Below are 57,671 nucleotides of genomic sequence, written 5' to 3'. Positions count from 1 at the left end.
CGTTGAACTCACCCTCAACCGCGATAGGGTTGTCGGGCAATTTTGTATATTGGTTTAGATCCGTGTTGAGGTCCGTGCATGATGCGAAGGCAAGCAGACCGGAGAGTAACAGACCCTTTGTATATAGTTTCATAATATTAAATTCAAATTGTGCTGGTAAGATTTAAATTAGGAGAGAGTTAGAAATTGACGTTGAGACCCACGAGAATCTGGCGTGTGCGGGGGAAGTGGTCAGCGCGTGTGTCATGACCCGGTTCGAGTCCGCCAAGATTAATTTCAGGATCGCGTCCTTTGTAGTTGGTTATCGTGAAGAGGTTGTTGCCGCTGACGTATAGTCTTACGTCGCCGAGCCATCCGTTGAAGCAATTGCGGAAGGTGTAGCCGATAGTGGCTGTGGCGAGCTTGAAGTATGAGCCGTTTTCAAGATAACGCTGCGAAGGATAATGTGCGAGGGCGTCTGTGGCAAGCTGATCCTCCATTACGGATGCCATCACGTTCTTGCCAGTGGAGATGGATGCCACGTAAGAGAAGTAGGCGTGGGGCTCGTTGAATATTTTCTGACCGAATACTCCGGTGAAGAACACGTTGAGATCCCAGTTTTTCCATGTCACGTTGTTGTTCCATCCCATTGTCAGCTTAGGCTGTGCGTTCCCCATATAGATGCGGTCGTCCTGACCGGGTTCTGTAGTCACTTCCGGATTGCCGTTGGCGTCAAGTATGCGGTTCCCCTTGCCGTCATAGCGGTAGAATGTGGAGATGCCGTCATCATTATATCCTGCCCATTCCCACAGATAGAATGAACCGATAGGCTTACCCTCAACGATTCTCTGGGTGCTGCATCCCTGGCTGAGACCCGGTAGATGTGGATCGTAGCGGTCAAGGACTCCGGCGTTGAACTCAGAGTTGGATACTGACACCACTTCATTGGTGTTGTGGGAGAAGTTGAGAGAGGTAGACCATTTCCAATCCTTGGTCATGATCGGCATTGCGTTGATGGTAAGCTCGAAGCCGGTGTTGCGCATCTTGCCAACGTTGGCGGTGAGAGTGGATACGGGGTAGAGGGCTGCTGAGACGGGATAATCCCAGATCATATCCTTGGTTGTCTTGTTATACCATTCGAAAGTACCGTTGATGCGTCCGTTGAGGAAAGCGAAGTCAAGACCGAGGTTGACCATTGTCGTTGTCTCCCATTTCAGATCGTCGTTGACGTTGCGTGCGGCTGTCAGACCCTTGTAGCTTGTGGTCTGTCCGGTGATGGGGTCAACGTAGTCGAAACGTGTGGTGCTCTTATAGTAGAAGCGAGATGTGTAGATGTCAAAACCGGCAGAATTACCGCTCTGTCCCCAACCTGCGCGGAGCTTGAGATCGTCAATCACTGTCTGGTCGCGGAGGAAGCTTTCGTCGGTGATACGCCATGCCACGGATGCCGATGGGAAAGTTGCCCATTTATTGTTGGAGCCGAATGTCGAAGCACCGTCACGACGCACAGCTGCTTGGAAAATATAACGCGATGCGTATGAATAGTTGGCACGTCCGTAGAATGAGATCATACGTTTGGAACTCATCCCTCTGCCACCGTCTACACTTGCCCATACTGGATCTGCATCCCAGCTGTTTGCCATTCCGATATTGTCCCAGCCGAGTGAGTCATCGTAGAAGTTATATCCTTTTGCTCCAAAGCCATCGCGGAGTTTCTCCTCCTCCCATGAGTAACCTGCCATGAGGGCTACCTTATGATCCTCCTTGAATGTCTTGTCCCAATTGCCGAAGATCTCCATCAGCTTGGAAATGTCGGTGAATGTCTCACGAGAGCTCTCACCATTGCGGTTATGCGTCTCTGACTTTTGGGAGAAGTAATCTCTGTAATCCTTGCTTCTGTTCTGATAAGAGAAGTTGGCGTTAAGGGTAAGCCCCTCGATGATCATCAATGAGGCCTTACCGGTGGTCTGGAACCGTTTGAATGTAGCCTTTGACCTATCCTCATATACCATTGTGAGCGGGTTGTAGTTCTGAGAGATAGACTTGTCGGAATACCATGAGCCATCCTCATTGCGCACAGGCACGAGAGGGGAGTAATAGTACATCGCATTGTAAACCGACTCACCGTCGTTGCCACGCGGCACGCCCCATTCATTGCGGACATTGCCGTTGACACCCACGCCGATAGTGAGATGATCTTTCAGAGTCTTTGTCTCGATGTATGCGCGTGCGGTGAAGAGGTTGTTGCCGACGCCCTTGATAGCACCGTCGCGCTTGATATAGTTGACGGATGCGTTATAGTTGGTTGATTTGCCGCCGCCCGAGATTGAGAGGTTGTGGTTGGTGGCGAAGCCTGTGCGCTGGGTCTCGTCTGCCCAGTTGGTGTCATAGCCGAGGTCGTTCGGTATGGTGATGTTGTTTGCTTCAGCGTATGAGCGGAGTTGGCTTGCTGTCATCATCTTGTGGTCGTTTGCCACGCGCTCCCATGACACGTAGCCCTGATAGGTGACGTGAGCCGGACCGTCGGCGCCGCGTTTTGTGGTCACGATTATGACACCGTTGGCTGCTTTTGAGCCGTAGATAGCCGTGGCTGAGGCATCACGGAGCACGTCGATGCTCTCGATGTCGGAGGGCGGAATGAGGTTGAGATCCACTCCCGGAATACCGTCAACCACGTAGAGGGGTTCGGTCGAGCCGTTGAGGGTAGATGCGCCTCGTAGGGTCATGGAGTTGACTCCGCCGTTAGGGTCGGAGTTCTGAACCACCACAAGACCAGGCACTTTACCTTGGAGAAGCTGACCGGGATCGGTGTAGGCTCCTACGTTGAGGTCCTTGGAGTTGACCGTAGTGATGGAACCGGTGAGGTCTTTGCGTTTCATTGTGCCGTAGCCCACTACCACCACCTCTTCAAGGAGCTCGTTGTTCTCCTTTAGCACTATATGGAGTGGCTTGGAGTCGGTCACTTTCACGTCTTTCGTGAGATAGCCGACATAGGATACGCGTAGCGTCGCGCCTTTGTTTGCCTTGATTGAGAAATTGCCGTCGATATCGGTGGCTGTGCCGTTGGCTGTGCCCACGACGAGCACGCTTGCTCCGATAAGAGGCTCATCTTTTTCATCTACCACCGTGCCGGTGACGTTACCCTGCGCGCTTGCCTGCAACGAGGCTACAATGCACAGGAACATGATCGCAATCGCTTTACGCAGCGATAAGTTAGGACTGTTTTTCCCTGATGTTTGTTTAGAGATATCCATAGACGATAGGTTAACAATGGTATTTTGTTACAACGGTTACCCGTTGCGTTGGTAGGTTGTTGTCGTAGTATAAGGTCGGCAAAATTACAAAAAAAAATAAAAAACAACAAATTTTATAAAATTTTTGAAAGATATGGTGGATATTTATCTCTATTTGATTGAAATGTATATTATAGTTTAGATATATCATGACTACCTTTGCGGAAATCTCTTATATGATAATTTTAATCTGACCATGAGACAAAATCTACTTTTTATTCTTGGTGCGCTCTCTGCTATGCCAGGAGCCGCTGCAACTGACATCCCCGACGGCTGGAGCCTGTATGACCTGATACCCCCTGCCGACCGTGTGCTCCTTTTTGATTATGACGCGGAGGGGAAGAAACTCCCGATCCTATGGGGATTCGATACGGCATGGAATGACTACGGCAATATGCTCCGTGGCGTGCGCTACTCGCGTGGTGCCGACGTGGGCGTGGCGCGTGTCTCGTTCCAGCCTTGGGCTAAGATAGAGGAGAAGGGGAAACTCCCCCCGATGCTTCAGGAAAATCTTGAAAAGCGTCTGGCGAATGTGGCTCTCAATGAGAGGAGGGTCGACATAGCCCTTAACCTTGACGGAGGAGAGAATACGGTTAAGGCTATATATGGCGGACTCGACGGAGCCAACAACTACGTCGGCGACCCGGATGCCGCGGCTGAGGAGTATGCCCTGCTTATTGATGCCACTGCCGCTGCCGTGGAGGAGGCGGGCTACAGGGTGGTCTCGGCGGCTCCATTCAATGAGCCGGATTACTTCTGGAACGGTACACCCATCAATGTATTTGATAAGATCAACCGCCGGCTGAAGGATTTCGATGCATATCCGCGTTTCCGCGACATACGCATCAGCGGCGGCAATACCCTCAACTGCGACCAGGCGATGCCCTGGTATTCCGAACTGAAGGAGTATCTTGACGAGGGGAACACTCATCAGCTTGCCGGCGATTTCGACCATTATGCCGATTTCTTCGCCACGGTACGTGCCGACGGTAAGTATGCCACTGCCGACGAACTTCACAACGTGATGGAGGCGATGGTAGGCGTGGAGTATGGCATGCAGACCGGTATCTGGTGGGGCTCTGCCGAGCAGGCACGAGGCGAGTTTATGAAGGCAAGCGCTGGTGAACGTCTCGGATATGCCGAGAACCGCAAGGCATGGTCGGCGGCTTCCGTCTACCGTGCGCCGTCTGGTAGGGTGCAGGCGTTTCTCGGTTGCAGCGAGCGTCAGGCGCGTCCCTCCACGTATAAGCTCGTGTCGAGAAACGGTGATGTCTACGTCGATGGCTTCGGTCCGGTGAGGGAGTATGTGGCATCATTGCCCGGTGATCCCAACGGAGGGTATCAGACCGATCAGCAGCGTAATGCAGAGACGGTGCTTAATATCACGCGTGGTGCCGACATTCAGCCGGCTATCGATGGCGCGTATATTCTCGTCAACGCTGCCAGCCACATGGTGATAAGCGGCAAGGATGGCAACACCAACAATGCCAACGACATTGTGCAGCGCAGCTATACCGGAGGTGCCGACCAGCATTGGGCATTCCGCCACGTGCCGGAGACGCAGGGTGGTGACTTCAGCTATTTCTTCATCACTAATTATGGCACGAGTCAGGCTCTTGACGACAACAATTGGAATATAGAGGTAGGGGGTAAGGTGATCTCCTACGGACTTTCCGGTGCCGGAGTGCAGCAGTGGGCTTTGGAATATGACGGCGACGGATGGTTTCATATCCGCAATAAGCAGAGTGCGCTATATCTGGAATGTGACGGAGGGGAGAATGCCCCCGCCCTTCAGCAGGAGCGCACGGATAATGCCAATCAGCGTTGGCGTCTGATTCCTATGGGTTCGCCTGTGGAGTTTGACGCGCCTTCGGCTCCGACGGGTCTGACCGCTGCGGGGCGCAATGCGAGCGTCATGCTGGAATGGGATGAGATGGCGGATGAAGTGACCTACATGGTGCTTCGTGCTGAAGCCGGAACGGATGATTTCAATACCATCGCACGCGGATTGAAGTCAACAGCTTATCTTGATAATACGGTGACTCCCGGCGTGGCGTATGATTATAAGCTGGTTGCGGAGGATGCCTCCTGCAACCGTTCGGTGCCCTCGGCGAGTGTTGAGGGGGAGACGGTCGGCAACGGTATGACTGCCTGGTTCCCACTTGATAATTCTATGGATGAGTTGGCTGCAAACGGATGGTCGATGCGTACGCATGAGGATCCCTCTTTCCGCGCAGGGTATAAGGATGGCATTAAGGCTCTCTTCTTCCGTAAGACCCAATATGCGCAGCTCCCATATTCTGCATTTAGCGGGGATTCCTTCTCTCTGGCGTTATGGACGCGTATCGGTGCCGCTTCTGAAGGTGACTATCTCTTCTCTACTGGTGTTAGTGAGGATGAGACGCTGTATCTTACTCCGCGCACTGAGGGGGAGATGCGTCTTGTGGCTGTCAACGGCGACGTGACACGACAGATTGCAGTCCCTGCCATTCAGGATTGGAACCATGTTGCGATTGTAGTGGATGGTGGAGATGTGAAGCTCTATCTTAATGGTGAGTGTGTCGGTAGCGATGATTTCTCTGATGCTATGCCGCAGTGCCGTTTGCTTTCGTATCTTGGACGCGGTCATGGTCTGAAGGATACTTATCTCACAGGTTATGTAGGCGACTTACGTATCTTCAATCATGCCATCACTCCGGAGACTGTAAAGGAGACCATGACGGGAGAATATTCCGGCGTGTCGCAGATAGTGGATGATGCAGAGGTTGTGGCAGTGGAATACTATTCACCGCAGGGAATCCGTCTGGATGCACCGGCTCCCGTCGGCATAACTATTGTCCGCACCATCTATAGCGACGGACGTGTCGTGACCCGCAAGGTAATTGCTGACCGCAACTGATACTCAAATGGTTTAAGGTTTAATGTTTATGGTTTATGATCATTAAATTTTGTATAATGAAAAGATTCTTGGATTTCCGTGAATCTTAAACCTTAAACTATAAACTATAAACCACTGAAGTGCAGCTTGCGAAACTTCAGTCAATTAAATTTTAGGGTTCCGGCACTGTTTAGGTCGGAATGAGTGATACTGAAGTCTTCAAGTGGCTCTCCGTTGAGGAGGATGCGCTTGAAGACTTTTTTACCTTCCGACGCGCCGGGAGCCGTTATCGTGAAGGGTTTCCCACCTTCTGGCGTTATCGTCACGCGGTCAAAGAGGGGTGCGCCGAGGTAGTAGCGGTCGGTAGCCGGACATACCGGGTAGAAGCCCATGGCGGAGAAGACGAACCATGCCGACATCTGCCCGGCATCGTCGTTGCCGGAGAGTCCGCCCGGGGTGTCGAGATATTCCGTGTCGAGGATATGACGCACCCATTTCTGCGTGAGGTCGTTGCGCCCTGCCATGTCAAACATGTATGCTACCTGGTGACACGGCTCATTGCCGTGCCAGTAGCGTTTCTGAGTGAACATGGAGTCAAGTTTCTCCACAAACCTTTCGCGCCCGCCGAGCATACCGATGAGTCCTTCCGGATCGTGTGGCACGTACCACGTGTAGTGACAGGGGGCACCCTCCGTTATTGCACGGTTGAAATCAAACGGGTCGGTGCCTTCTGCAAAAGTGCCGTCGGCATGGCGTCCGTTGGCATAGCCAAGTGCGGGGTCGATGACGTTGCGGTAGTTGCCGGCACGCTTGCGCAGCATTTCAGCATCTTCAGTGGCTCCCACAATATCGGCAAGTTGCGCCAGTGCGAAATCATCGAAGGCATATTCCAGGGTGCGGGAAGTCTGTTCCTGCTTGTGGAAAGCCTCCTCCACGCCATCTTCAAGCGGGATGTAGCCATATCTCATGTAGGATTCCAATGCACGTCTACCCATGCCGTCCTTATATTCGTTGAAGTCTGCCGGAGTCTCAAAGGCATTCTTGCGGAGATAGCGGTAGGCTTTCTCTTTGTCGAAGTTATTCACCCCCTTCACTGCGGCATCCGCTATGGCGGCTGCGCAGTGGTCGCCTATCATGGCTGCGGTATAGCTGTTCCAGCATGGGAATATGGGCATCCAGCCACCCTCCTCCGCGTCGGTCACTAGCGACTGCATCATCTCGCCGCTCCTCTCCGGAGTGAGAAGAGTGAGGAGCGGATGAAGTGCGCGGTAGGTGTCCCACATGCTGAAGTCGCCGTATTTGTCGGTCTTACCTCCGGTTGAGAGTATCTTATCCCCTTTGGCGAATCGGGGATAGCTGCCGTCGGCATCGCTGATCACTCGAGGAAGGAGCGAACAGCGGTAGAGCGAACCGTAGAATTTAGCCATATCCTCATCCTTGCCACCCTCCACCTGAATCATGCCGAGCTGACGGTTCCACGCATCTGTGGATTGGCGACGCACCTTTTCAAAGTCGGCTACGGGTATCTCCTTTTCAAGATTACGTCGCGCACCCTCCATGGAGGTGAATGATGAGCCTGCCGTAAGAGTGACCTGCATCGATGGCTTTGTCTTGAAACTTACATACGCACCTATTCCCGGCTCGCCTGATATGGCGGTGCGGTGTGGATGCAGGGTGTCCCCCTTGAATGTGCCGTAATCGGTGATTTTAAGATTCTTCGGTAGTTTTATGATGAACCATCCGGAGAATCCTGCCGGTTCGCCCCAGCCCTGATATATGCGGTGGACGGGATTATACCCCCTTATCTCATGACGCCGGGGATCGTATTCAATCATCCCTTCCCCCTCGTCGGAGTTAGGATTGACGATGATATGCCCGATTCCGTCATGGTCGTAGGAGAAGCGGAATATCCCGGCTCTTGACAGACCGGTCATCTCCGCCGTCATCCCTTCATCCGGAAGGCTTACGGAATAATAGTCAGGCCGTGCTGTCTCCGACTGCCTGTCTATGCGTGTGGCACGTGAGCGCGGGGAGGTGCGGAGCGGTCCGGATATGGCATGGAGCGTCATGGAGCCGTAGTCCTGTGTGCATCCGCCGTTGAGCCAATGACTGTTGCGGAAACCCTGTAGGAGGGAGTCTGCGAAATAATATGGGGCGATGCACTTCTGTTCGGTGTCGCGGGTCTGCGGAGTCCAAAGGTTCATGCCGTGGGGCACCCCGACTGCCGGCACCGTCTGACCATGGTCCTCCGACCCCTTACCGAATAGTCCGGCGGTGCGTGTCTCTGCAAAAGCGGTACCTACGCGGGTGTCAACGCGATCGATAGGATTTATCGCAAGAGAGAGAGGGGAGTGGATTGTCGCCACAGCCATCAGCATAAAGGCAGACGCCCATCTACAGGAATCAGAAATGTGAAGAATACGTTTCATGGTCAGGTTGGTTTGGGTTTCAAAACGGATGCAAATATAATGAAAAAAGTCAAACATCCGGATACAGACCGCCCACAAAGTCACCAAATGATATGGTTCCCTTGTGGGCGGCTTTCTATAAACACTCTATAACGTTTTCTATAATTTTGTTGGCAGCGGATGAAAGTCATCCTTATCTATTGTATCTATAGTGTGCTATTTGATTGCGGCATCAAGCTTCTTGCGGAAATCATCGTCAGAGGGGCGGAAGGCATCGGCATTGTAGATGGTGCCGTCGGCATTGATGACCATAAAACGCGGAATACCGCCTATGCCGTAGGCATCGGTCAACGCCTGATGGTCGTCGCCGGAAGCGCGGAACTGCGGCCATAGCGGCTTGTCTTTCTCCATCGCCTTTTTCCATGCATTCTCATCCTCATCAACCGATATGCTGAGGAACATCACCTTGTCGTTCCCCTTGTAATATTCCGTGTAGTGGCGTGCGATGTGGGGTATCTCTTTGCGGCAGGGTCCGCACCAGCTTGCCCAGACGTCGATATATATGACTTTGCCGAAGAATTCGCTCAGTTTATGGGGTTTGCCGTCGGCATCCGTGAAATTGATGTCGATGGCTTTCATTCCTGCGCGAGTGGACTTCAGCGATTTGACCTTGTTGGCGTAATATTTCACTACGGGAGAGTCTTCACCGGCAAATTCCACGAATGGAAGCCAGAAGTCATCGACATTGTTGCATTGTCCCCATTCCAGCACCTGAAGCGCACAATTGTTGAGAAGGGCTTTCCTTACATCAGGGTCGGTAATTTTCTCATCGATAGCCTTTATATAGGCGAGACCCCACGGTGTCATGTCGGCATCAAAATCCGGGGTTTCGAGTTTGCTTTCAAATGCCCATACCGGAAGATAGTTGTATAATCCGATCCATGAGTTAAGATCCACCGTGTCAAGCAGAATGGCAGCCTTTTTCTGGTCGGAGCCACACAGACGCACCCGGAAATTAAGATAAGCATCGTCGGTCAGGCGTTTGAGAAATTCCTTTACCTTACCGTCAGACACCTTGTCGAGATCACGTTTCAGCGCGGCGTAGTTATTGTCAATCTCTGCCTGTTTTACATCGGTCGGCACGGTGTCGTTCTCAAACGGGAAATATTTCCCTATGTCGAAATATTCGTTATACGCTTTCAGATATTCTGCGGCGCGTGCGTTGTCGCCTTTGAATATGAAGCTGCAATCCCCGTTTGAGTCGCGGGTCACGTCTATCTCGAGCGTTTTGCCCGGTTCCACGATAAACTGACGCGATGCGTTGTCGAGATATATCCATGCCGGGGCAAAATCCATATCTTTCAGTTCAACATTGTCCACAACAAGTGTAGACGGCGATTTACGCTCGGCTTTCAGACGTCGGGCATCAAATTCATTCTGACCCTTCTCTTTGCCGATTGTCAATTCCGATTTAGAGCAGTCGGTGGTGTCCGGGAAGTTCACTGTCAGAATCTGTGCGGGGGCAGAGAGTGCCGAAAGGCACAGAAGCGTCAGGAAAATGTGTCTTGTCATAATTTATATGTGATTATGAAGTCGGTATGACTCCTATTCGTAATTCTGTGAGAATGTGGGATTGGTCTGCATTACAGCAATGGGGAACGGCATGATCCAGAGTGGACTCTCCGGGGATATGGAGTATGTGCCGATTCCTGGAAAATCTCGGGTGATTGTCGCCTTGTATTCATCTTCCGAGTTCCAACGCTTGCGGTCGAAGAAGTTTTCAAATGTCATAAGGAATTCAATGAATTTCGCCTGTTGCAGCTCCTCCATAGCCTCCTTTACTGTGGAAGCCGTGAATGGCACGTATTTTTCGGGGTCGATACGGTGTTCGCGGATCTCATTGACGTAGCCCAGACCCTTCTCTATCTGATTGTCGCGGATGTAACATTCAGCGGCTACATACATTATGCTTTCCACGGTGAGTCCCCAGGGATTCTTGTAGGTGTCCCAGCCGGAGAATGAGAGACAACCCTCAACTCCCGAGCTCATCTCTCCATATATGCCGTTCCATATCTCTTCGCCCTCCTCCTTGTAGCCGGCGTAGCCGTAGTCGATCGTGAGATCGCCATCTTCAAACTTGGCAACGGTCTCGCGTGACAGATTATCGGCGAAAGGACACCAGAAACTCGGATTGCTCGATGCCACGTATAGGAAGTTGTTGGGAGAGGTGGGGAGGAGGAGCCAGCAATAATCATCCATCATGTAGAGACGGTCTTCTATGGTGTAGTCGCTGTCGAGTGCTTTGAGAGCGTAGGGGAGGGCATCCTGATAGCGTTTCATCTGGAAAAGTATCCTTGCCTTTATTGCGTTGCCGGTGGCGCGTGAGCAGCGGGTGACGGATGCGGTAGAGGGCAATGCGTCGATATACTTGTCGTCAAGATCCTCAAGGATTCTCTCATATACCTGATCAAGGGGAATCTGTTGCTTCTGATCCATGTCGTAGTTGTCAACGTAGGCTATGCCGCCGTTTTGTGATGCGGTGGCTGCATCATATTGGCGTGCATAGAGGTTGGCAGCCAGGAAATGCAGATATGCCCGTTTCAGATGTGCCTCGGCTATCACCTTCTGTTTGATGGATTGTTCGCCTGTGGCGGCATCAATTTTACCCAATGCCACGTTGAGGGTGTTGATTGCGCTGTAGATCGAGGTGTAGCGCGAGTCTTTCGATGCGAGATTCCCCCTGTCGAGATTCTCGTTGTAGCAGAGATATGAGGAGAGGAGCGTGTTGGTGTTGTTGATGAGCTGCTTCACCGTGGAGAACTCCTGTCCGTAGCTCTCATTCACCAGGATTGAGATGTCGGAGCCCGGGTCGGTGCTCACGTGGATCTCATTCAGCAGATATTCTATCTCCTGGGCTGTCTCGAGAGTGGTCTGTCCTTTCGGCACCATCTCTATGTCGCAGGAGGAAAGCATCAGCAATGATGCGGTAAGCGATAGGATATGATATCTTTTTTTCATTTCATTTTCTGTTTGCGGTTAGAATTTGATGTAAAGTCCGAGGGTGTAGCTGCGGGGTGTGGCGAAATCCCATTTACCGGTCTGTGCGTCCACACGTTCGGGGTCAATGCCATCGCCATTGCGCACCCATGTGGCCACATTGTTGATCTGCGCACGCAGACGCAGCTCCTCCATTCCCAATTTCTTGCATATTTTGTGGGAGAATCGGTATGTCAGCACGATGTTGCGGAGTTTCAGATAGTCAGCCTTGGCAATGTGGCGGTCGCTGAAGTAGACGTCGTCCCAATACATCTCGGAGTTGTTCATCACCATGCCGTTGCCAAGCATATCCTTGCGCTCCTCTTCCGATGCACGCCAATAAGCGAGATACTCCTTAGGCGCGGCATTGCCGTAGCTGTAGCTGCTGTCATAATACCATTTGTTGAAGTTCGGACGGAAATAATGACCGAGGTAGAATGCGGTCATTGCGCTGAGTGTGAACCGCTGATAAGTGATGGTCGGGGTGAAGCTGCCGCTCCATTTCGGGTCGAGCGAACCGCTGAACACCACGTCGGCAGGTTCAAACGTCTTGGATGTCAATCCGTCGTAGTTGGATGAGCCGTCGGCCTTCTTCCAATAGATGTGCTGGTAGCCCTCGTCGTCATAGCGGATGCCGTCCCAGACGTAGGAATAGATTGAGTTGACGGGATACCCCTCCTTATAGTCGGATGATTTAAGTGCGTTGTAGCCTGAAGTGGCGATATGGTTGATTTTCGTCACCTTATTATTGTTGTAGGCAAGGGCGATTTCTGCACTGATACCCACCTGCTCGGGTTGGGTGGCACGCAGGATGTCGCCGTTGAGCTGCAATTCAAAGCCACGGTTGCGGGTGTTGGCATTGTTCATGTTGAGGGAAGCCCATCCGGTGGTGGGGTCGGTGTCGACGAGGCTGAGGATATCGGAGCCGCGTTTGTCGTAGTAGTCGAGCGATCCGTTTATACGGAAATTGAGGAATGAAAAATCCACGCCGACGTTGAGTGTCTTTGTCTTTTCCCATCTCAGCTGGTCGTTTGGCGGGGTGTTGATAGTGGCATACTTGTCGCCGGTATCCTCATGCACAGATATCCTTGCAGTCAGGTATGACGTGTAGTTGGAATTGATGTTGCCGGTGACGCCGTAGCTGAAACGGGGTTTCAGCACGTCGATCCATGTGTTGTCCTGAAGAAACGCCTCGTTATGCACGTTCCAGCTTGCACCGACCGACCATAACGGGCGGCGTGTGAATTTCTTGTCGGCTCCGAATAGGTCAGCCTCATCAATACGGTAAGAGCCGGAAAGGTTGTAGCGGCTGTCGAAGGTATAGTTGGCGGTGGCATAATATGAGATGTATTTATGCTCGCTGTCGGAAAATTCAGCCACATCCGACCCGTAGAAATATACTCCCGAATTGTAGATAGAGCCTAAGTCGGTGCTCTTCAGTCGGCTGAGATCATAGAAGTTCATTGTGCCGTTGGAGTTGGTCAATGTCTTCTCGTCGTAGCCATATAGCTGAATGTCGGTATATTTGTCGCGTGTGTAGCGGTATTCATAGCCCGCGATTGCACTGATGGAGTGTTTCTCGGCGAAAGTCTTGTCGTAGGATGCCTGCACACGGAAAGTATAGTAATTATCCTCGATATTCTTCTCATCCATGAGTCCACCCTCCGGCATGTTGTGCTTGCCGTTTGAGGTGTAGAGGTTATACCAGTGGCGTCGCACGTAAGAGTCGCCGCGCTGGAGATCCTGTCGTTTTGCGGTGATGTCCTCATATTGGAACATTCCGGAGAGTTTCAGCTCCGGTATGGGGAAGAAATTGAGATGCACGAATGCTCTGGAGTAGGTCTCGCGGTATCTTGAGGTGTTCTGGAGCATCTCGTTTACGGGCACGAAGCCTTCATCCTTTAGTCCGAGGTCAGGATTTGCGAGCGACGGCTCATTGAGGTCTACGGCAGCCTGTAGGCGGGCAGGGGTCCCGTCGGGATTGTAGAAAGAGAGATAGCGAGGCTGGTCGGTGAATTTGGTGTAGTCGTAGTAGGAATAACGGCTCTTCTGGCGGGTGTTGTCAAGTTGCAGACCGACAGTGGCAGAAAACCATTTGATGGGATTTATGTCGCCGAGATAGCGGAGAGACAGACGGTTGTCATAGCTGTTGACCATGGTGGTGTTGTCGCCTTGCCAGTTGACGGTGAGATTATTGTTGAGAATCTTCCCTTTTGTACGCACGGAAAGGTTGTAGCGTTGTTCAGCACGTGTGTGGTTCATGAATCGGCTCCAATCATTGATGTAGTCATTCTGTCGCCATGTGTCAAGCTGACGGTTGTAGTCGGCATCGCTCACGTTGCCGTAATAATGGTTTATCATCATCCGGTTGAGTGGGTTCCAAGTGCCGCCATATCGGCTGAAGCTGCTCTCCATATATGAGAAATCGTCCGGACGGTTCTTAAGCCATTCGAATTGCGACGTCTCGAGTTCTATCAGTTCCGCTGCCGAGCAATAGCCGAGGTCATCATAGTTCTCACGTTCATGTATTGTGAAGTCAGCGTTAAATTCCACCGTCAGACGTTCGCTGAGCCCCTTCTTTGTGACCACGACGATGACACCGTTAGAGGCTCTTGCTCCGTAGATAGCAGCTGCCGCCGCATCTTTCAGGATTGTCACTTTCTCTATTTCGTAAGGGTTGATATCGCTGAGAGTGCCGTTTATGGGAAGACCGTCCACCACCACGAGAGGGGATGTGCTTGCCTTCAAGGTGCCGGTGCCGCGGATCTGTATCTTGTTGTCCTGTACTACCATACCTGCCACCTTACCTTCAAGATTGGCGGTTAGGTTCGACATTGTACGGGTGTCGAGATCTTTTGATGAAATCTGTTGGAATGCACCTGTGGCGTTCTCCTTCTTGATATTCTGATAGCCTGTCACCACCACTTCATCCATCTGTGAGATGCTGCTACTCATGACGATTTTCAGATGAGATTTCACCGACTTGTCGGTCAGAGCCAGATGATAGGGGTGCATGCCTATGCAATTGACAAGGAGGATGGGGTTCTCGTTGTCGATATGCAGCGTGAAGTTTCCGTCGATGTCGGAAGCGACACCGTTAGTGGTGCCTTGTATTGAGACAGTGGCACCCGGCAGTGGGTCGCCCTCCTCATCAAAGATTGTGCCGGAGACGGTAGCCTTCAGTTTGCTCCCCTTGGGCTTTATGCTCAGAGAGACGGTATTGCCGACGATTTTGTACGACAGCCCGAGCTGGAAGTCAATTGTCTCATCAAGGAGCCTGTCAAGGGGAAGATCATGGTATTTCCCTGTGACCGTGGAATGAAGGTCGGTTATCAGTTTCTTATGATACACGAAATCGCATCCTGTGGCTTTCTTTAAGATGGCAATTGCCGATTCTGCATCCGCATTATGAAATGTTGCGCTATAGTTTCGCGCAAGTGCGGTGAAAGGGATTATCATCAAGATAATCAATAGAAAAATGTTTCTCCTGTTCATTGATGCTGGTTTTGTTAGTTATAGTTGAAGTTAAATTTTTTTGTAATTATTGAGTTTGTCGGGAGATTATCACCACTCCATTCTCCAATGAGAATTTTATGTCTCCGCAATTCTCGATGATCTGTATGGCGGTCTCAAACTCTGCATATCGTGGAATGCTGCCCATGAATACGATATCCTCGATTGATGGGTCGGTAAATCGGTATTTGAAGTCATACCATCTGCTGAGGTCACGCATTATTGCGGAGATCGGCTGCTCCTCAAAGATGAATCTCCCGTGACGCCAACCCGTTATGACTTCCGGATTCACCTCCTTCATTTTTAATCGGTTGTCGCTGCGGTCAAATACTGCCTGATTTCCGGGGGATAGATGAATCTCGCCGCCGTTGTTTCCGATTGAGGAGAGGGCGATTGATCCGCTTTCAAGGGTAATGAACGCACACGGGTCGTCAGGATAGTCCCTGACGTTGAACGATGTGCCGTAGACGTGGATCATCTGGTCGGCTGTCTCAACAAAGAACGGGCGCGTATCATCCTTCCTGACTTTGAAATATGCCTCTCCCGCCACTTTTACCTTCCTCTCTCCGGAGGCGAAATGCTGTGGGTAGAAAAGTTTGGAATCGGAGTTCAGCCATACTTCGGTGGAATCCTCAAGTATGATCTTAAATTCGCATCCCACGGGTATGTTGAGGCATAGAGGCTTGTCGTCTACTATCTTTGCGGCGTTTTCATGGCATCTTTCAGCCATGTCGGCATTGTCTCGCACTACGATAGTGTCTGATCCTACGGAGAGTATGGCCTTTGATGTGCCGGGCTTTATGTCGTCGATTGAAGCAATCTCCACAACCCGTGTCGCTGTCGGCTTGACAATTGTGGTTTTATCCGGAGACTCATGTAGCATAACAATCGCCACCACGGCTGCGACCGCCACTCCCGTAATCGCTGCGGCGAGCCGACGCACTCTGCGTCGGTTCCTGTCGATGTCCTTTATCCGGCGTCGCATGTCGGATTCCGCTCTCTCGGTGTCAATGATGCTTCTCATCCGTAGCTCATGGTCGATGACACCGGGGTCGGAGAGTCGTCGCGACAGATCGCGATGGCTCTCGCTTTGCGATTCCCAACGGCTGATCTCCATCTTCTCTTCGGAGGAGAGCCTTGACAGGAGACGTTTGAAAAACAGATTACTGATACCGGACATAGTGGTTGCAATAAGATTTGTTGTTCTCTATTACGTTTGAAATTTGATTTGGTATACATTTATTTTGAAAAAATATGCCATTGATTGCAAAAAAATAATTAATCTTCGGAATTTATCGGCATTATGCGCCATATTTACTTCTTTTTTTGTTTGCGATTACTAAAAAGCGGGGTAATTGTTGTGAAATAGAAATATTATGAATAATTTTGTTAGTGCTAATGCTTGATTACAACTACATATATCGGTCGTTTGTTTCAGGAGACATACATCCCCTGTATGCTTATATGTATCCTGGATTGATTCGTTATGCCACAAGATTATTGGGGGAGACCCTTACATTCATGGCAGAGGATTGTGTGCAGGACTCAATTCTTAAGACTTATCTGGCACGAGAAGAGATAAAGAATGAGTCGCAATGGAGATCATGGCTTTTTGTGACGATACGCAATCGCGCTGTGGATATGATTCGGAAGGCGGAGAATAATGGCATTTATATAGAGAAGGTTAAGACTGACGGGGAATGGAGTGATGATGATGTGTCGTTGGATATAGTGGAGCAGGAGACTGTCGATATCATTTATACCGCCGTGCAGTCGTTGCCCGAGATTTATCGTCAGATATTTGAGCTGAGTTTTGAGCAGGCGTTGAGAAACTCGGAAGTGGCAGAGCAATTAGCAATAGCGGAAATCACGGTAAAGAAAAGGAAGGCACGTCTTCTGGAACTCCTTCGCCAGCGACTTGGCAGGTCGATAAGCGAGGAATACATCCTCATGCTCCTCTCGATGCAGCTCGCCGACTCAGTATAATCCTAACTTCCCTCTAAACCCTAAACCCTAAACCATAAACCATAAACTCTAAACCCAACCTCCCAATGGAATACATTACTACAGAAAACATCCTTCTTGTCGGCTCGCTACTTCTTGTGGCAGGCGTATTGATCGGAAAGACCAGCTATCGTTTCGGACTCCCATTGCTCCTTATCTTCCTTTTAGTGGGTATGGGATTCGGAACGGATGGTGCCGGCATTCAGTTCAGCGACATGCATACCGCACAGTTCATCGGAATGATAGCCCTCTGCATCATCCTCTTTTCAGGAGGAATGGGTACAAAGATAGCAGCCATACGCCCCATAATAGTGCCGGGCATCGTGCTTTCCACTGTCGGTGTCTTGCTTACCGCTCTTATAACCGGTGCGTTTATTTGGTGGCTCTCCGGAATGAGCTGGACTAATATCCATTTTGCCTTTGTGCCCTCATTGCTTCTTGCCGCCACAATGTCATCGACCGACTCGGCTTCCGTATTCGGGATACTCGGTAGCCAGAAGGTGGGTCTTAAAAACAACCTGCGCCCGATGCTTGAGCTGGAGAGCGGTTCGAACGACCCCATGGCGTATATGCTGACCATCATACTTATCGAGGTGCTGACAATAGGGGGTAAGCTCTCCGCCGGGTCGATTCTGCTTGAACTTCTGTTGCAGTTTGGAGTGGGGCTCGGCATGGGGTGGCTCATGGGAAAGATCACCCTCCGACTAATCGGATTCTACAACCGTATCGGAGGAGAGGCGGGGGCAAGGGAGGATGCCTCACAGGCGGCATCGATGCTGTCGATAATGATAGTGGGAAGCGTGTTCTTCACGTTTGCAGTGACTACCGCGCTTTCCGGAAACGGCTATCTTGCCGTATACGTATGTGGCATTGTCCTCGGTAACGCCACTATCCCGAACAGCAGGGGTATCTTGAAATTCCTTGACGGATTGACGTGGCTTGCACAGATAGTGGTGTTCCTCATGCTGGGGCTTTTAGTCAATCCTCATGAGATGGTGGAGGTGGCAGCCGTGTCGCTGCTTATCGGAGTGTTCATGATTCTTGTCGGGCGTCCGTTAAGCGTATTCCTGTCGCTTTCACCGCTACGGAAGATTTCTATGCGCTCAAAACTGTTTGTATCGTGGGTGGGTCTTCGTGGAGCGGTGCCCATCATATTCGCCACCTATCCGGTCATCGCCGGCATTGAGGGGGCATCCCAGATTTTCAATATAGTGTTTTTTGTGACTCTCCTGTCGCTGCTCGTACAGGGCACCACCGTGATTGCGACTGCTCGTCGGCTGAAACTTATAGATACGGATGCCGTGGATGATGATGACTTCGGCGTGGAACTTGCTGATGAGCTTCCCACCACACTCAACACCCTGACGCTCACGGAGGAACATCTTTCTCGCGGACGCACCTTACGCGACATGAATTTGCCTGAGGGTTCACTCGTCATGATGATACGCCGTGGCGACCGCTACATAGTTCCCAACGGCACCCGTCGCCTGCATCCCGGTGACCGTCTCCTCATCATCCGCGAGACGGAGCTGACAGCGCAAGGCTCCTCGCGTTAAGACTCCATTTTTTTGAAACGGGGTCTAACTCCAAGAAATCAATCGCAAGATTTTACAGAGGAAGAACTATTAAAAATCAATAAATTCTGTGTGGTTGCCCTGTGAGCCTCCCGGAAAAGTGACGGTAACATTTGGTTTCGAAAAAGTTTTTTCTTAAATTTGCAATGCAATCCTCAGGAGCAGTCTGTCTCTATACATAGATTGCTCCTTATGGAGGGAAGATTACATCACCTTGGCAATTCGGTCTGCACGATGGACTGAAAGTGATGGGACGGCTCTTCTTCCCCAAAACCATGACATACTCTGCGTCCCGTCTTGCAGAATCTGGCTTCATCGCATATCGCCGATGAGCGGTGCATTTTTTGTGGTTTTTACCACCGTGTGTGCCTGTTGGATTCTTTCTGCAAGTCAAGTCTTTTTGCAAAGACCGGAATCAAATAGATTGAGTTTTTATCGGCGACTGCTAAAAAGCCAGTAAACTATCCTTTCGGATATCTCGTCTGTGGATCAGGCGACAAGTGTTTACATAAACTTCTTAACAGCAAAGCCAACTATGAATGAAATCAAGATTGGATTCGGCCCATTTTCCAAGCCTCGCATCAATCGCGAGGCGTTTGACGCTGTATTAAAGTCTGAAGTTGTCGGTGAAAACACCGCCACTTATGAGTTTGAGACCCCTGTCACAGCCATCGGTGCACATGCGTTCTTTGACACAAACAAGGGCATTGAAGAGGATCTCTTCCTCCACTATATTGAACTCCCCGACTCGGTAGAGACGATCCATCCGGAGACCTTTGACGGTATTTGTAAGCTAAAGAGTAAGCTGCTGGTAGACAACATGCTTATCATTGACAATGTACTCATCAAGCATTTTGACTCTTATAATTCCGGTGAGGTGAGTGTGCCGGAAGGGATGACGGCTATCGCACCAGGGGCTTTATCCGGATTCTGGGCAAAAAAAATCATCTTACCATCTACCCTTAAAGAGATCGGGAAAGAAGCGTTTAGAGGCTGCACCCATCTCACATCTGTCAAACTGCCGAAGGGTCTGGAGAAGATTGGGGACTATGCCTTCTCTAACACCGCGCTTGGCACTGCCACAATCCCCGACTCGGTCACCAGCATCGGAGTGGAAGCATTTTCCGATTGCTCCAAACTTAAAAAGATAAAGATTGGGAAGAGTGTGGAGCGAATAGGAGAGAGAGTAGTCAGTCGATGTCATTTGCTGGCGACAATCGATGGTAGAGGTGCATCCGCCGACAAACGCATGCTTATCTTTGACGGCACATTGCTCGCATATACGGCAGCATCAAAAGAATCCCATCTGGAAATACCTGAAGGCGTCAAGCGCATCGGCAGCGATGCCCTGTTTGATGCCAAGAACTTGACCTCGGTAACTCTGCCATCCTCATTGGAAAGCATTGGTACCGGCGCTTTTCAACGCTCCTCCATCACCGAAATTGAGGTGCCGGAGAGCGTGACAACCATTGAGTACGGAGCTTTCTCAACTACTATAATTGAAAAATTCTCCGGAAAATTCGCAACTGCCGACGGCAGCGCGCTGGTAGAGGGGAATACCCTGTTGGCGGGTGCCGGCAATCGCTCTTTCACGTTGAATATTCCTGAAAATGTCACAGAAATTGCACCGATGGCATGCTATCTTGGAGAAATTAGTGGCGTGACCTTCCCCGACTGCGTAACCGTCATCGGTAGCAAGGCGTTCGCGTATTGCAGCAACATGTGTCTCCCTGTAGATGCGCTCCCGAAAAATCTTGAAATCATCGGTGAGATGGCATTTGAACAAAGCGTAATGCGATCAGACATGTTCAGAGATGGCGTCATCATCCCCGCCAATGTCAAGGAGATCGGCTACCATGCATTTTTCTCTACAGCTGCTTACTCTGCATCTGCAAATACCTACTGGTTCGAACCCGTCACTCCTCCCAAGATCGATACTACCGGTATGCGTATCAATGCCATCTACGTGCCTGAGGAGGCGCTCGAAGCATACCGTAACGCATATCCCGAGTTTTCCGACAAAATCCATGTGTGGGAGAGGTAAGATTATGATAGAGTTAGACATTATTGATGGAAAATTGATAAAAGCCTTTGCCACAGATGGCAAAGCATGCTTTTCTCTTGAAATACCGGAAGGCGTGACTGAGGTGGCCGACGGTGCTTTCGCCGGAGTGAAAAAAGAATTGTTCTCCGTCACTAAAATCGTGCTACCCGCAAGCCTGCGTCGCATCGGGGCGAAGGCTTTTAAAGACGTCACCCGACTCCGATCTCTCAAACTCCCCTCAAATCTGGAATACATAGGTGACGAAGCGTTTGCCAAACTGGAACATATAAAGACCCTCACCATACCCAATAAGGTGACACACATTGGCAAGCGTGCATTCTGTGGCTGCATCAAGCTCAACAAGATCAAAATTGGCAAAGGTGTGGCAGAGATCGGTGAAGGTGCCTTCGCCGACTGTTCTTGGGTAAGATCAGTGGAAGGCAAATTTGTAGAAGGGAATACAATTGTATACAATGGCACGCTTATCGCGTATTTCGGTGAGGGTGAATCATTCTCCATTCCCGCCAATATGGAGAGAATTGGCGATAAGGCCTTTTCATCATCGGCACGCGACGACAACTGGTACCGCAACTACCCACCCCTCGGTCCCACCGAAGTCATACTGCATGATAATGTGCGCAGTATCGGCGATCTGGCTTTCTATGGCACAAGAATCAAGAAACTCCACATTCCGCAATCGGTGGAGAAAGTAGGAGCTAACCCGATTGCCGGACGAGGCAGCGTAGACCTCGAAGGTAAATTTGTGCATGAAGGGCGCGCGATTATCTGCGGAGACCACCTGTGTGCCCACCTACCTGTGGCACAATCATACTCAATCCCCGACAGTGTAAGCGAGCTGGATGACTATGCATTCTGCGTATGCCGGGCGGAGGAGGGAATTGTATTGCCCCCTTCCATAAAAAGAGTTGGAGACAAATGCTTCTATAATTGCGGCAGCATGAAGAGCATAATTCTGAATGAGGGATTGGAACGGATTGGCAACGAGGCTTTTGGATGCTGTGATGCCCTCATGGCAATAACCTTTCCTGCATCGCTGAAAAGCATCGGAGAGGAAATCTTCACTTTTCCCGAAAAGCTGACCTGCATCACCTTCCTTGGGGAAGAGCCCCCGTTATTCGAGGGTGATCTGATCGTGCGCCTCGATCTTTTCAAGGGATGTGTGAAGGTGCCTGCCGCATCAGTTGAAGAATACAAAAAGGCTCTTCCCTATATGGCTGAGCCTCTCCCGCAATATCCTAAGGGCAGAATACTCCCACTATAAACAAATTTCATTACGATTAAAACTTTTGTAGATTTTGCCAAAAGTTTTCATTACGATTAAAACTTTTCGTATATTTGCCGAAAGTTTTAATCGTAATGAAAACTATCATATCCCCAAATACGTGATTTCTCTTGATTCCACCTTCCCCAATACCTACAAGGGAATCCGACACATGTCGTTACGCGATTTCCTTCTCCTCGAATACGAATTCAATCAGTAGCAGATATGAGATATATTTTAGATTTTATACTTGTGGTGGTCTCTTGTATGATTTGGTTCAATTCTTGCGGGTCAAGTCATCCTGACGCGCGTCTTGAGGCAGTCAAGGGAATCGTGGACGAGTCTCCTGAACTTGTACGCAGAAAGTTGGATTCAATAAATCCGAGATCACTCTCGGTGAAAGACCGTCACCTCCATGACCTTCTGAAAATAAAGGCGAACGACAAATGTATGGTGCTTCATACGTCGGATTCCGTCATACTCCGACTTGTGGAATACTATTCCTCGCACCGGAATGAGGCGAACTATCCGGAGGTGCTCTACTATGCCGGACGCGTCTATTGCGATATGGGCGACTACCCCCAATCAATTGACTATTTCCACAAAGCTCTTGATATGCTTGAGGATACTCCTGAGAATGTTCATTTGCGAGGAATGATTATTGGTCAGTATGCATGGATATTGCAGGAGCTGCGATTATACCGCCAAGCCATACCATATTTCAGGGAAACCATAAAGTTGGATTCAATTGAAGGTAATGCCTATTACACCACTATTGATTATCAATTTCTTGGAAGTGCGTATCTTGATTTAAAAGAAATAGATAGTGCTCAATTTTATTTCAATCGGGCATTAATCTCAAGTGAGAATCTGTCTGAGAGTAAAAGAAGTGAATTGAAGGCACATCTTGCGCATGCCTTACTTGAGAATGGGAATCTGTCGGTCGCCTTAAATCAGATAAGGGGCGTACCTGAGAAATGTGACTCTGCTTTTAAGAGTTATCCCACAGCAATAGCCGCACGTATATATTATAGGTCGGGATATTTCGATACGGCATATATGTATGCCCGGCAGCTGATAAGCGATCCTGCAGACAATAACCTGAAAACCGGTTATTCCCTGATGTTTTCTCCGGGAATCATGGAGAAACTCCCTTATGACTCTCTGTCCGCATACGCCTTGCGGTATCGCAACGTAATGGAGAATTTTATAGACCGACATGCAAAAGACCAGTCGTTAATCCAAGTATCAAACTTCAACTATCAGCAGCATGTTCGTGCAAAGGAGAAAGCCGAGCATTCAAGGAAGTTGCTATGGTATGTTGTGATGTGTCTTATCACTGCATTGTCCGTTTTAAGCGCGGTTTTGATATATATGAGATATCGATACAAGAATAAAATACTGCAGATGAAATATTCCTTGAAGAATGTGCAGCTACTGAATACCGGTAAGACAGCTGAAACTCTGGTCAACCGGACATATTCTACGCCTTGTGAACAACAGGCAACCTCATCCATAGATATGTATTCTGCTGAAAGGACTGCCGATACAGAGAATGAAAGACCTGAAAAGTCTGATAATGTTGACGAGCCGGCACCGGAAGGGCTTCCGATTGACAATGAGGACCGGAATATGATTCCGATTGTTAGTTCAAATTCAAAGGATGAACTGCGGAAAAAACTTCTTGATGAGATTTTGAAGTTTATTGACAGTGGAATGGCAGCAAACATATCTCCAGTGATATTGCAATCTGAAGCGTATGCAGAGATGCAAAAAATGATAGCCTGCAAGAAGGTAATCACTGAAAATAGTAAATTATGGGGTAAACTTGAATCGTTGGTAATCTCCGTTTCCCCTAATTTCCATTATCATCTCCAGCTCCTTACCGGCGAACCTATCAAGCCTCGCTATCTCCATATCTGCCTTCTTATAAAATGCCATGTCTCCCCTTCCGACATGGCAATCCTTCTTGGAAAGTCGAAAGGTACCCTCTCATCCCACCGTGGATCACTCTGCCGGAAAATATTCGGGGTGAATCTGGGCGCAAAAACCTTTGACGATCTAATCAAGTCATTATAACCATATTACTACTTCAAAACAGTGCGATTTTTGTGCGATTTTATGCCGGGATATAAAAATCGCACAAAAATCGTACACCTTTATATATACCTTTATTCTCTTTCTACTTAACTTTGCGATACAAAAATTAACTGACAAAAAGACACGCATCATGAAAAAGTCCTTTGCATCTATTTTATTATTTTTCTTTTGCATCTCTTATTCTTTAGAGATCTTCGGACAGCCTGTCGATTCTATTGATGTGAATTTATACAATAGTGAACATGAGCAGCATAATAACTATGGTCATAGAAAATCACCACGACCGATTTTATGCCGTATTGACTTCGAATCGAGCACTATCATTATTGATGAAAACGGACTCTCTGAAGATGTTCTCGCATACGAACTTTGGGATGAAGGAGGAAGATACGCAATAACCGTATCATCCGATGAAACTGTTTTTGTAGAGACTATTAAATCTCTTCAAAACGGAGTCTATATACTAAAAGTAATCACAATTGATAAGACCCTTAAAGGCTACCTATATCTTTAAGAAGTCATTTAAATGAGAATTTGCAAAACAGGGTGTATTTTACTGAATATTCATCTTGAACAATAAACCGGATATGATAACAGGGTCAGCATTAAATACTGAAAAATATGAACGATACACAGGGATAATTATATGCTCATGTGTACGTTGTGTCATATCCCTTACGTTTATTGCTTCGGGTATGCTGAAAGGTGTCAATATCGATGCTTTCAGTCAAACCGTAGGGGCATTCCTCGGTCTTTGGGGGATAAGTGCCGATTGTAGCTATGTGATTGCTGCTTGTATATGTATTGGGGAAATGGCGTTAGGGTATGTTGCACTTATCCGAATGTTATTTATTCGTTTCCATTGGGTGTATCCAATGGTTATGTCCGTGTTCGCTTACATAACGTATACAAACCTTACGGATACATACGGAGGAATCGAATCATGCGGCTGCTTTGGAGAATTTATCCATCTTAATCCTGCTCATTCTTTTTATAAGAATCTCGCTCTTCTATTGGCATGTGTTGGTTTAAGCCTGCATACGGCTTTGATATCGCCAAGACAGGAACTATGTTCTGCCGTCAGTATGCGAAAACTATCTCTCATAATAGCTGCGTCAGCATTACCGATAGTGTTCTCCATGATATTTATGCACATTATCGGTCAATCAACCTACATATTACTCTATGTTGTAATATGTGTTATTTCATTTACAATTGAAATGTCTGAGCGTAAATATTATACTCAGCGTTTGACCACCAAGAGTCTGGTTATAGGGTTATCGGTAATCTTTGTATCATATAGTATTCAGATTGAATATCTGATTCATGAAATAGGTGGTGCTTTTACTATAACATAGGACACATTTCCTTCACATACCACAGAATGTACACATGACAATGAAATATAATCGGATAATGAATCTATCACATCAAGTAATGATTAACTAAATCTCTAAAAATGAAACAGAAAAAGTTATTGTTGCCTCTAACGGCAGTTTTATTTTTGACTGTCTTTGGCTATCACGGCATTAAGACTCTTTCCCAACAAGAGGGTCATAGTACTCAATTGTTAATGCAGAACGTTGAGGCTCTATCTGAAGATGAGATTACAACACAATGGGAATATCCAGATGGTATAGAAACTGACAGTTTTGAATGTGGTGCCAGATTAAAGGATGGCAAAAAATGCACCTTCATTGTAATAACATGCGGTGGTGGAGGAAAGGGATGCAATAGTCGTCGTTGCAATCTTCATGGATAAACAGAAATACAATGAAGCCTATTATCAACCTGAAAATTGGCAAGAATTTTCTTGCCAATTTTCCACGTTTAATCCTTCGTATTAGAAATGAAAAAATCATCAGCAATTACACTTGTCACAGGGATTGTTTCCGTTGTTTTTGTATCTTGCAATAATACTAAGAAGGGCAATGGTACAGATTTGACCACTTTATATGAGATTGATTATTCACATCCTGATCAGGCTAATACAATATCCACAATTGTTGATTCCGTGGAATTTATTCCATTGCATGGCTCGATAGAGAATCCCATATCCGGCATTGACGAACTACAGGTAACCGACCAAGGGATATATATTCTTGATAGAAGGAGAAACAAATTGCATGCATATTCTAAGGATGGGAATCAGCTATTCACATTACACTCAATGGGACATGCGCAACAAGAGTATCTTGAGATTGCTTGTATCGCGGTTACAGACTCATCGGTATTTATTGTTGACAACTTCGGGAAAAAGATAAATGAGTATGGCTCCGACAACGGCATGTTCAAAAGAAGCTATAATGCCCCTATCGTCATCGGGGCTATTCGCCCATTGGATAACGGTGGTTTCATTCTTGCAGAGTTGCCAATGGAGGGAGTGAACCAAATAGAGAATTCAGACGGTAATCGGTTATATATCGCTGACAGTTCTTTCAGAATAAAGCATTCAATCTATCCGTATGATAACCATAGAGACAAGATTGGAATGGGACGATTCCTCTCTGACAATGATTCGGTTATTATATATTCATCGACCGGATACAACGGATTCTCAAAGATCTCTGCCAAAGACGGGAACTTTATCGGCAACGTGTCGGTTAACACTGCCCGACCATTCAATAATATAGAGATAGCAGAAATGGATAAATCAAAGGCAAGGGATTATGTGGTAGAAAAGCGGTGGCAATTTCTAACCACAACGCCTATGATGGCAGGAAAGTATATATGCCTTTCAGTAAAGGATGAAGATACGGCAGAGCCTTGTATATACGATGAAAAGTCGGGCAAACTGTATTTTAATGACAATATCTCAATGCATAATAATATGATTGCGCCTGATGATGCGTATGGCAACAGTTTTTATATTGTATATAATTTCGGAGGAGAGTTTCTGGATGGTCAGTTAGATATGGGTTTTAACCGTCCTCCGCTCGTTGCCGATTCAATTATCCGTAATGACGGCGCAGTTTTGTTGCGATATAGAATGAAGATTGACTAAAAAATGAAAGTCATTCAGTAGATGACAGTATAAATAGAGATTGCGGAAACATTAATATAACCAATTCATTATTATCAAAAATATTACTATGAAGCAAAGCATGTCTTATATAAGATTAATTGCTTTTAGCATGACATTATCAATATTTTCATTAGTGTCATGCGAAAGTGGTTTGGACTTTGCACTTGATAAGGCTGGAGAAAACCGTGGCGAAATGGAGAAAGTGCTCGAATACTTCCGCAATGACCTTGATCCGCTGAAGTATGAGGCAGCGCAGTTTCTTATAAGTAATATGCCCTACCATTATTCATATTCCGGAGATGTAGTCGAACAGTATGACTCCATATATCTGGAAATGGCAAAGTATCCCGTTCAGAAGAGAGACAGTGTGTTGGCAGCTATTACGGAAAATTTAGATTTAAAATCAGCAAGAGTCATCACCGACATAAGATCACTGACGGCTGACTACCTTATAAAAGCAATCAATGATGCTTTTGAGACGTGGAAGAATACTCCTTGGCATGAGACGTATGACAAATCACTGTTTTTTAACTATGTCCTGCCTTATCGTCTCACTCAAGAACAACCAAGTGACTGGAGAGAAGAGATTGAAAGATGTTTCCCTTATCTCTCATCAGATTTCGTTATCAGCAGAAGAGGAATGTACTATGAGGCAGAAGATGCAGATTTACGCGGATGCAGAGAGCAGTCTCTTGAAAATGCATCCCAGAGAAAGATTGTTGATCTTGACAACAGTGATGCTGAAGTTAGTTTCCAACTGTCGTCTCCGCTAAATGCAAACAAACAGATATGGTTGAGATATGCCTCTGTTTCCGAGAATCCGGAAATAAGTGTAATTGTCAACGGTAGACATGTCATTGACAGTCGGCTGCAACCCACAGTGTTCATGCAGGAATTACGCGACTCTCGTTTCGGTATTCCGATTGATTTGCAGGCAGGAGAAAACACGTTGACAATCAAATATAAATCCGGCAGAATACTTCTGGACAGAATCATGGTGTCGGCTATCGAGCCAATCAAATCAGATAAATCAAAAGATTTCACATCATCGCTTTACCGCATAAGAAATGCCGCGACAGGTAATTACATCACATTTGACACGGTGCAAAAGTCTCTTCTGAATCTGATACGGCTTCTTCCGCTTGAAGAAAAGACCGACAGCAGCCCTATGTTGCGTTTTGATTTCAAGGGAGAACAATGCTGGAGCATATCGTCGTTCCGCAGAGACTCTATGGATTTGTGTATTGAGGCGAGATATTGCAGTACTGACGTTGGCGCACCGATGAGCCAGTATCATTATCAAGGCGGATTTCATCAGAGATGGATAATTATACCGTGCGGCATGGGCACTTTCAAGATAATGGGTAAGGACAGTGGACTTTTCCTTGAATCCGCCACAAATGAGGATGGTGACGAGATCCTGATACAAACTCCGTTTGCCGACAAGGAGACGCAAAAATGGGATATGGAGATTTGTGGGGCAAACACCATTCCGAATCCCCATTATCAATTTGGAAGTGCCATTGCCGAAGCAATGAAAGTGTACGACAGGATAGGACAATTCGAGTGGATGAAATTCAAGGGACCGATCCCACCGAAGACAGCATCATTGATCAAAGCGAAGACAGGTCATTGCGTGTGCGAGGCAAGTTTTACAGTAAGTCTATGCCGTTATTTAGGCATACCTGCGGCTATTGACTTCACGCCCAACTATGGCAACCGCAACCAGGGGCATACTTGGAGCGTGCTGATCAATCCGGACGGGACATCCACCCTCTTCCATAATGGTTTTGCTCCAGGAGATTCTGTATATTTTGTACGTGATTATGTGAAGCCGAAGGTTTACCGTCATCAGTTTCAATTAAACAGAAAAATCGCGGATGATCTAAAAGGAGAGAAGGATGTGCCGAGATTGTTCCGCAACGCTGACTTCATTGATGTCACTGAAGAGTATTGCCCGGTGACGGATGTGACGCGCACGGTGCCCGCTAATGTCAATGGCAAGATAGCCTATATCTGCGTGTTCGACAACAAGGATTGGGTTCCTATTGATTATGCAAGGATTTCTGGAAGGAAAGCCACTTTCCGCTTGATGGGACGGAACGTGGCATATATCGCCGCCACATTTAAAGATGGGAATCTCAAACCATTCGGCAATCCTTTTATTATTAATTCCGATGGCAACATAAGGGAGATAGTAGCCGACAAGGTAAAATGCCGGGATATGACAGTTTTGCGTAAATATCCCTTTATGAGCTACCGGGATCCTTTCAACCACCGCATGGAGGGTGGTCGATTTGAGGCATCTGATAATTCTGAGTTTAGAGACGCCTCCTTATTGCATACGCACAAAGGAATCACCAATGGCAATTGGTATGATGTCAATATCAATGATGATGACTCTTATCTTTATATAAGATATATCGGTCCGAATGACTCCTATTGCAATATAAATGAGATTGAGTTCATCGGAGAGTGCGGTAACATACTGCATGGAGAGATAATCGGCACTTCCGGAGTTGCCGGTAAAGAAAAAGAAAAGGTATTCGATGGAGATATTCTGTCGGGGTTTGAAGGGGATAGTCCTGACGGACATTGGATTGGCTTGAAGTTGGATAAACCTCAGCGAATTGACCGCATACGTTATATACCCCGGACAGACGGCAACTGTATTGAAATAGATGATCAATATGAACTGCTCTATTGGGATGACAATAGATGGGTGTCAATTGGTAAGAAGATAGCTGATTCTAATAGTATTGTCTTCCCCAAAGTCCCGATTGGCGGTCTATATCTTGTCAGAGACCTGACAAAAGGTAAGGAGGAAAGAATATTCACATACGAGGATATGAAACAGATTTGGTGGTAAAACAAAGTCAGTATATTATGAAACTAAAAAACAACATAGCGATTTTCAGCGTTATTGGATTCTTTGCTATTTGTATGGCAGGCTATGGAATCTACAGCTTTTCCAATAGGTCAAAGAGGACATTGGAAAAGCAGCTTGTCGCCATGGACGGAATGAGAATAAATCTGGATTTTGAAAATGCAATTACCGTTTATGATGGAATAGATTCCACATATTTTCCTTCAAATACGAGGAAGTTGGTATTGTATGTTGACAGTACTTCTTGTTCCGGATGCTTCTTGAGCCATCTTGTGGGTTATCACGATATCAACGACAGTCTTGTGGCTCATGGCGGAGAACTATTGGTTTTGCTACATCCTCAGAGGGGTAGAATGGAAGAGATAAAGACAAGAATGAGACATGAGCGATATCCCTTTTGGTGTATCGTAGATGTATCGGGTGAATTTATAGCAAAGAATCCTGAACTTCCAGAAAACAAGTTGCTACACACGTTCTCCCTTGATGAGCAGAGCAATGTGATTCTTGTGGGAGATCCGACAAGAAATGAAAAGATTAATGAACTGTTCTATCGTGAAGTCCTCAAATGACATCAGAAAGATGCGAGGAAGTTGCTTCTCCTGTATGTGAGAGATAACCAAATTAAGTAAAACCATTAAAAAATATTTTAAAGAGACAACAGATTGATTTAGATTGACAATGCAGCTACACGTTGCCTCGGTTGAAATGATATATACCGAACAAGATAACAACATCAATGAAAAAACAACACAATTATTTAGTTATGAAAGGAAAACAATTTTTATTGTCATGTATGGCAACAATTGCCTTGACAGCCGCAGTCTATCTTGGCATAACCCCATTCAGTAATGGTAAAAACACCTACAATTCTCTAATTATAGAGAACATTGAGGCACTTACAGAGGATATTGAACTTCCAGAGCCAAAGGGCTACTATGTGTTCCACATGCCACAGTTTGATAAAAATGGTAGTCCCACAGGAAAATGTATGGCATCATGTTCTCCCATGTTCCAATATCCCGGGAACTCCAGCACATGCCATGCTCATGGTTATAACAATTGTTGCTAATGAAAAATATTATACTGATTATCGTGTCTGCATTGCCAATTGTCATGCAGACCTCGTGCAAGGAGTCTGTAGGGAATTCATGTATTCAGATTGATCTATCTTCTGTCCCCATGGAACCGAGTGAAATTGATTTGGATATACTTACCCGTGAGATATCTCTGGATAATGACTCCATCATAATCGGCAATATCGTTGATTTGGTTGCCACGGATTCCGTGTGCTTCATTCTTGACGAAAATGGATCGATTATAAGATATCCGTTGGCAGATGGCATCTCTCCAAAAAGAATCAACTCAAGAGGTCATGGATTTGGCGAGTATATCGCTCCTGTCGCACTTACATCAGACAAGGACACTCTGTACGTATTGGACATGGCCACCGCTTCCATCCTTAAATACGACACAGATCTAAAACCCTTGGAGAGCGTGCAATTGGATCATCCTGCTCAAAACATACTCATCTGCGGTGACAACATCCTATCCGACAACCTTGATCTGAAGTCTAATTCAAATATGGTGATAATGTCAGATAGGAAAGGGAACCATATTGACAATCTGATTCCGATTGCAGATGTCGGTGAACTTGATTCATACCGGGTGGGAAACACGTTCATGGAACGTATGCAGGATGATGTATTCGTGCTTGATTCAAAGGGCAATACATTATACATGTATGAGGATGGAGTGATGCATCCAGCATATAGATATGACTTCGGGAAACGTATGATTCCTGAAGGGAAACCTCTTGATGTCGGCAACTTACCCCAATATGCGATTTCCACTCATTGTTTCATATCCGGAAACATGGTTCTGTTGAGCTATCTTCTGGATAATCAGCGACAATACTGCTACTATGATGTCAAAACGGGACAGATTAAGAATGGTACAGTCAACGCTACATCGGAAGGGTTCCCCTTCTTTCCAAGATGGCAACACGGCAATGAATTGATAGGCTATCTTGAATCGGAATCCGGAGAAAAGAATGGAAGCCTTCTGTTCTATACACTAAAATGACACTTTTCAGATAAAATGATACGGTATAAAAAATAAAGTATCATCTGAATGAAATTACACCACTATAAGAGCATGTCTGTGAATACAATTGTCAAATACTTTTGTTTGACAATTGTATTCACATGTCTTTATTATTTATTATGGTTGTTAATGCGGATTTTTCTTGCAGACCAGTTCATCACGCCAACTGAGTCAATGATGCCTACGCTACTGCCGGGTGATAGAATAGTTGTAGACAAGACTATTATGGGGGCAAGGATTTATTCGGATTTTAATTTTGACAGGAACGGAATGGATTTAAAAAGCTGGCGAACCCGGGGAAGACGTGGTGTAATTCCAAACGACATAGTGGTATTCAATTTTCCGCACCACAACGGGAAAATCAATTTTGTAATCAACAATGTCTATGCCAAACGCTGCATCGGTATTCCTGGAGATTCAGTGTCAATCGTCAACGGATATTTCCTAAACAGCAATTACAAGGGGCAAATTGGGATTAAGAGTATGCAGGACGAATTCTCAAATATCCCTGACAGCATATTTCTTCCGGAAGTGTTCTCCACAATCCCTTACGATGGTCATTTCCCATGGACAATCAAAAATTTTGGACCCCTCTATCTTCCGCGTAACGGCGACTATATGAGACTGACTGCGAAAGAGGGATGCCTATACCGAATGATTCTCGAATGGGAGACAGGAAAGAGCATCACTTGTGATTGGGAGAATGATATCACTCTGGCTGATGGCAACGCATTGGACTCACATGTGTTCACACACGACTACTACTTCATGTGTGGCGACAATGTCGGCAATTCCAATGACTCCCGTTATTGGGGAATGGTTCCCGAGGAATATATAGTGGGTGTGGTCTCACACATATCCTATTCCATTGACAAACATACAGGGAAATACCGAATGAACAGGGTATTCAAGACTCCGAAGTAATGAAGAAATATATTCAGAAGATAATGAGGACACTAATGGCGATCCGTCCGATGGCATGGATTGTCTTGGTTTGCATGGTAGCTGTGCTAAGTCTGTCGGTATTTCCGGTAGAGACAGGATGTTCTGCCATTGAGGAGTGTCTATGTCTTGTCATTCCGTCCATAACGGTTATAGGCGTGATAATTTGTATCAAACAGGGAAATATCGTCAAGTTTTCTATGATTGACGGGATTGTATTTGGCTGGTATCTGTATTCAATGGGACGTTTCTGGTTCGAGCCGATATATCCCGCTTTCGGATTTGCGATAAGGGCGACCCTCATGCTCTTAATATATGCTTCCCTTCGAGTCCTGTTTTCATCTGTGAGAATCAAAGGTGATGCAATCGTCATAATGCTTATATTTTTTGCCGTTATTGAAATGAGCATCGGATATTATCAGTTGCTGTATGACATAAGCCGCCATCCTCTGTATCCCGTAACCGGATCGTTTCTCAATCCAGGTCCGTATTCGGCATATATTGCCCTCGGAATGGTCCTTCTTCTCTCTATGAATAAACAGAGAATCGGAATCATGGAGAATAGGGTAGCTTTCCTATTGGTACTGCTTGGCATGCAACTTGTGCTGACAATGAGTAGGGCGGCGTTTCTTGCAGTGGGAATATGTGTGCTTATGCAATATCATAGCAGGATCCGTGGATGGAGAGAATGGTCAATGCTTGCTGGGATTGCTTTGGCAGCAGCATGTGGGCTATACCTCCTCAAGTCCGGGTCTGCCGATGGTCGTGGCATCATAAACTATATCGGGATAAGATGCTTTACCGTTAATCTTTGGACCGGGAGTGGTATCGGCAGTTTTTTCCATCGTTTTGCTGAAGAAACTGCATGGCTTAGTCGGAATAGTCATACAGAAAACCTCATGAAAGTGGATGTGATTGATTATGCGTTCAACGATCTGATGAGAGTCGGTGTGGAGCAGGGTGCGTTGGGATTGATTTTTGCAACCGCACTTATATCAGTTGTGATGGTTCGGCTTTGGAAGAATTGCCGGACACTGTTTCTTGGGGCATTATCCCTTCTCATCTTCTCCCTATTCTCCTATCCTTTCGAACTGCTGCCATATCAGATTATCGCGGCTGTCATGGCGGCATTTGCCGGAACTTCATTGTCATTACATTATGCTGTAAATGGGAAACATTCAGGATTTTGCATGGCATTACGTTTTGTCATACCAATGGTACTTATAGGTACACTCTCGTTATGCTGCCGCGCGTTCATAAAGGAGCGGATTGATGCGGAAAAGGGATATGGTCTTATATCCGGTTTTGATGACAAGGCTTTCACAAAGGATTATTTCGCACTTATGCCATATCTATTGGACAACAAACGCTTCCTTTTTGATTTTGCAAAGCTGTTGTCAAAACAGAAACGATATAACGACAGCAATGATATGCTTCGAAATGGAGCACGAATCAGCAACGACCCCATGTTTCTTGTGCTTCAAGGCAATAACTACCGCGACATGGGGGCGGTTGAGGAAGCTGAAAAGGCGTATCTGAAAGCCTGGCAGACGATGCCTAACAGGATCTATCCCCTCTATCGGCTCATGATGCTTTATCATGATGCCGGAAACAGGAGCAAAGCTCTAAAGTATGCTAAAAAAGTTGTGGCATTCAAAGAAAAGATACCATCCCCTGCCGTCAGAGATATGAAAAGGGAGGCACAGGAGATCATAAAATTCGGGAAGATACGAATTTGAAAGTATTTGATATGTATTTGAAAACATCTTACTGTTTTGTTTCATAACCTTGCAGTATTTCTAAACCTATTAGCATCCGTTTAGACAATACTTCTTGATTTTTCTATGACGAACATATTCATAAAAACCACGTAATCTCAATAAACTATGATGAAAAGAACCTTTTTTGATTATGAGTATAGTGTCGGCTTATTCTATGATTCTCGCAATTGCTGAGAATACGATGCTCTTTTTGATAAAATAACATTATCTCAAGTTGAGAAATTAGACTTGTTTAGTAAGTAATATGAAATCAAAGGGTTAGTACATGTGTTAACCCTTTGATTTCATATTATTTGTTACTTGTTATGTTTTACTTGTTACATTGCGCGAAGCGCATCAGAATAAGGGATCCCATGCCGGGAGCTGGATGGGCTTCTGGTTGGCCATCTTCAGGATGTCGGCGGGAACGAATTTCTTGTTGACAACAAGACGGAAGAGGTATTCGTTAACCCAGTCGTCGGTCATGATGACGTGACCGTCGTTGGCACCGGGTCCCCAGCTGTTCTCTACCATCCATTTCACCGGTTTGCCATTGTCGTCAAGATCTACGGCAACGAGAGTCATCGCGTGGGTGGATGCACTGTCTTTCGTGCGGATACGGTCAGCCTTGTTCATGCCGAACGTCATGCCGAAGAGGGAGTCATAGTCATAGTTGTTGAGGTCGGCGGTGGCATCAGCACGGTTGAGGAACTTGCCGGAATCCCATGAGGAATACATCATCTGGTTGTTTTTCAGGCTCTCGATTGCCATCTTCTTGATATCCTCGATGGGGAGGTTCAGATATGTCCAGTTGCGTCCGTCGTAGGTGTGGCGGTCATAGTCGATCTCATATACCTTGTAGTATTCGCGGCTCGGATCATTCATAAACATAACATAGTCGTTTTTCAGATCGTTGCCTGCAAACTCTTTATAGAACTCCTGCGGAGTGTAGGTCTTACGGCTCACAACGTTGCCGTTCTTATCCTTGCGCGTCCATGTGAACTCTGTGGGAGGAACGCCGAGAGTCAGGGCGAGCATACGGTAGACACCCTGAAGCATCACCTCTTTCTCTTTCAGAAGGGTCTTCTCGTTGGCACCGTCGGCAGCCATGCGGCGAAGTTTCAGACCATCCTCACGCAGACGGCGTGAGAGCATACGGCGGAGCTTCGACGTGTTGGAGCTTGTGTAGGTCTCCACCATCACGCTTTTCGGCACTATGCCATATTTCGAGAGGTTGTCGGCGATACCGGTGAACTGTCCGCCATCCTGTATCGGGTGAGCGAAGAGCCATTCCACAGTGCGGCTCTCTTCCGGCTCCTTGGCTGTGTCGATCATAGCCTGAAGAAAGAGGTTGGCTTTCTCGAGCTGGTCGTAGAAGAAGTTGTAGTTTTCAGAAAATTCGATCATCGGCATGTCATGTTCTGCCATGATCTGCGAGCGGAGGAAGTTGAGACCGGTGAAGAGCCAGCAGCGGCCGGATGATTTCTGGTTGGTGATACCCTTGCTCTTGACGCGATACGTGAAGTTGTCGTCAAGATTGTTCTTGGCGTCGGCACCTATTGCGAGAATGTCGATGTCGGTGCCGCGCAATGCGTTGGAGATAGCCTTGTCGTTGGCATCATTCTTGTATGATTCACGGAGACGCGACATCATCGCATCGTCGATACCACCTTTAGGTGATACGCAGAAGCCGGTGGCGGCTACAGTGCATAGCAATGTGGAAAAAATCAGTTTCTTCATATTAGTAAGGTTAGATATCGCAAAATTAACAAATTAAAATAAATATGCAAAATCAATTCCTGATTACGCGCATAAAATGGCTGGTAAAATATGAGATAAATTAAAAATTATCAGAAGTCTCAGTGGTCTAAGAAGTCTAAGAGGTCTCAGTGGTTAAATTTTATTGTTGCGGTTGATTGGAGAGGTGTATGGCTGTGAGGAGGCGTAGGGGAGTGCCTGAATCGCGTCGCCAAGAGGGGTATTGGGTGGTGTGGCAGGTGCAGATGCCGCAGTCGGATATATGGGAGGGGTGTATGCCAAGTTTTGTCATTATGATTCTGTTGGCAAGTGGAAGGTCGATGTGCGGACGGTCGGGATTTCTGAATCGGTCGCTTCTGATGACGGCTTCTCCCAGACCTTCGTCCTGAAAGCGTATGGCAAGTTCTTCGCTCACTTCGTAGCAGTCGCCGCATACACATGGTCCGATGGCAGCACGTATTTTTTGTGGTTCGGCACCCATCTCTGTCATGACGCGGATTGCGTTGCCTATAATCCTGCCTACTGTTCCTTTCCATCCGGCATGGACGGCGGCAACGGCGCGAATGTCGGGGGCATGGAGAAGGATGGGCACGCAGTCGGCTGTGCGCACGGCGAGAGCGATGTCATGACGACGGGTGACGAGGGCATCTGTGTCGGGATAGCTTTGCGCCGTATCTGTGACGACAGCTACGTTTGCCGTGTGTGTCTGACGGGGTGTGACGATAGCCAGACAACCGGCTGGCACCACTGCATTCTCGACAGTCGGGAATACGATTCCGACGGCACCCTTCCCGACATCCAATCCGATCAAAAATTCCGACATCTCCATTGCGTTCATATCGTTTGTTTCCATATCATTCATACTAAATATAGGCGACTTCTATGATTGTTGATTCTTATTCGTTACGTCTACTGTCACATACATTTGATTGCGGTGTGTTGGATTCTCCGGCTCTGTCATCTTCAACAATCCTGCATCAATCATGGGAGTAACATATACCATCATAAGATTTCCCCTATCTTTCAATCCTAAATGTTGTAAAATTTCAAATAACGATTTTGGCGCAACGCAGAATTCTAAGATTTGTTTTTTTCTCAAATCCTGTTTGTTGGTTTTTCTTGTTGGTTTTTCTTGTTGGTTTTTCTTGTTGGTTTTTCTTGTTGGTTTTTCTTGTTGGTTTTTCTTTGTCATTTGCATTGTTAACATCACATAGTCCGGACGTGTTGTCTCTACTACAGTAGGGAGAGGTAGGCCTAAGTATTGCCAACCGCTTATAATTTTATCCACACCGCTACCGGCTTTCTCTGCGCGTCCCAGTCGCATGAACATTTTTTGCAAAATCGGGTTGCGGCAAATACTGCGTCCTCCTTTGAAATATTGCTGCTTGGATACAAGCATCATACCCGGATTCATAAAGACAAGGTTCTCATCAGTGCGCTCCACAATTATATGGCCTTGAGCATTCACATCTTGATGTATGATACAGTTGATGAGAGCTTCCCTTATGGCATCGTGGGCAGGCGTTTCTTCTTGACGTACACCATCTTTCATCATGAAGGGGCGGGGCAACGATTGTATAAGTCGATTGTATACCCTTACATAGAATTGATAAAGGTTGGCTTCCCACATGCCATCCGGATATATGCGGTTTGTCCATCTCACATCGGGATTATCGATAGCAATTTTTTCTCGATAATCTACAAAATACATAGGGTCGCCTGAATTATTGATGATACTGTCGTATTTTCCGAACATTAGAATTCCTGCTAAGGTGAAACCTTCTTTCCCTGTTTCATATTCTGTAGCGTATCCACCTAATTTTTTCAAGAAATCAATATCACTTATGCCTACCCAAGGATGAGAGGGTTGCAAACTGGCAAATGTTTGCCGATATTGATGTAGGGATTCTATATCGATATCCCTTTCAAGATCAAATCCTACAAGGATCCGCCCATCCTGAGGATGACGGTCATGTTCTGCATCCGCAAACATACGTCTTACTTCTGCATCAGTACATAAATAATCTCCCTCATGATTTCTCCGGTAGGTATTCCCAAATGGGTTGGAACTGATATATACCGGACGAAGTTCATAGCTTGCACGAGGAATATCAAATATTAGGATATATGAATCATCAATTTGTTCAATTCTTACATCAGATTCGCGAGGTAGGCAAATACTTATCTTGCCTTTGTTATGTGCGCAATCCCAAAAGTTCTTTTTATAACGAATAATGGTTTCTTTTGTAAGTCCATCAAATAAAAATTGATTATTTTTTTCTACTACCCCCAAAACAATTGTACCGCCATTTGTATTTGCAAAAGCAGAATAGCTTTCCCAAAAACTACCGGGAAATCCCCCACGTGCTGATTTGAACTCAACTTCTGAAGATTCTCCTTGATTTATCAATGTCCTGATTCTTTTATCTATTTCAGATGTATGGTCTACCATAATTGATTATATTTAATGAGGTAACAATTGTCTGGGTTCCGGACGGTTGTTGATTCATGTGAAGTATAGGCGACTTCAATATGTCTATCTTGATGTATGAAGATTTTCGTTATTTATAGCATTTAGAGCGTTTTGATCTAATATGCCGTTTTCCCATAAGCGATCAGTTTCTTCGTCTATTTTAGACAGGAAGTGCCGAGTCAACACATCTTTTTGCATGGGAGTTATTGCGTTTGATTCCATATTAATTTTATAAGTAGGTGCCAGATATCTGATATAGATTATCTGACACCTACTTATTGATAACAGATTAATTTTATAAATTATTATAGAATTAACGTATTTTGTGGTGTTTCTTCTCGCGGTTGCGCCAGAGTGCCGACATCTCTTCGAGCGTCTTGCCCTTGGTCTCGGGCACAAGGGCGTAGACGAACCATGCAGCAAGGATACAGATCGCACCGTAGAGGGCGTAGACGAAGACGTGTCCGAAACTCTCACCCATGTCGCCTGCACGCATGTTGTACATCGGCACGAACGTGGACGACACGATGAAGTTGAAGATCCATTGGAATGCAACGGCTATTGCCACAGCCGCACTGCGGATCGTGTTGGGGAATATCTCGGAGATGAGCACCCAGCAGATCGGTCCCCATGAGAACATGAAGGCGGCTGAGTAGACCATGATGGAGATGACGGGCATGAGGGGATGCACCTCAACAATATTGGAGATTGCCACGCCGAATGCACCTATTGCCATGCCGAACGAACCCCATATAAGCAGTGGCTTACGTCCTAATTTCTCTACCGTGAATACTGCCACGAGGGTGAAGAGGATGTTGACCACGCCCATTATGACTGTCTGCACCATCGGATTCCCCATGCCCATGGAGTCGAAGATACGCGGGGCATAGTAGAGCACGGCGTTGATACCGACTGCCTGCTGGAAGACGGATAGCATAACGCCGACGAAGATGACCATGACGCCAAAGGAGAAGAGTCGTTCGCTCTTGACGGTGACGGTATTCTTGATCTCATGGAGTATCTCCTTGGCTTTGGAGCCGTTGATCTTGGTAAGCACGTATAAAGCCTTGGTATCCTTGCCGGTCAGCGCGAGATAACGGGGCGACTCAGGGACGAAGCATACGAGGATGGTGAATGCCAACGCCACGAATCCTTCCGAACCGAACATGTAGCGCCAGCCTGTCTGTATCGTCCACGGATCAGAGGAGGGATGCACGGCATATAGGGTCTCGCCGATGCGTTCAATCACTGGGTTGGTGTGATCACCGAGTATCAGGAAGTTGACGAAATAGACCACGAGCTGACCGAATATGATGGCAAACTGGTTCCACGACACGAGTGTGCCTCGAATGTTGGATGGTGCTACCTCGGCTATATACATCGGGCATATAGCTGAGGCAAGACCTACGCCGATACCGCCTATGATACGGTATACGTTGAAGGCAACCAGGAGTGAGAGCGATGGCTGTCCGTAGTCAAAGAAGAAAAATTCCGGATTATAGGAGCCTAATGCGGATAGGAAGAAGAGCACTCCGGCGATGGCGAGTGATTTCTTTCGTCCGAGACGTGAGGCGAGCAGACCGGAAATCGCGCTGCCCAAAATGCAGCCTATCAATGCGCTGGAGGAGGTGAGACCATGTATCATGTCGGTATAGACGAAATCGGGTGCTCCAAGGAAGAATGCCTGAAGACCTTTTTCTGCACCGGAAATCACGGCGGTGTCGTAGCCGAACAGCAACCCACCGAGCACTGCCACGCAGACAATGCTGTAGAGATATAGCTTGCTGCCGTTGTCTTGAGTATTCATATATTATGTGTTAAGTTTGTAGGTTATGGTTTATGGGTTATAGTTTATAGTTTTATAGTTTATTTAAGTTTAATGTTTATATGGTTTATGATCATTAAATTTTGTATAATGAAAAGATTCGTGGATTTTCGTGAATCTTAAACCTTAAACTATAAACTTTAAACCACTGAAGTGCAGCTTGCGAAACTTCAGTAGTTTATGGTTTATGAGTTAAGGGATAGGGATGGTGTAAATATAAAAAATCCGGCTCCCGGTATGGGAAGCCGGATTTTTTTTATCTGTCGGAACGACTGGTTATCAGAACATTGATTTTACCTGATTGTAGACATTCTCAGCAGTGAATCCGAGTTTTTCGTCAAGCACTTTGTAAGGCGCGGAGAAACCGAATGACTCAAGTCCCCATATCTTGCCGTCGGTGCCTACGAGACCGAGAAGGTTGACAGGGAGACCCGCGGTGAGACCGAATTTCTTCACGTTGCGCGGAAGCACCTCTTCCTGATATGCTGACGGCTGGGTGCGGAAGAGTCCTTCTGACGGAACTGACACCACGCGCACTTTCAAACCATCTTCGCGGAGTTTCTTAGCTCCGTCTACGAGTGTGGATACCTCAGAACCGGTAGCTACGAGCACCACGTCAGGGTTCTCGTCGGAACCTGCCACGATGTAGCCACCCTTGGCTGCCTGGCTATAGTCATTGCCGGCAGGGAGGTTATTGATGTTCTGGCGAGAAAGGATGAGGGCGGTCGGTGTGTAGACGTTCTCCATAGCGAGCTTCCATGCCTCTGTGGTCTCTTCGGCGTCAGCCGGACGGAGCACGAGCACTGAGTTGCGTCCGTGATGGTTCTTGAGTTTCTCCATGAGGCGGATCTGTGCCTCCTGCTCTACGGGCTCATGAGTGGGTCCATCCTCACCCACACGGAATGCATCGTGCGTCCAGATGAATTTCACGGGGAGCTCCATGAGGGCTGCCATACGTACTGCTGGCTTCATATAGTCGGAGAAGACGAAGAATGTGGCGCACGCTGCGATGACGCCTCCGTGGAGTGCCATGCCTATGCAGCAGCATGCCATGGTGAGCTCTGCCACACCTGCCTGAAGGAATGCGCCGGAGAAGTCGCATTTGGTGAATGCCTTAGTCTCCTTGAGGAAGGAGATAGTCTTGTCAGATTCGGAAAGGTCGGCAGAAGAGCAGATCATGTTGGGCACCTGCTGTGCGAGCTGTGCGAGAACTGCGCCTGAAGCGTTACGGGTGGCATCGTTCTCTTTCTGCTGCACCTTGCTCCAGTCGATTTCGGGAGCCTTGTTCTCAAACCATGCGGCCACTTCGGCAGCTTTCTCGTGGTTGGCGTCAGCCCATGCGTTCTCCTCGGCACGGCGTTCTGCAACGATCCCTTCAAGTGCTTTGGCACGGTCAGCGTAAAGCTCCTTAACCTCGTCGAAGATCACGAATGGCTCATCGGGGTTGCCACCGAGGTTTGCCACTGTGTTGCGGAAGGCATCGCCACCGAGCGGTGCGCCGTGGGTCTTGCAGTTATGCTCATAAGAGGTGTTGTCTGCCTTACGGGCACCCTTGCCCATGATTGTCTTGCCAATGATGAGGGTAGGACGCTCGGTCTCTGCCTTTGCAGCGTCAAGAGCCTTGCGGATCTCATCGACGTCATTACCGTTGATCTCCATTACGTTCCATCCCCATGCACGATATTTCATGGCAGTGTCTTCGTTTGACACTTCATTGCACTCTGTGGAGAGCTGGATATCGTTTGAGTCGTAGAACATCACGAGGTTGTCAAGACCGAGATGACCGGCTATACGGCCTGCGCCCTGAGAAATCTCCTCCTGGATGCCACCGTCAGAGATGTAGGCATAGATGGTCTCTTTTGCGAAGCCGGGGTTGCCTGTACGAGCGGCAAGGAATTTGGCTGCGATGGCAGCACCTACGGCGAACGTGTGTCCCTGTCCGAGAGGACCGGATGTGTTCTCTATGCCACGTGCGATGTCAAATTCAGGATGACCTGTAGTGGGGCTACCCCACTGGCGGAGCTGTTTGAGCTCATCTATGGAGTATTTGCCGATGAGGGCAAGCTGTGCATAGAGCATTGGAGCCATGTGGCCCGGATCAAGGAAGAAGCGGTCGCGGGCGTTCCATGTCGGATCTGAAGGATCAAACACGAGGTATTCGCTGAAAAGCACATTGATGAAGTCGGCGCCACCCATGGCACCACCGGGATGACCGGATTTTGCTTTTTCTACCATTGCGGCAGCCAGGATACGGATATTGTCGGCTGCGCGGTTTAGAATTTCATTTTTCATAAACTTATAATTTCATGATGATGATTTCAAAGATGCAGGAGAGATTGATTCGCACTGCAAAGATAATAACTTTGGATTAATAACAGGTTAAGATTTGTATCAATTACGTTTAAATTTTTATAAATTGGGATAAAAAGGTGGATATTTGCAATAAAAAAAGTGCCATAACAGATAGGACACTTTCAAATTTGAATCAATAATATTTCTATTTGTATAATCCGGGGATAATTATGCCCTGTGAGAGAAGATTCAGAGCCATGCGTTCTGACGCGCCCTGACGGCAATTGAATTGCTGAGAATTTTTATGAATTCCTGCATTGAGCGTTTCCGGTAGGAGTCGTTTAGAACGTGTACGCATCCGTCCATCTCGCAACGTTCGCCGAGGAGCGGGATTGCTGTTATGCCCGATTCATTCATGACGGTGGCCTCCGCCAGCACCGACACGAGCTTTGCCTGACGCAGAAGTTTCAGTAGGATGTTCACCTCGTTTAGCTCAATCTTCACGTTGAGTTCCGCCATGCGCTCCCCTGCCATACGCTCAAGCGCGTTGCGTGCCTGGAGTCCGCGGGAGGGGAGGGCTATGTCGTAGCGTCGGAGCATATCTATCGTCACCCCTTTCTCCGCAGCGAGAGGATGGGAGTCGGGCACAATTACGGCAAGGAAGTTCTGGAAAAGATAGTGTGACTCTACACCCGGAATAGGCTCATTCGGCTTGAAGGCAAGCACAAAGTCGAGGTCGCGGCTTACGAGCAGCTCCATAAGCTCCGACATGGGTTTGTAGAGAATGTTGAGCTTCACTTTCGGAAACTCCTTCATGAAGGTCAGGAGAGATTCAGTTAGGATCGGGCTGAAAGAATATGTCACTCCGATGTTGAGTGTGCCGCAAAGCCCCTTGTCGAGGTCGCGTATGCGTTGCTCGCATAGTTCTGCATCGAGGAGAGTGCGTCTGGCGTATGGCAATAGCTCCTCTCCCGCCTCTGTCAGCGCGACACTGTGGCTCGTGCGGTTTAGAAGCTGCGTGTCGAGCGAGTCTTCAAGTTGCCTTATCTGTTGGGATAGGGTGCTCTGGGTTATGAAGAGCGATCTTGCCGCCTCTGAAAAATTAAGTGTCTCGGCTACTTTTACGAAATATCGGAGTTGTCGGAGTTCCATTGGTCATCGGGTGGCGGTGAACGCCCTGTTTTTGAAAATGAAAATGGGTATGGTGGCGCATATCACCATAGCGAGAATTATAGAGAGGGTTATGAACCCGTTTTGCGCGAATTGGTAGAAATAATAGTTAAAGGATTCTTGCGAAGTGCCCATGATGCACATGACTGCGCCGCCGAACGATTTGTAGGCATATATGCCCGGAATCATGGGGAGGAGAGCCGGGAAGAGGTATGCCTCTGCCGGAGTCTTTGCCCAAGGGGATACGAATACGGCAAGCGACCCGATGATGAGTGCTGCCAGGGCTGTGGCGGGAAGTATATGGAGGGCGGCTTCCGGCTGCATGAGCAGGAAACGGGAGGAGTGTCCGATGGCGGCGATTATGCCGCAAAGAAGGTAGGCACGGCGTGGTATGCGGCTTATGGCCCCAAACCCGATTGCGGCTATTGCCGCGAGCAATGCGTCTTTAAGAATATCGAGGATCATAGGGGTGATTTTTGTCAGAACATGTCTACATTCATGAGCCTCATACCCAGGCATAGTCCGAGTGAGAGGCATCCGGTCAGCACGATGGCGTCGATAAACCGGCATACCGAGCAGATATAGTGGCGATACAGCAGATCGTTGAAGGAGTTGAGGAAGGGTATTCCCGGCACGAGGTAGAGCACGCTGGTGCCTATCGCGACGGCGGGAGTGTTACCCGCCGGGAAAAGGAAATCGGCTGCCCCGACTACCGACGATACGAACGCGCAGATGAAGAATACGAAGCGTGAGTCGAAATGGCGTTTCAGCAGTACCTGCTTCAGGTTGAATCCTAACGCTGTGGCGACAAACACGATCACTATGGCTGAGAGATCGCCACCGAATATGCCGCAGAAGGCTGCGTTGGCGAGCGAGGCGAGAAGGAGAGTCTGCCAGGGATTCTCTTTGTCGGAGGTAGCTATCCGTAGGAATCGTTCTCTTGCCTCATCCAGCGACAGATGACTGTCTGCAACCGTCCAGCTCAGTTCGCTCAGTCGGGTGTTGAGCGAGAAACTGATTGGGGCGGGGGCTACAGATGCTGTTGATGTGTAGCGGTCGTCCGACTTCGGATTCCATACCGTCAGATGGACGTGGCGCGGCATTATGGTCAATTCCACTCTCTTACCGAATACCTCTGCCATTCGGTTGATGTTCTTCTCTATGCGGATGCAGGTCGCTCCACTGCCGAGGAGGGTGGATGCGTAGTCAGCTAAAAAGAGACACACCTCTTTCGATGCGAGGTGCGCGTTTTCCGAGTTGCCTGACGGAATAGCGTCCTCGCTTGCAAGGGGTATGGTCGGGTCGTTAATCGTCGATATCGTCATAGTCATCTTTAATAACTGCTGATGTCGGATCGCCGGCTATGAAAAATTCTTCACGTTCTTTCCCTATTTCCAATAGCTTTAACCGGTGACCATCTTTCTTTTTCCGGGTGGCGTCCATACGTTCGTCTGCCATCCTTATCAAAATCAACGCGAGGAGAAATGCGGATACGAATATCCAGATGAGAATTGTAGTGTTCATAACTTGCAGCTTTTTTTTATGCTGCAAAGTTAACGCTTCAGAAAGCCTTTTTGAGGAGCTTTTTTATAGATTATTTCAATAGCAGCTATCATGCGTTTTGCGATAGCTGCTATTGAATTTATCTATATTGCGGTGGGTGCCATCTTGACGTTCATCACGTGAAGTTCACTCCACGTTTACCTTCAGTGCATCGTATGCGCGTGATGCTTTCTCGCGTGCAGCCTCCACTGTGTCGGCTGTGGCAAGGATTACGCCCATGCGGCGGTGTCCGTGCACTTCCGGCTTGCCGAAGATGCGGATCTGAGTGCTCGGTTCGGCAAGGACATTCTCCAGGTTGTCAAATTCCACGCAATTGCTGTCGCCTTCCACTACTATTGCACGAGATGCAGACGGACCGTAGAATCTGATTGTCGGCACCGGCAGACCGAGGAGCGCACGCACGTGAAGTGCGAACTCTGAGAGATCCTGAGAGATCATTGTCACCATACCGGTGTCGTGCGGACGCGGGGAGACTTCGCTGAAGATCACTTTATCGCCTTTGATGAATAGCTCCACACCGAATATGCCGTATCCACCGAGGGCATCGGTCACTTTCTTTGCAATCTCTTTTGCTGATTCGATTGCAGCGGTAGCCATGGGTTGGGGTTGCCAGGAATAGCGGTAGTCGCCGTCCACCTGTATGTGTCCTACCGGTTCGCAGTAGGTGGTGCCTGAGATGCTTCTTACTGTAAGAAGTGTGATTTCGAAATCGAAGTCAACGAAACCTTCCACGATTACACGTCCTGCGCCTGCACGACCACCCTCCTGAGCCTCTTTCCAGGCGTGGTCAATCTGAGAAGCATCCTTGATGACGCTCTGACCGTGGCCTGACGATGACATTACGGGTTTCACCACGCAAGGTATACCGATCTCCTTAACCGCCTCTTCAAATTCCTCACGTGAGGAGGCGAAGCGGTAGGGCGATGTGGGTATGCCGAGTTCTTCGGCAGCCAGACGGCGTATCCCTTCACGGTTCATTGTGAGCCAAGCTGCGCGGGCGGTGGGGGTTACGTTGAAGCCCTCTTTCTCCAGTTCGACGAGGGTAGGAGTTGCGATCGCCTCGATTTCCGGAATGATATGGTCGGGACGTTCGAGTTCGACGATACGGCGTAGTTCTTCACCGTCAAGCATATTGAATACGTAGGATTTGTGAGCCACCTGCATGGCGGGGGCATCGGGATATTTGTCGCATGCCACCACTTCCACGCCGAGGCGTTGCAATTCAAGGGCGACTTCCTTACCGAGTTCGCCGCTCCCAAGGAGAAGAGCTTTACGACCTTTTGAGGTCTTTACACTGCCGATTTTTGCCATTTCTAAGAATATGTTTACAATTCTATGCAAAATTACAAAAAAATGTGCAAATCGCCACTAAAAAGGTCTATCCTTACCTCAAAATCCCTAAAATCTCCAAATCCCGTTTATTGCAATTCTCTCACAGGTCTTTGATAATCCAACTGTCAAGACTCCGTGTGTGGCTTGAAAAGTTGGCTCCTATGCCGATGATTCTCCTGCCGTCTGCCTTGAATGGTATTGGGTAATGATTCCGAGTGATTTGATTTATAGCCTCTTCTGCCGACTTGTCAATCTTAAATTCAAACAGATAAATGTAGTTATCGGTTGTTATGACGAGATCAATCCGTCCTGATGAGGTCTGGTATTCTATACGTGTGTAGAATCCAAGTAATTTCGCAAGAATAAAGACCACATCCTGATAGTGTTGTTCAAGATGCTTCAGATCAAACGAGTCATATTGGAAATCAGAGAACAGGCTTTGCAGGCGAACCATGAAACTCTCTACATCCCCTTTCTCAATCTCTTTTACAAAGCGTATAATCTCAAATTCTGTTTTCTGCGAAGGGATAGGGGTGTAGAGTGGCATTAATTGATTCAGAAAACCGGATTCTACCTCTTTGTTGGGGAAATCGAGTGTGACGGTGTTGAGGCGGGTGTCATGACTTTTTATTGTGAGATAGCCGCTTTGGTAAAGCACCGGAACAATGTCGGTGAGTTCCAAAGACACATCGGTAAGTTGTGAGGTTGTTGTCTCATAGTCCGTCAGTTCTTGCAGAGGAAACTTATTGAATTTAATGAGCCTAACCAAGAAAGAGGGCGTGCCGGTCTTAAACCAATAATTATCAAAACTCTCGTCAGAGATGGATTTGAGCACACTGAATGGATTATAGATTTCCGTTGTGTCGGTGGGGGAGAAGCGATAGCCATCATAATTCTCTTTAAGAAGATTATAAATCTCCTCTTTTGTTGTATTGAGTGATGCGGCAAAATCTTCAATCCCCTTGTCGAAATATTTGTGCAGTTCTTCAGCTGTGATACCGCAGATGCCGCTGTATTTCTTGTTAAGCGAGATATCATTAAGATTGTTGAGATCGCTGAAGATGCTTAGTTGACCGAATCTTGTCACTCCGGTCAGCATGGCGAATTTGATATGTCGGTCCTGACTCTTCAGATTGCTATAGAATGAGCGGAGAATATTGCGGCATTTTTCTTGCAATGTTGGATTCCCGACAGTCTCTAAGGTAGGTTTATCGTATTCGTCAACAAGAATCACTACCTGATTGCCGGTCTGTTGATGCGCTTGGATAATAATCTCCTTAAATCTGAGGCTATAGGGTATATCATGGTTTGTAGGTATGTCATATTCATTCTCCCATCGTAAAAGAAAATCCTCAATAAATGAGGGCAGACGGTCGTGCGAATCAATTGTGCAACCCGACAGATCAAGATGCAGTACGGGATATTTGTCCCAAGTATGGTCATGTTTGGATATTGCGAGTCCGTTGAAAAATTCACGATTCCCTTTGAAATACTCCTCAATGGTGGATAGCAGCAATGATTTGCCGAACCGGCGCGGGCGGCTGAGAAAGTAATATTTCCCTTCCGCAATGAGCCTATATATATATTCGGTTTTGTCAATATATATGTATCCTCCTTCTCTTATTTCTGAAAAGGATTGTATCCCGATGGGGTATCGTAAATTTGACATGATTCAAATATTTTATGATTCCTGCAAAATTCATTGAAGTTTAGACAACTCCCGTAGTATTTCTGCAAAGATAATTAAACTTTTATGTATTTGGATTACATTTTATAAAAATATCATGAAATTCTTGCCAATGGATTGAGTTTAATTGAAATATAATGAAGTTTAGACAACTTCTTATAAGAGAAAGGTCCCGCATGGGGCGAGACCTTTGAAACAAACCTTATTTTGATTATTTGAAACAATCCTTATCTTGACGATTATTTAGCGGAGTGCGGGATTCGCCACGCTCTTGAAGCGGGTAGTGCGTTCCGGATTCACGTTCATCTTTTCAAGCACTGCGGGGATTGACTCGTAGCAGGCGTTGAACGTGTTGAGTATCTCGTTGAGTTGGGCGGGACGGTAGGTGATGTCAAGCGGTGTGCGCTCCAGAATACCCATATCGTCGCTCAAAACCACCCCGGCATCATTACGGCGAAGGTCACTGACTGCCTTGCCAGCCCTGCGCATACGTCCAGCAGCACCGTCAGTGCCGACTGTCTGCGCATCAGAGGAATAGGCTATCTGAATATCAGCACCCTTTGCCGTGCTGATCTCTCCAAGATTAACTATGAGGGAAAGATCGTTGCCGTCATAGATGAAATCTGTCTTCTTGCCGTTGACTGTCACCGCTGTCGGCACAGCCGATGAGATGACTTTCACTGAATATTTCCTTTCCGACGGCTTATCGGCATAGCTGCCGACTGCCGGGGAGATCTTCACGTCGAGAGTATTGCCCGTGCGCTGATAGCCGAGGGTAGTGGTGGCGTTCTGCGACACGTAGTTCTGATCGTCGCCGTTATCCTCATACATGACGAAACTGCCTGAATTGCTTCCCGGATAGATATTTACCTGTATAGGTTCGGCATTATTGTTGAGGTTCTGCGGATTAGCGGGATAGGAGGGGAGTATGGAGCCGGCCTTTATATAGATAGGATACTCATCGAGCGAGAAATAGCGTTCGATGTTCTGTCCGCCGTTGAGAAGAGTGCCGGTGTGAAGTTCCCACCAGTCGTTGCCTTCCGGCAACCATACGTTGTGGCTTGAAGACTCTCCCGACATGGGGTTGGTGATAGGAGAGACGAGGATATTGTCGCCAAACATGTAGTCGTTCTTCCTGTCGTAAGCAGCTGATGCTGTCGGATAGTCGTAATACATCGGTCGGCAGAGTGATATTCCGTCGTCATAGCATTTGCGTGCCATCGTATAGATGTAGGGCACCATCTCGTAGCGTTGCTTTATGGTCTTCACCAATACGTCCATATCATCGTGAGAAAATACCCACGGCTCCTTATTGAGGGTGGAACTTTTTGTGGAGTGGGTACGCATGACCGGACTGAGTGCGCCGAACTGCATCCAGCGGATATACATCTCCGGGATAATCTCTCCTGACTGATGACCACCGAGATCATGGCTCCAGTAGCCATATAGCACATTGGATGCTGTTGAGTTGAAATATGGCTGATAGTCGAGCGATTCCCAAGTGATGTGGGAGTCGCCGGAGAAACCTATCTGATAACGATGGTTGCCGAGTCCGCCCCATCTGTGATAGAGCATCGGACGTTTCTTTGAATTGCGTTCCATGTCGGTGAAGAAGCAATAGTTGAGCCACCACGTATTGTTTAGCCCTGCCACCGCCTTATCTTCAGGCCACTGTTGCCAGTCGAGCCACCAGAAGTCCACGCCATCCTTCTCGTAGGGATGGAACACACGGTTGAACATTGAGTTCATGAATTTCTTGTCGCTTGCAAGCCATTCCACGGTCTTCTTGGAGGCGGGGTCGATGCCCATGTCTTTTGCCACGTCGGCATACTGCGTCTCGTATGCTGCCACGCCATCGGCGGGATGAAGATTGAGTGTCACTTTCAGGTCATTATCCTTTATATGGTTAAGGAGTTTGCGATAGTCGGGAAACAGACGGTCGTTCCATGTATATCCGGTCCACCCGCCGCGTCCCTCATCGGTGTTGTGCCAATCCATGTCAATCACGAGCACGTCGAGAGGAATATTATAGTTTTGGAAAGACTTGATGAGGTTTCTCAGTTCCGCATCACTATAGGCATAATATCGGCTCCACCAGTATCCGAAGGCATAGCGGGGAGGGAGGGGCACCTTGCCGGAGAGGATGGTGAAATCCTTCAGTGCCTTCTTGTAGTTGTCGCCGTATGCGAGAAAATACCAGTCCTGGGAGTCTGAATTGTCAGAGCGTTTCTTAACCCAAGCCCAATCCGAGTCGTCGAAAAGGAAATTGGAGGAATCGTCAATGAGCGTCCAACCGTCGGTAGCCAATAGACCGTCAGGCATAGGCACCTCGTCGCGTCCGTCAAACTTGCTGCCGTTCATGCGGTCGAGAGTACGGAGCGTGCCGCCGAGATTCCCTTTCTGGCTATCGCCGGGCTTCCAGATGAAAGCCGGGGTGACACCCCTCATGGAGGAGATCTTAAGATTATTCTTGTCGAAGGCACCGGTCTTCTTATATTCGATTTTCATGATGCCGGTAGAGATTGTCACCATGTTTTTCTTGTCTTTCACGGAATATTTCACTTCCGGATAATCACGGTTGACAGCCACAAAGGATGGGTCATCGACAAAATTTCCCGAGGGGGAATACTCAAGTCGTGCCAGCCCGTCAGTGACGAGCGTTATGCGCACATTCTTATCCTTATACGCGACATTATCAGATGCGTCAGCGACAAAGATACACATCAGCGAACATATCGCTGAAATGATTAAAATAGAAATCCGATTCATAAAGAGAAGATATGTATGGAAAATATGGTTATAATTGGGTTATAGGTTATTCATGTGAACACAAAGGTAGTAAACAAACTCCGATTATGAAAATGTTATTTATAAAAAAATGTGTTATATTTGCAGAGAAATTGGTAAACATAGGAATTTAAGTTGTCTTGGCTTGTGAGGTTTGGACAACTTGTTATAATTTGTGATATGAAATTTAGGTTTGCAGGAATGGTGGCATTCATGCTGGGGAATGCTGTGGCTATGGCTGTCGAGCCGGTAGTGCTTGCCGACCCGACTGTCTTAGTGGATGGTAAAACTTATTATCTGTATGGCACGTCAGGTGTGGACTCGAATCTCGGATTCCCTTATTGTAAGTCGGAGAATCTGTCTGATTGGAAGGATAGTTATCGTCTTGCGTTGGCGAGAATAGATGGCAATATTTTCGGCACGAAATGGTTCTGGGCTCCGCAGGTGTTTAAGCATGACGGGAAGTATTATATGTTCTATACCGCCAATGAGCGGATTGCGTATGCTATGGCGGATTCTCCTGCCGGACCGTTTACCGGCGGCGGTGAGATTGTGTCAGACATAAATCAGATAGATCCGTTCGTGTTTTTTGATGACGACGGTTCTGCCATACTCTATCATGTGCGCCTTGACAGGGGCAACAGGATATATGCCGTGCGTCTTTCTCCCGACTTGTCGAGGATGCAGGGGAAACCGGTGGAATGTATATCTGCCGTATTGCCGTGGGAGAATACGGCGTCGTCTGAATGGGGTGTGACGGAGGGCCCCACCGTGATAAAACGTGGGGATGAATACGTGATGTTCTACAGTGCTAATGATTTCCGTAATCCGGATTATGCCGTGGGTATCGCCACTGCCTCCTCACCGTTCGGTCCGTGGCACAAGCGTCCAGCCCCGATAATCCACCGCTCGAATATCGGAAGGAACGGCACGGGACACGGCGACCTGTTTACCGATAAGGATGGCAATCTCTGCTATGTCTTCCATGTGCATAACACTGACGAGGAGGTTTCTCCACGTCGCACCATGATCGTGAATCTTGACAAGGAGACGCTTACCCCTATCGTTGAGACACTGCGTGAACTGACCATCAACTGAAAAACGTTATCAACTACGTCACATTTAATTTACGCCCCATTTCAATTGACTAAGAGATGGGGCGTATTAGTTCGATTGCCTCTTTACCGGTCATAGTCTCAATATCAAGACGTAAAATCTTGACATGGCTGATGCATTTGTTTATTTCAGATGAGCTGTCAATACCCGGAGAATATTTGTCGCACAATAGCAGAAGTCCTTTCATGATTTCAGAGTCATCATCAACGACTTTAATCCTTCCATTCACAATGACGCTTCTGAAATAGGATGTAAATTCTTCCGGCACAATTTTGTCTTGTGCGACCACACAGAATGAACACCTTGACTCGTGATTGATGCAATCGATCTTGTGTCCCGTCACGGCACTGTGAAAATAGATTGAGCTATTTCCGTCGTATGCGAAGCTCAACGGTACTCCGTATGGTGAGCCATCTGCATTAGTGAGAGATAAGATTCCATTTGTGGATGCACAAAGAATTTTCTTTGATGCCTCATCAGAGATTTGCTGTTTGAAACGACGCATTCTATAGTCCATAAGTACAAATGAAATTTTAGAAATCAGTTTATAATTTGAATATCATTAAGCTGCTGATACAGCTTTCAGTCCCACGATTGAAAGTATGAGTGTGGATATAAAGAAAATACGCGCGAATGTAGCGGGTTCTTTGAAGAAAATTATACCGATTAGGACGGTTCCCACCGCACCTATCCCTGTCCATACCGGATATGCCGTACCCAACGGGATAGACTGGGTGGCTTTTGCAAGCAATCCCATGCTCAAAACTGTAAAGAGAAGAAAACCTGCCATCCAAGCCAAGTACTCGATCCCTGACACATCCTTTGCTCGTCCGAGGCAATATGTGAAGCCCACTTCACACAGCCCGGCAATAATAAGAATAATCCAATTCATAAGTAAATGTAATCCTATTGAGGGCTGCAGCAAAAACCGGCGTCTCCTTCCAAGGAGTTTATCCGTTGCAAAGTTACAAAAATAATCCGAATTCCTCCCAACAAATATGCAGTTAACACATGTTTTGAAATTCCTCAACTACAAGATTTGTGAGTCCTAAACAGGAAAATTCAAATATTTCATCTATGAGTGAAATGTTTTATGTAACTTTGCGTTATAGAATAAAGATATTTAAGAGTATGAGTGAAGTCGAATTATACCTTATCCAAGATGGAGATAACTGCACAATATACACTTTGCAGTTCCTCCGTGATACCGAGAATGAGTTTGAAAAGTTTATTTCTAAATTCAAGGAGAGTGCCGAGTATAGCGAGGACTATATCCGTATCGCCGCTTTTATCAGTCGGATAGCACGTACTGGGGCGTCGGAACGTTATTTCCGACAAGAGGGAAAGATGAATGATTCGGTTGTGGCGTTACCGGTCATATCCTCCAAATTGCGTCTGTATTGCTTGCGATTATCTGACAAAATCCTTATTCTTGGAAATGGAGGCGTAAAGTCAACTCGCACATACGATGAAGATCCAACGCTGAAAGGATATGTCATGACTCTGCAAAAATTTGAGAACCTTCTACGACAAGGTATCGAGGATGGATCCGTGACACTTACTGAAACGACAATAGGAACTGACAATATATTTGAGTTATGAAACGCACGACAAGATCACTTGAAGAAATGTTAGGCCCCATTCCGGAAACGGTAAAGGCAGAGGTTGACCTTTCGTTTGAAATTTCCGACCGCATAGACCTCTTGATGCGCGAGCGAGGGTTGACAAAGAAACAATTTGCTGATGCCCTCGGTCGTCGTCCGAGTGAAATCACTAAGTGGTTGAGCGGGCAGCACAACTTTACCATCTCCACACTCGCCATGCTTTCATCATTCTTCGGACAGCCGATAGTAACTGTGGGCTAACACTTGGATTCCAAGTATTATATGTCAAGAAAACAGTAAAATGATTTCTGTTTATTGCACTGATGGTTTACATTACGCGCAGACAGTCTTGCCTGACTTTTTGGATAAGAATAGAAAAATATAACCATATTCATAAAACATCTTAAAATATGCGCAAATTTTTTATAGTATTCTCATTTATATTGTTATCAACTATAACATTATCAGTATCAGCTCAAACCTACGAATTGCACTTAGATGACAAAGATAGTGGAAGAGGGCAGACTAAAGTAAGTCTTCCGATTACTGTTGATACTGCAAAATGGAGTATCGTCTATATTCACGTAAGGAAAGATACCTTTTTGAATCAAGAAAGGACTGATTTTGAGATGCTGCAGGTCGGAGATACGCATAGATGGTACGGAGGATATGGTGACTTTCGACTGGATTCCATACAAAGGGTCGATCCCGATAAATTGACCCGTATGAATCATAGTGAATGCTTAAAATTCATGAATGAAGTTAAAACCGTGAGTGAGGAAATGCTCATTTCGTTGCAAACGGACTCTCTTGACTTTTATGACAGAGTATTCTTAGATAGTTATCGTTATGCAGAACCAGTCCCTGTTTTTGACTGGAAACTTGAGGATGAGTCATGCAAAGTAATGGGTTACACCTGCTTCAAGGCTACCGCCCACTGGAGAGGCCGTGACTGGACTGCCTGGTATTCCGACATCCCTGCCCCTTACGGACCTTGGAAGTTTAATGGTCTTCCCGGTCTGATTCTACGTCTTGAAGACTCCACCGGATCTCATCTTTTTGAGGCAATCGAGACAAAAAACACACCTGCTCCATTTGGCTATCCAAAGAAAAAATACATCAACATTACAAGAATTAAATTCAACTCTGCATTGAAGTACTACAAGGAGAATGCGGCAGACATTATAAAAAAATCAAATATGATTCAGTCTATATCTTCTTCTTCGGGTTCAAATAAAAAGAAAGGGAAAAGGTGTCTTTTCTTCGTGCCCATAGAACTTGAATAAAACCGGAAAAATTCTGTAAATTGCGACTGTTAGCCTTCATATCCCTTATCCTTGTATTTCTTGACTGTTATCCCCGTATCACAGTTAGGGGCGTTGTGTTTGACAGCGACAGTCTTCCTACTCCCGGAGTGATAGTGCGTTTGGAAGCGTCGGGAATACCGAAAGGATTCTCCACATCCGCAAAAGATGGATCTTTCTCCATTTCTGTGGAAAAACTTGAGTTGCCGGCTTCCCTGAGATTCATATCGCAAAAACATGAGACCCTCTCATATCCTCTGGACAGCATACCGCAGTATGTTAGGATATATCTTGCGAGAAAGGAGTTCGTGCTACAGGAAGTGGTGGTAAAAGCTCCGGAGAGAAGGATAAAGGGGGATACCATAATCTATGATGTCGCTGCCTTGACAAAAGCCGGAGACCGCACGATTGAAGACATAATCAGGAAAATCCCAGGCATACAGATAGATGATTCAGGAGGAATATCTTACGATGGTCTCTCGATCAATCATTTCTATATCGAGGATATGGATCTGATGGGGAAGAACTATACCGTAGCCTCACGCAGTATCAATCCGGATGATATATCCACGGTAAGCGTCTACGAACGCCATCAGGACAAGCGTGTGCTCCAAGGGAAGCAGGAGGCTGAGAAAGCGTCGCTCAACCTCAAATTGAAAAAGGGGAGGATGCTGAAGCCGTTGGGCTATCTCAAGGGGGGTGCGGGTGTCGGCTCATCCGCATTGTGGGACGGAGATCTCTACGGGATGCTCATATCCGCGAAAAACCAGACCATAATATCAGGGAAAGGGAATAACATGGGGTCTTTGTATACAAGACCTGATAATACCGACAATCTGAATATTTTCCCTTCAACCCCTTTTGGCGAACCCTCGATTCCAAAGGATCGTTTTATTAAAAACAAGTCGGCATTCACCACAGCCAACTCTCTTTTCAAATTCAACAGCAACCTCAATGTGAAGATAAATTCCTCTTTCGGATATAACCGTAATGCGTTTGACGGTAGCTCCGTGACAGAGTATCTGAACCCTGACGAGGCAAGCATCATATATGCAGAGAGGGCAGACAACTCTCTGAGAAATCGCAATGTGGAGGTGACGGCAGCTGTTGAGAACAATGGTAATAATCTTTATCTCAACAATACTTTTAATTTCAATGGAGACTTCGTGCGTAATGCGTATGATGTATCTTCCTCCACATTGACGCGCCAGCACGTCAGGAGCGACCGTTATCTATTTTCAAATAATCTGAAAACTATCATAACCCATCGGGGCAATCTCTACGAAATCACCTCGGATACAAAGTTTCGGAATACTCCCGTAGCAAGGATGCAGGCCATAAATCCGGACGGCAATACCGACGTGGCATGGCAGAACTTGACAATCCGCCGTTTCCACAACCGTGAATATACCTCCATATCACGCCAACTTATGCCACGCCTATCGGTGGGCGCATCGATATCTTTCGAGATAGACCATGACAGTTTCATTTCTGCCGGGGAGAGAGACAACGCGGATAGAATGAGAAATGATATTTCCGGCTACAGGATCAGCACATCTACCGAACCGTTCATCAAGATCAATATACATGGAATAATCTGGAAAACATCGATGCCGATACGGTTGCTCAACATAAAATATCATGATGTCGTCAGCAACAGTTGCGACAAGTCGGACATGGTGCTTGTTGATTTCAAATCACAATTCTCAAAGAAATTCAATCAACGGAATCATGCCACACTCTCTTTCGGAAGGGAGAACAATGTGGGCGACATACGCGATTTTATAGACAACCCCATATACACGACCTTCAGAAATGTGCGTACATTAGGCACCGGAAAGCTTGAAAGGGGACACGATGATTTCATTCGCATAAATTATTCTTACCGCAATATCCTGCAGGATCTCTATCTTATATCCGGATTGTCGGTCA

Annotated in this window: 42 protein-coding genes (2 of these 42 cut by a window edge); 21 read left to right on the top strand and 21 right to left on the bottom strand. The window is 47.1% G+C overall.

Features of this window, described 5'->3' with window-relative positions; all coding sequences use genetic code 11:
* Together E5331_RS08745 and E5331_RS08740 are read right to left on the bottom strand one after the other, a co-directional pair.
* Window positions 1–133 carry the 5' end (the start) of a RagB/SusD family nutrient uptake outer membrane protein gene (locus E5331_RS08745; RefSeq protein WP_123482098.1) on the bottom strand. Its footprint begins 1,616 nt before the window's first position, so 133 of the gene's 1,749 nt are visible here — the first part of the coding sequence; it begins with the start codon at window positions 131–133; its stop codon lies beyond the left edge, outside the window.
* A 46-nt stretch (window positions 134–179) separates the two neighbouring features.
* Window positions 180–3,233 (bottom strand): SusC/RagA family TonB-linked outer membrane protein, encoded by a 3,054-nt coding sequence (locus E5331_RS08740; protein ID WP_123482099.1) that lies wholly within the window; start codon window positions 3,231–3,233, stop codon window positions 180–182.
* Between the two features lie 235 nt (window positions 3,234–3,468).
* On the opposite strand from E5331_RS08740, the gene E5331_RS08735 reads away from it, so the two are divergent.
* On the top strand, window positions 3,469–6,171 hold the full coding sequence (locus E5331_RS08735) for a LamG-like jellyroll fold domain-containing protein (RefSeq protein ID WP_123482100.1): 2,703 nt from the start codon (window positions 3,469–3,471) through the stop codon (window positions 6,169–6,171).
* Window positions 6,172–6,311: 140 nt separating this feature from the next.
* On the opposite strand, the gene E5331_RS08730 is transcribed toward E5331_RS08735, so the two are convergent.
* The 5 genes from E5331_RS08730 to E5331_RS08710 form a co-directional block, all read right to left on the bottom strand.
* The gene (locus E5331_RS08730; protein ID WP_275441144.1) at window positions 6,312–8,579 is read right to left on the bottom strand and encodes a GH92 family glycosyl hydrolase; all 2,268 of its coding nucleotides are present in this window, start codon (window positions 8,577–8,579) and stop codon (window positions 6,312–6,314) included.
* A 195-nt stretch (window positions 8,580–8,774) separates the two neighbouring features.
* Window positions 8,775–10,130, bottom strand: a complete 1,356-nt coding sequence (locus E5331_RS08725) for a TlpA family protein disulfide reductase (protein ID WP_123482102.1) — start codon at window positions 10,128–10,130, stop codon at window positions 8,775–8,777.
* Window positions 10,131–10,163: 33 nt separating this feature from the next.
* The gene (locus tag E5331_RS08720) at window positions 10,164–11,576 is read right to left on the bottom strand and encodes a RagB/SusD family nutrient uptake outer membrane protein (RefSeq protein ID WP_135985598.1); all 1,413 of its coding nucleotides are present in this window, start codon (window positions 11,574–11,576) and stop codon (window positions 10,164–10,166) included.
* 18 nt (window positions 11,577–11,594) lie between these two features.
* The gene (locus tag E5331_RS08715) at window positions 11,595–15,089 is read right to left on the bottom strand and encodes a SusC/RagA family TonB-linked outer membrane protein (protein WP_123482104.1); all 3,495 of its coding nucleotides are present in this window, start codon (window positions 15,087–15,089) and stop codon (window positions 11,595–11,597) included.
* Window positions 15,090–15,135: 46 nt separating this feature from the next.
* Window positions 15,136–16,287, bottom strand: coding sequence for a FecR domain-containing protein (locus E5331_RS08710; RefSeq protein ID WP_123482105.1), 1,152 nt, complete (start codon window positions 16,285–16,287; stop codon window positions 15,136–15,138).
* A gap of 218 nt (window positions 16,288–16,505) precedes the next feature.
* Here E5331_RS08710 and E5331_RS08705 point away from each other — a divergent pair, with 218 nt between their 5' ends.
* The 15 genes from E5331_RS08705 to E5331_RS08640 all read left to right on the top strand — a co-directional run bounded on the left by E5331_RS08705 (window position 16,506) and on the right by E5331_RS08640 (window position 34,807).
* Complete coding sequence (locus tag E5331_RS08705) at window positions 16,506–17,093, top strand: RNA polymerase sigma factor (protein ID WP_123482106.1); 588 nt, start codon at window positions 16,506–16,508, stop codon at window positions 17,091–17,093.
* A 65-nt stretch (window positions 17,094–17,158) separates the two neighbouring features.
* Window positions 17,159–18,667 (top strand): potassium/proton antiporter, encoded by a 1,509-nt coding sequence (locus E5331_RS08700; RefSeq protein ID WP_123482107.1) that lies wholly within the window; start codon window positions 17,159–17,161, stop codon window positions 18,665–18,667.
* 553 nt (window positions 18,668–19,220) lie between these two features.
* The gene (locus tag E5331_RS08695) at window positions 19,221–20,729 is read left to right on the top strand and encodes a leucine-rich repeat domain-containing protein (protein ID WP_123482108.1); all 1,509 of its coding nucleotides are present in this window, start codon (window positions 19,221–19,223) and stop codon (window positions 20,727–20,729) included.
* Between the two features lie 4 nt (window positions 20,730–20,733).
* Window positions 20,734–22,011, top strand: a complete 1,278-nt coding sequence (locus E5331_RS08690) for a leucine-rich repeat domain-containing protein (RefSeq protein WP_168355187.1) — start codon at window positions 20,734–20,736, stop codon at window positions 22,009–22,011.
* Between the two features lie 225 nt (window positions 22,012–22,236).
* Window positions 22,237–24,090, top strand: a complete 1,854-nt coding sequence (locus E5331_RS08685) for a tetratricopeptide repeat protein (RefSeq protein ID WP_136013247.1) — start codon at window positions 22,237–22,239, stop codon at window positions 24,088–24,090.
* Window positions 24,091–24,241: 151 nt separating this feature from the next.
* Window positions 24,242–24,625 (top strand): hypothetical protein, encoded by a 384-nt coding sequence (locus E5331_RS08680; RefSeq protein WP_123482111.1) that lies wholly within the window; start codon window positions 24,242–24,244, stop codon window positions 24,623–24,625.
* A gap of 73 nt (window positions 24,626–24,698) precedes the next feature.
* Window positions 24,699–25,469 carry a MauE/DoxX family redox-associated membrane protein gene (locus E5331_RS20350; protein WP_136903607.1) on the top strand — a complete coding sequence of 257 codons (771 nt, stop codon included), beginning with the start codon at window positions 24,699–24,701 and terminating at the stop codon, window positions 25,467–25,469.
* A 101-nt stretch (window positions 25,470–25,570) separates the two neighbouring features.
* On the top strand, window positions 25,571–25,873 hold the full coding sequence (locus E5331_RS08675; RefSeq protein WP_123482113.1) for an NVEALA domain-containing protein: 303 nt from the start codon (window positions 25,571–25,573) through the stop codon (window positions 25,871–25,873).
* A gap of 87 nt (window positions 25,874–25,960) precedes the next feature.
* Window positions 25,961–27,115 carry a 6-bladed beta-propeller gene (locus E5331_RS08670; protein ID WP_123482114.1) on the top strand — a complete coding sequence of 385 codons (1,155 nt, stop codon included), beginning with the start codon at window positions 25,961–25,963 and terminating at the stop codon, window positions 27,113–27,115.
* Between the two features lie 130 nt (window positions 27,116–27,245).
* Entirely contained in the window at window positions 27,246–30,005 is a 2,760-nt protein-coding gene (locus E5331_RS08665; protein WP_168355186.1) for an RICIN domain-containing protein, read from the top strand.
* A 17-nt stretch (window positions 30,006–30,022) separates the two neighbouring features.
* On the top strand, window positions 30,023–30,592 hold the full coding sequence (locus E5331_RS08660; RefSeq protein WP_135985605.1) for a hypothetical protein: 570 nt from the start codon (window positions 30,023–30,025) through the stop codon (window positions 30,590–30,592).
* A gap of 167 nt (window positions 30,593–30,759) precedes the next feature.
* Complete coding sequence (locus tag E5331_RS08655) at window positions 30,760–31,092, top strand: hypothetical protein (RefSeq protein ID WP_135985607.1); 333 nt, start codon at window positions 30,760–30,762, stop codon at window positions 31,090–31,092.
* Complete coding sequence (locus E5331_RS08650) at window positions 31,092–32,105, top strand: 6-bladed beta-propeller (protein ID WP_123482118.1); 1,014 nt, start codon at window positions 31,092–31,094, stop codon at window positions 32,103–32,105. The genes E5331_RS08655 and E5331_RS08650 overlap by 1 nt, the downstream gene beginning before the upstream one ends.
* Before the next feature lie 48 nt (window positions 32,106–32,153).
* Window positions 32,154–33,050: a signal peptidase I gene (gene lepB / locus E5331_RS08645; RefSeq protein WP_123482119.1), complete on the top strand. Its 897-nt coding sequence runs from the start codon at window positions 32,154–32,156 to the stop codon at window positions 33,048–33,050.
* The gene (locus E5331_RS08640) at window positions 33,050–34,807 is read left to right on the top strand and encodes a hypothetical protein (protein WP_123482120.1); all 1,758 of its coding nucleotides are present in this window, start codon (window positions 33,050–33,052) and stop codon (window positions 34,805–34,807) included. Before lepB ends, E5331_RS08640 begins: the two co-directional genes overlap by 1 nt.
* A 378-nt stretch (window positions 34,808–35,185) precedes the next feature.
* Here E5331_RS08640 and E5331_RS08635 read toward each other — a convergent pair whose 3' ends face one another.
* From E5331_RS08635 to E5331_RS08580, 12 genes are all read right to left on the bottom strand, one after another.
* The gene (locus E5331_RS08635) at window positions 35,186–36,568 is read right to left on the bottom strand and encodes a C1 family peptidase (RefSeq protein WP_123482121.1); all 1,383 of its coding nucleotides are present in this window, start codon (window positions 36,566–36,568) and stop codon (window positions 35,186–35,188) included.
* A 160-nt stretch (window positions 36,569–36,728) separates the two neighbouring features.
* On the bottom strand, window positions 36,729–37,439 hold the full coding sequence (pgeF, locus tag E5331_RS08630; RefSeq protein WP_168355184.1) for a peptidoglycan editing factor PgeF: 711 nt from the start codon (window positions 37,437–37,439) through the stop codon (window positions 36,729–36,731).
* Between the two features lie 27 nt (window positions 37,440–37,466).
* Window positions 37,467–39,038: an ATP-binding protein gene (locus E5331_RS08625; protein WP_135985609.1), complete on the bottom strand. Its 1,572-nt coding sequence runs from the start codon at window positions 39,036–39,038 to the stop codon at window positions 37,467–37,469.
* A gap of 334 nt (window positions 39,039–39,372) precedes the next feature.
* Window positions 39,373–40,866, bottom strand: a complete 1,494-nt coding sequence (xylE, locus tag E5331_RS08620) for a D-xylose transporter XylE (RefSeq protein ID WP_123482124.1) — start codon at window positions 40,864–40,866, stop codon at window positions 39,373–39,375.
* A 297-nt stretch (window positions 40,867–41,163) separates the two neighbouring features.
* Window positions 41,164–43,176 (bottom strand): transketolase family protein, encoded by a 2,013-nt coding sequence (locus E5331_RS08615; RefSeq protein ID WP_123482125.1) that lies wholly within the window; start codon window positions 43,174–43,176, stop codon window positions 41,164–41,166.
* Between the two features lie 249 nt (window positions 43,177–43,425).
* Entirely contained in the window at window positions 43,426–44,328 is a 903-nt protein-coding gene (locus tag E5331_RS08610; protein WP_123482126.1) for a LysR family transcriptional regulator, read from the bottom strand.
* A 3-nt stretch (window positions 44,329–44,331) separates the two neighbouring features.
* A complete protein-coding gene (locus tag E5331_RS08605) occupies window positions 44,332–44,811 on the bottom strand; it encodes a threonine/serine exporter family protein (protein ID WP_168355183.1) in 480 nt (159 codons plus the stop codon).
* 14 nt (window positions 44,812–44,825) lie between these two features.
* Window positions 44,826–45,677, bottom strand: a complete 852-nt coding sequence (locus tag E5331_RS08600) for a threonine/serine exporter family protein (protein WP_275441143.1) — start codon at window positions 45,675–45,677, stop codon at window positions 44,826–44,828.
* A complete protein-coding gene (locus tag E5331_RS08595; RefSeq protein ID WP_135985611.1) occupies window positions 45,652–45,870 on the bottom strand; it encodes a hypothetical protein in 219 nt (72 codons plus the stop codon). The genes E5331_RS08600 and E5331_RS08595 overlap by 26 nt, the downstream gene beginning before the upstream one ends.
* A 165-nt stretch (window positions 45,871–46,035) precedes the next feature.
* Entirely contained in the window at window positions 46,036–47,220 is a 1,185-nt protein-coding gene (gene purT, locus E5331_RS08590; RefSeq protein ID WP_123482130.1) for a formate-dependent phosphoribosylglycinamide formyltransferase, read from the bottom strand.
* Window positions 47,221–47,341: 121 nt separating this feature from the next.
* On the bottom strand, window positions 47,342–48,910 hold the full coding sequence (locus E5331_RS08585; RefSeq protein WP_123482131.1) for an ATP-binding protein: 1,569 nt from the start codon (window positions 48,908–48,910) through the stop codon (window positions 47,342–47,344).
* A 261-nt stretch (window positions 48,911–49,171) separates the two neighbouring features.
* The gene (locus tag E5331_RS08580; protein ID WP_123482132.1) at window positions 49,172–51,697 is read right to left on the bottom strand and encodes a glycoside hydrolase family 31 protein; all 2,526 of its coding nucleotides are present in this window, start codon (window positions 51,695–51,697) and stop codon (window positions 49,172–49,174) included.
* A 198-nt stretch (window positions 51,698–51,895) separates the two neighbouring features.
* On the opposite strand from E5331_RS08580, the gene E5331_RS08575 reads away from it, so the two are divergent.
* Complete coding sequence (locus tag E5331_RS08575) at window positions 51,896–52,813, top strand: glycoside hydrolase family 43 protein (protein ID WP_123482133.1); 918 nt, start codon at window positions 51,896–51,898, stop codon at window positions 52,811–52,813.
* A 49-nt stretch (window positions 52,814–52,862) separates the two neighbouring features.
* Here the strand turns inward: E5331_RS08575 and E5331_RS08570 are convergent, their stop codons facing one another.
* Both E5331_RS08570 and E5331_RS08565 read right to left on the bottom strand, forming a co-directional pair.
* Window positions 52,863–53,348 (bottom strand): pyridoxamine 5'-phosphate oxidase family protein, encoded by a 486-nt coding sequence (locus E5331_RS08570; RefSeq protein ID WP_123482134.1) that lies wholly within the window; start codon window positions 53,346–53,348, stop codon window positions 52,863–52,865.
* Window positions 53,349–53,393: 45 nt separating this feature from the next.
* Entirely contained in the window at window positions 53,394–53,723 is a 330-nt protein-coding gene (locus E5331_RS08565) for a DMT family transporter (RefSeq protein WP_123482135.1), read from the bottom strand.
* A gap of 239 nt (window positions 53,724–53,962) precedes the next feature.
* On the opposite strand from E5331_RS08565, the gene E5331_RS08560 reads away from it, so the two are divergent.
* From E5331_RS08560 to E5331_RS08545, 4 genes are all read left to right on the top strand, one after another.
* Window positions 53,963–54,433 carry a hypothetical protein gene (locus E5331_RS08560; RefSeq protein ID WP_135985613.1) on the top strand — a complete coding sequence of 157 codons (471 nt, stop codon included), beginning with the start codon at window positions 53,963–53,965 and terminating at the stop codon, window positions 54,431–54,433.
* Window positions 54,430–54,696: a helix-turn-helix domain-containing protein gene (locus tag E5331_RS08555; RefSeq protein ID WP_123482137.1), complete on the top strand. Its 267-nt coding sequence runs from the start codon at window positions 54,430–54,432 to the stop codon at window positions 54,694–54,696. The genes E5331_RS08560 and E5331_RS08555 overlap by 4 nt, the downstream gene beginning before the upstream one ends.
* Before the next feature lie 149 nt (window positions 54,697–54,845).
* Window positions 54,846–55,721 (top strand): GLPGLI family protein, encoded by an 876-nt coding sequence (locus E5331_RS08550; RefSeq protein ID WP_123482138.1) that lies wholly within the window; start codon window positions 54,846–54,848, stop codon window positions 55,719–55,721.
* A gap of 20 nt (window positions 55,722–55,741) precedes the next feature.
* Window positions 55,742–57,671: the 5' portion of a Plug domain-containing protein gene (locus tag E5331_RS08545; protein ID WP_135986329.1), read on the top strand. It continues 638 nt past the right edge of the window; only the first 1,930 of its 2,568 coding nucleotides appear in the window; its start codon is at window positions 55,742–55,744; the stop codon falls past the right edge of the window.

The organism is Lepagella muris (assembly GCF_004793975.1).
Taxonomy (GTDB): domain Bacteria; phylum Bacteroidota; class Bacteroidia; order Bacteroidales; family Muribaculaceae; genus Lepagella; species Lepagella muris.
The sequence above is the reverse complement of the archived record's forward strand: the minus strand, read 5'-3'. Positions and strand labels throughout refer to the sequence as shown.

Coding starts and splice junctions, on each gene's coding strand:
- E5331_RS08605 (WP_168355183.1), bottom strand. CDS start 44,811: ATGATCCTCGATATTCTTAAAGACGCATTGCTCGCGGCAATAGCCGCA.
- E5331_RS08575 (WP_123482133.1), top strand. CDS start 51,896: ATGAAATTTAGGTTTGCAGGAATGGTGGCATTCATGCTGGGGAATGCT.
- E5331_RS08705 (WP_123482106.1), top strand. CDS start 16,506: ATGCTTGATTACAACTACATATATCGGTCGTTTGTTTCAGGAGACATA.
- purT (WP_123482130.1), bottom strand. CDS start 47,220: ATGGCAAAAATCGGCAGTGTAAAGACCTCAAAAGGTCGTAAAGCTCTT.
- E5331_RS08650 (WP_123482118.1), top strand. CDS start 31,092: ATGAAAAATATTATACTGATTATCGTGTCTGCATTGCCAATTGTCATG.
- E5331_RS08730 (WP_275441144.1), bottom strand. CDS start 8,579: ATGAAACGTATTCTTCACATTTCTGATTCCTGTAGATGGGCGTCTGCC.
- E5331_RS08565 (WP_123482135.1), bottom strand. CDS start 53,723: ATGAATTGGATTATTCTTATTATTGCCGGGCTGTGTGAAGTGGGCTTC.
- E5331_RS08580 (WP_123482132.1), bottom strand. CDS start 51,697: ATGAATCGGATTTCTATTTTAATCATTTCAGCGATATGTTCGCTGATG.
- E5331_RS08560 (WP_135985613.1), top strand. CDS start 53,963: ATGAGTGAAGTCGAATTATACCTTATCCAAGATGGAGATAACTGCACA.
- E5331_RS08695 (WP_123482108.1), top strand. CDS start 19,221: ATGAATGAAATCAAGATTGGATTCGGCCCATTTTCCAAGCCTCGCATC.
- E5331_RS08740 (WP_123482099.1), bottom strand. CDS start 3,233: ATGGATATCTCTAAACAAACATCAGGGAAAAACAGTCCTAACTTATCG.
- E5331_RS08660 (WP_135985605.1), top strand. CDS start 30,023: ATGAAACTAAAAAACAACATAGCGATTTTCAGCGTTATTGGATTCTTT.
- E5331_RS08550 (WP_123482138.1), top strand. CDS start 54,846: ATGCGCAAATTTTTTATAGTATTCTCATTTATATTGTTATCAACTATA.
- E5331_RS08595 (WP_135985611.1), bottom strand. CDS start 45,870: ATGAACACTACAATTCTCATCTGGATATTCGTATCCGCATTTCTCCTC.
- E5331_RS08725 (WP_123482102.1), bottom strand. CDS start 10,130: ATGACAAGACACATTTTCCTGACGCTTCTGTGCCTTTCGGCACTCTCT.
- E5331_RS08735 (WP_123482100.1), top strand. CDS start 3,469: ATGAGACAAAATCTACTTTTTATTCTTGGTGCGCTCTCTGCTATGCCA.
- E5331_RS08670 (WP_123482114.1), top strand. CDS start 25,961: ATGAAAAAATCATCAGCAATTACACTTGTCACAGGGATTGTTTCCGTT.
- E5331_RS08555 (WP_123482137.1), top strand. CDS start 54,430: ATGAAACGCACGACAAGATCACTTGAAGAAATGTTAGGCCCCATTCCG.
- E5331_RS08710 (WP_123482105.1), bottom strand. CDS start 16,287: ATGTCCGGTATCAGTAATCTGTTTTTCAAACGTCTCCTGTCAAGGCTC.
- E5331_RS08675 (WP_123482113.1), top strand. CDS start 25,571: ATGAAACAGAAAAAGTTATTGTTGCCTCTAACGGCAGTTTTATTTTTG.
- E5331_RS08715 (WP_123482104.1), bottom strand. CDS start 15,089: ATGAACAGGAGAAACATTTTTCTATTGATTATCTTGATGATAATCCCT.
- E5331_RS08640 (WP_123482120.1), top strand. CDS start 33,050: ATGAAGAAATATATTCAGAAGATAATGAGGACACTAATGGCGATCCGT.
- E5331_RS08655 (WP_135985607.1), top strand. CDS start 30,760: ATGAAAAAACAACACAATTATTTAGTTATGAAAGGAAAACAATTTTTA.
- E5331_RS08585 (WP_123482131.1), bottom strand. CDS start 48,910: ATGTCAAATTTACGATACCCCATCGGGATACAATCCTTTTCAGAAATA.
- E5331_RS08720 (WP_135985598.1), bottom strand. CDS start 11,576: ATGAAAAAAAGATATCATATCCTATCGCTTACCGCATCATTGCTGATG.
- E5331_RS08665 (WP_168355186.1), top strand. CDS start 27,246: ATGACATTATCAATATTTTCATTAGTGTCATGCGAAAGTGGTTTGGAC.
- E5331_RS08680 (WP_123482111.1), top strand. CDS start 24,242: ATGAAAAAGTCCTTTGCATCTATTTTATTATTTTTCTTTTGCATCTCT.
- xylE (WP_123482124.1), bottom strand. CDS start 40,866: ATGAATACTCAAGACAACGGCAGCAAGCTATATCTCTACAGCATTGTC.
- pgeF (WP_168355184.1), bottom strand. CDS start 37,439: ATGGAAACAAACGATATGAACGCAATGGAGATGTCGGAATTTTTGATC.
- E5331_RS08600 (WP_275441143.1), bottom strand. CDS start 45,677: ATGACTATGACGATATCGACGATTAACGACCCGACCATACCCCTTGCA.
- E5331_RS08625 (WP_135985609.1), bottom strand. CDS start 39,038: ATGGTAGACCATACATCTGAAATAGATAAAAGAATCAGGACATTGATA.
- E5331_RS08685 (WP_136013247.1), top strand. CDS start 22,237: ATGAGATATATTTTAGATTTTATACTTGTGGTGGTCTCTTGTATGATT.
- E5331_RS08635 (WP_123482121.1), bottom strand. CDS start 36,568: ATGAAGAAACTGATTTTTTCCACATTGCTATGCACTGTAGCCGCCACC.
- E5331_RS08615 (WP_123482125.1), bottom strand. CDS start 43,176: ATGAAAAATGAAATTCTAAACCGCGCAGCCGACAATATCCGTATCCTG.
- E5331_RS08700 (WP_123482107.1), top strand. CDS start 17,159: ATGGAATACATTACTACAGAAAACATCCTTCTTGTCGGCTCGCTACTT.
- E5331_RS08610 (WP_123482126.1), bottom strand. CDS start 44,328: ATGGAACTCCGACAACTCCGATATTTCGTAAAAGTAGCCGAGACACTT.
- E5331_RS08570 (WP_123482134.1), bottom strand. CDS start 53,348: ATGGACTATAGAATGCGTCGTTTCAAACAGCAAATCTCTGATGAGGCA.
- E5331_RS20350 (WP_136903607.1), top strand. CDS start 24,699: ATGATAACAGGGTCAGCATTAAATACTGAAAAATATGAACGATACACA.
- lepB (WP_123482119.1), top strand. CDS start 32,154: ATGAAATTACACCACTATAAGAGCATGTCTGTGAATACAATTGTCAAA.
- E5331_RS08690 (WP_168355187.1), top strand. CDS start 20,734: ATGATAGAGTTAGACATTATTGATGGAAAATTGATAAAAGCCTTTGCC.